Source organism: Streptomyces sp. NPDC058469, from assembly GCF_042721125.1.
GTDB lineage: Bacteria > Actinomycetota > Actinomycetes > Streptomycetales > Streptomycetaceae > Streptomyces.
In genome coordinates this window covers 1-42,859 of the sequence record NZ_JBHXME010000092.1, presented here as the reverse complement: position 1 = coordinate 42,859, position 42,859 = coordinate 1, and the positions used below count along the sequence as shown (strand labels likewise).

42 protein-coding genes and 3 pseudogenes are annotated in these 42,859 nt (G+C 69.6%); 20 read left to right on the top strand and 25 right to left on the bottom strand.

Going from position 1 to position 42,859, the window contains the following annotated elements; translation table 11 throughout:
* Both ACFWP5_RS32105 and ACFWP5_RS32100 read left to right on the top strand, forming a co-directional pair.
* A pseudogene (locus ACFWP5_RS32105) lies at window positions 1-503 on the top strand (hypothetical protein); the annotation flags it as partial.
* Window positions 504-622: 119 nt separating this feature from the next.
* Entirely contained in the window at window positions 623-1,300 is a 678-nt protein-coding gene (locus ACFWP5_RS32100; RefSeq protein ID WP_384164385.1) for an HAD family hydrolase, read from the top strand.
* On the opposite strand, the gene ACFWP5_RS32095 is transcribed toward ACFWP5_RS32100, so the two are convergent.
* A complete protein-coding gene (locus ACFWP5_RS32095; protein ID WP_384164383.1) occupies window positions 1,279-1,527 on the bottom strand; it encodes a hypothetical protein in 249 nt (82 codons plus the stop codon). The genes ACFWP5_RS32100 and ACFWP5_RS32095 overlap by 22 nt on opposite strands.
* A gap of 151 nt (window positions 1,528-1,678) precedes the next feature.
* On the opposite strand from ACFWP5_RS32095, the gene ACFWP5_RS32090 reads away from it, so the two are divergent.
* Window positions 1,679-2,062: a cold-shock protein gene (locus ACFWP5_RS32090; protein WP_019072514.1), complete on the top strand. Its 384-nt coding sequence runs from the start codon at window positions 1,679-1,681 to the stop codon at window positions 2,060-2,062.
* Window positions 2,063-2,244: 182 nt separating this feature from the next.
* Here ACFWP5_RS32090 and ACFWP5_RS32085 read toward each other — a convergent pair whose 3' ends face one another.
* The 4 genes from ACFWP5_RS32085 to ACFWP5_RS32070 all read right to left on the bottom strand — a co-directional run bounded on the left by ACFWP5_RS32085 (window position 2,245) and on the right by ACFWP5_RS32070 (window position 5,725).
* Window positions 2,245-3,108: a 1,4-dihydroxy-6-naphthoate synthase gene (locus tag ACFWP5_RS32085; RefSeq protein WP_384164380.1), complete on the bottom strand. Its 864-nt coding sequence runs from the start codon at window positions 3,106-3,108 to the stop codon at window positions 2,245-2,247.
* Window positions 3,095-3,793 carry a futalosine hydrolase gene (locus ACFWP5_RS32080; protein WP_384164377.1) on the bottom strand — a complete coding sequence of 233 codons (699 nt, stop codon included), beginning with the start codon at window positions 3,791-3,793 and terminating at the stop codon, window positions 3,095-3,097. The genes ACFWP5_RS32085 and ACFWP5_RS32080 overlap by 14 nt, the downstream gene beginning before the upstream one ends.
* Window positions 3,763-4,227: a DUF2771 domain-containing protein gene (locus ACFWP5_RS32075; RefSeq protein ID WP_384164374.1), complete on the bottom strand. Its 465-nt coding sequence runs from the start codon at window positions 4,225-4,227 to the stop codon at window positions 3,763-3,765. Before ACFWP5_RS32075 ends, ACFWP5_RS32080 begins: the two co-directional genes overlap by 31 nt.
* Window positions 4,228-4,300: 73 nt before the next feature.
* Entirely contained in the window at window positions 4,301-5,725 is a 1,425-nt protein-coding gene (locus ACFWP5_RS32070) for an MFS transporter (protein ID WP_384164371.1), read from the bottom strand.
* A 376-nt stretch (window positions 5,726-6,101) separates the two neighbouring features.
* On the opposite strand from ACFWP5_RS32070, the gene ACFWP5_RS32065 reads away from it, so the two are divergent.
* Window positions 6,102-7,028, top strand: a complete 927-nt coding sequence (locus tag ACFWP5_RS32065; RefSeq protein ID WP_384164368.1) for a DUF3027 domain-containing protein — start codon at window positions 6,102-6,104, stop codon at window positions 7,026-7,028.
* Window positions 7,029-7,151: 123 nt separating this feature from the next.
* Here the strand turns inward: ACFWP5_RS32065 and ACFWP5_RS32060 are convergent, their stop codons facing one another.
* Window positions 7,152-7,439 (bottom strand): hypothetical protein, encoded by a 288-nt coding sequence (locus ACFWP5_RS32060; RefSeq protein WP_384164365.1) that lies wholly within the window; start codon window positions 7,437-7,439, stop codon window positions 7,152-7,154.
* A gap of 529 nt (window positions 7,440-7,968) precedes the next feature.
* Between ACFWP5_RS32060 and ACFWP5_RS32055 the strand changes: the two genes are divergently transcribed.
* The 3 genes from ACFWP5_RS32055 to ACFWP5_RS32045 all read left to right on the top strand — a co-directional run bounded on the left by ACFWP5_RS32055 (window position 7,969) and on the right by ACFWP5_RS32045 (window position 13,163).
* Window positions 7,969-11,097, top strand: coding sequence for a sacsin N-terminal ATP-binding-like domain-containing protein (locus tag ACFWP5_RS32055; protein ID WP_384164362.1), 3,129 nt, complete (start codon window positions 7,969-7,971; stop codon window positions 11,095-11,097).
* A 125-nt stretch (window positions 11,098-11,222) separates the two neighbouring features.
* On the top strand, window positions 11,223-12,002 hold the full coding sequence (locus ACFWP5_RS32050) for a calcium-binding protein (RefSeq protein ID WP_384164360.1): 780 nt from the start codon (window positions 11,223-11,225) through the stop codon (window positions 12,000-12,002).
* 216 nt (window positions 12,003-12,218) lie between these two features.
* Window positions 12,219-13,163 (top strand): hypothetical protein, encoded by a 945-nt coding sequence (locus ACFWP5_RS32045; RefSeq protein ID WP_384164357.1) that lies wholly within the window; start codon window positions 12,219-12,221, stop codon window positions 13,161-13,163.
* Window positions 13,164-13,277: 114 nt separating this feature from the next.
* On the opposite strand, the gene ACFWP5_RS32040 is transcribed toward ACFWP5_RS32045, so the two are convergent.
* Complete coding sequence (locus tag ACFWP5_RS32040) at window positions 13,278-15,671, bottom strand: HAD-IC family P-type ATPase (RefSeq protein ID WP_384164354.1); 2,394 nt, start codon at window positions 15,669-15,671, stop codon at window positions 13,278-13,280.
* 113 nt (window positions 15,672-15,784) lie between these two features.
* Window positions 15,785-16,081, bottom strand: a complete 297-nt coding sequence (locus ACFWP5_RS32035; RefSeq protein ID WP_384164351.1) for a DUF2530 domain-containing protein — start codon at window positions 16,079-16,081, stop codon at window positions 15,785-15,787.
* Window positions 16,082-16,257: 176 nt separating this feature from the next.
* On the opposite strand from ACFWP5_RS32035, the gene ACFWP5_RS32030 reads away from it, so the two are divergent.
* The gene (locus ACFWP5_RS32030) at window positions 16,258-17,652 is read left to right on the top strand and encodes an NCS2 family permease (protein ID WP_384164348.1); all 1,395 of its coding nucleotides are present in this window, start codon (window positions 16,258-16,260) and stop codon (window positions 17,650-17,652) included.
* 20 nt (window positions 17,653-17,672) lie between these two features.
* Here ACFWP5_RS32030 and ACFWP5_RS32025 read toward each other — a convergent pair whose 3' ends face one another.
* Complete coding sequence (locus ACFWP5_RS32025; protein WP_262064267.1) at window positions 17,673-17,855, bottom strand: BrnA antitoxin family protein; 183 nt, start codon at window positions 17,853-17,855, stop codon at window positions 17,673-17,675.
* A gap of 154 nt (window positions 17,856-18,009) precedes the next feature.
* On the opposite strand from ACFWP5_RS32025, the gene ACFWP5_RS32020 reads away from it, so the two are divergent.
* Entirely contained in the window at window positions 18,010-18,447 is a 438-nt protein-coding gene (locus ACFWP5_RS32020; protein WP_026150457.1) for a MarR family winged helix-turn-helix transcriptional regulator, read from the top strand.
* 24 nt (window positions 18,448-18,471) lie between these two features.
* Entirely contained in the window at window positions 18,472-19,824 is a 1,353-nt protein-coding gene (locus ACFWP5_RS32015; RefSeq protein ID WP_384164344.1) for an MFS transporter, read from the top strand.
* Between the two features lie 28 nt (window positions 19,825-19,852).
* Here the strand turns inward: ACFWP5_RS32015 and ACFWP5_RS32010 are convergent, their stop codons facing one another.
* Window positions 19,853-20,377, bottom strand: a complete 525-nt coding sequence (locus ACFWP5_RS32010; protein WP_384164341.1) for a GNAT family N-acetyltransferase — start codon at window positions 20,375-20,377, stop codon at window positions 19,853-19,855.
* A gap of 109 nt (window positions 20,378-20,486) precedes the next feature.
* Between ACFWP5_RS32010 and thpR the strand changes: the two genes are divergently transcribed.
* Window positions 20,487-21,059 carry an RNA 2',3'-cyclic phosphodiesterase gene (gene thpR, locus ACFWP5_RS32005; RefSeq protein ID WP_384164337.1) on the top strand — a complete coding sequence of 191 codons (573 nt, stop codon included), beginning with the start codon at window positions 20,487-20,489 and terminating at the stop codon, window positions 21,057-21,059.
* A 215-nt stretch (window positions 21,060-21,274) separates the two neighbouring features.
* Here thpR and ACFWP5_RS32000 read toward each other — a convergent pair whose 3' ends face one another.
* Both ACFWP5_RS32000 and ACFWP5_RS31995 read right to left on the bottom strand, forming a co-directional pair.
* The gene (locus ACFWP5_RS32000) at window positions 21,275-22,267 is read right to left on the bottom strand and encodes an aldo/keto reductase (protein WP_384164334.1); all 993 of its coding nucleotides are present in this window, start codon (window positions 22,265-22,267) and stop codon (window positions 21,275-21,277) included.
* 55 nt (window positions 22,268-22,322) lie between these two features.
* Window positions 22,323-22,883, bottom strand: coding sequence for a Uma2 family endonuclease (locus ACFWP5_RS31995; RefSeq protein ID WP_384164331.1), 561 nt, complete (start codon window positions 22,881-22,883; stop codon window positions 22,323-22,325).
* 100 nt (window positions 22,884-22,983) lie between these two features.
* Between ACFWP5_RS31995 and ACFWP5_RS31990 the strand changes: the two are divergent.
* A pseudogene (locus ACFWP5_RS31990) lies at window positions 22,984-24,453 on the top strand (Stf0 family sulfotransferase); the annotation flags it as partial.
* Here the strand turns inward: ACFWP5_RS31990 and ACFWP5_RS31985 are convergent.
* Complete coding sequence (locus tag ACFWP5_RS31985) at window positions 24,429-25,256, bottom strand: SGNH/GDSL hydrolase family protein (protein ID WP_384164328.1); 828 nt, start codon at window positions 25,254-25,256, stop codon at window positions 24,429-24,431. The pseudogene ACFWP5_RS31990 and the gene ACFWP5_RS31985 overlap by 25 nt on opposite strands.
* 128 nt (window positions 25,257-25,384) lie before the next feature.
* Between ACFWP5_RS31985 and ACFWP5_RS31980 the strand changes: the two genes are divergently transcribed.
* A complete protein-coding gene (locus ACFWP5_RS31980; protein ID WP_384164325.1) occupies window positions 25,385-26,392 on the top strand; it encodes a WD40 repeat domain-containing protein in 1,008 nt (335 codons plus the stop codon).
* A gap of 16 nt (window positions 26,393-26,408) precedes the next feature.
* Here the strand turns inward: ACFWP5_RS31980 and ACFWP5_RS31975 are convergent, their stop codons facing one another.
* Entirely contained in the window at window positions 26,409-27,191 is a 783-nt protein-coding gene (locus ACFWP5_RS31975; protein ID WP_384164322.1) for a TetR/AcrR family transcriptional regulator, read from the bottom strand.
* A 98-nt stretch (window positions 27,192-27,289) separates the two neighbouring features.
* Here ACFWP5_RS31975 and ACFWP5_RS31970 point away from each other — a divergent pair, with 98 nt between their 5' ends.
* The 5 genes from ACFWP5_RS31970 (at window position 27,290) to ACFWP5_RS31950 (ending at window position 32,823) form a co-directional block, all read left to right on the top strand.
* Complete coding sequence (locus tag ACFWP5_RS31970; RefSeq protein ID WP_384164319.1) at window positions 27,290-28,309, top strand: ATP-binding cassette domain-containing protein; 1,020 nt, start codon at window positions 27,290-27,292, stop codon at window positions 28,307-28,309.
* Window positions 28,306-29,205 carry an ABC transporter permease gene (locus ACFWP5_RS31965; protein ID WP_384164316.1) on the top strand — a complete coding sequence of 300 codons (900 nt, stop codon included), beginning with the start codon at window positions 28,306-28,308 and terminating at the stop codon, window positions 29,203-29,205. Before ACFWP5_RS31970 ends, ACFWP5_RS31965 begins: the two co-directional genes overlap by 4 nt.
* A 133-nt stretch (window positions 29,206-29,338) precedes the next feature.
* Window positions 29,339-30,898 (top strand): cellulase family glycosylhydrolase, encoded by a 1,560-nt coding sequence (locus ACFWP5_RS31960; RefSeq protein ID WP_384164313.1) that lies wholly within the window; start codon window positions 29,339-29,341, stop codon window positions 30,896-30,898.
* 360 nt (window positions 30,899-31,258) lie between these two features.
* Window positions 31,259-32,110, top strand: coding sequence for a MarR family transcriptional regulator (locus tag ACFWP5_RS31955; RefSeq protein WP_384164310.1), 852 nt, complete (start codon window positions 31,259-31,261; stop codon window positions 32,108-32,110).
* A gap of 296 nt (window positions 32,111-32,406) precedes the next feature.
* Window positions 32,407-32,823: a hypothetical protein gene (locus ACFWP5_RS31950; protein WP_384164307.1), complete on the top strand. Its 417-nt coding sequence runs from the start codon at window positions 32,407-32,409 to the stop codon at window positions 32,821-32,823.
* 41 nt (window positions 32,824-32,864) lie between these two features.
* Here ACFWP5_RS31950 and ACFWP5_RS31945 read toward each other — a convergent pair whose 3' ends face one another.
* The 3 genes from ACFWP5_RS31945 to ACFWP5_RS31935 all read right to left on the bottom strand — a co-directional run bounded on the left by ACFWP5_RS31945 (window position 32,865) and on the right by ACFWP5_RS31935 (window position 34,818).
* Window positions 32,865-33,290, bottom strand: coding sequence for a PPOX class F420-dependent oxidoreductase (locus ACFWP5_RS31945; RefSeq protein ID WP_384164303.1), 426 nt, complete (start codon window positions 33,288-33,290; stop codon window positions 32,865-32,867).
* 95 nt (window positions 33,291-33,385) lie between these two features.
* The gene (locus ACFWP5_RS31940) at window positions 33,386-34,009 is read right to left on the bottom strand and encodes a hypothetical protein (RefSeq protein WP_384164301.1); all 624 of its coding nucleotides are present in this window, start codon (window positions 34,007-34,009) and stop codon (window positions 33,386-33,388) included.
* A 389-nt stretch (window positions 34,010-34,398) separates the two neighbouring features.
* On the bottom strand, window positions 34,399-34,818 hold the full coding sequence (locus tag ACFWP5_RS31935) for an ATP-binding protein (RefSeq protein WP_384164297.1): 420 nt from the start codon (window positions 34,816-34,818) through the stop codon (window positions 34,399-34,401).
* Window positions 34,819-35,003: 185 nt separating this feature from the next.
* Between ACFWP5_RS31935 and ACFWP5_RS31930 the strand changes: the two genes are divergently transcribed.
* Both ACFWP5_RS31930 and ACFWP5_RS31925 read left to right on the top strand, forming a co-directional pair.
* A complete protein-coding gene (locus tag ACFWP5_RS31930; RefSeq protein ID WP_384164294.1) occupies window positions 35,004-35,867 on the top strand; it encodes a helix-turn-helix domain-containing protein in 864 nt (287 codons plus the stop codon).
* A gap of 2 nt (window positions 35,868-35,869) precedes the next feature.
* Window positions 35,870-36,052 (top strand): DUF397 domain-containing protein, encoded by a 183-nt coding sequence (locus tag ACFWP5_RS31925; RefSeq protein ID WP_384164291.1) that lies wholly within the window; start codon window positions 35,870-35,872, stop codon window positions 36,050-36,052.
* Between the two features lie 141 nt (window positions 36,053-36,193).
* On the opposite strand, the gene ACFWP5_RS31920 is transcribed toward ACFWP5_RS31925, so the two are convergent.
* The 8 genes and pseudogenes from ACFWP5_RS31920 to ACFWP5_RS31885 all read right to left on the bottom strand — a co-directional run.
* Window positions 36,194-36,997, bottom strand: a complete 804-nt coding sequence (locus tag ACFWP5_RS31920) for an acyl carrier protein (protein ID WP_384164288.1) — start codon at window positions 36,995-36,997, stop codon at window positions 36,194-36,196.
* 265 nt (window positions 36,998-37,262) lie between these two features.
* Window positions 37,263-38,381 carry a phosphoserine transaminase gene (serC, locus tag ACFWP5_RS31915; RefSeq protein WP_384164285.1) on the bottom strand — a complete coding sequence of 373 codons (1,119 nt, stop codon included), beginning with the start codon at window positions 38,379-38,381 and terminating at the stop codon, window positions 37,263-37,265.
* A gap of 105 nt (window positions 38,382-38,486) precedes the next feature.
* Window positions 38,487-39,731, bottom strand: a complete 1,245-nt coding sequence (locus ACFWP5_RS31910; RefSeq protein WP_384164282.1) for a cytochrome P450 — start codon at window positions 39,729-39,731, stop codon at window positions 38,487-38,489.
* A gap of 121 nt (window positions 39,732-39,852) precedes the next feature.
* Window positions 39,853-41,058 carry a cytochrome P450 gene (locus ACFWP5_RS31905; protein ID WP_384164279.1) on the bottom strand — a complete coding sequence of 402 codons (1,206 nt, stop codon included), beginning with the start codon at window positions 41,056-41,058 and terminating at the stop codon, window positions 39,853-39,855.
* The gene (locus tag ACFWP5_RS31900) at window positions 41,055-41,708 is read right to left on the bottom strand and encodes an ATP/GTP-binding protein (protein WP_384164276.1); all 654 of its coding nucleotides are present in this window, start codon (window positions 41,706-41,708) and stop codon (window positions 41,055-41,057) included. Before ACFWP5_RS31900 ends, ACFWP5_RS31905 begins: the two co-directional genes overlap by 4 nt.
* Complete coding sequence (locus tag ACFWP5_RS31895) at window positions 41,689-42,033, bottom strand: DUF742 domain-containing protein (protein ID WP_366496823.1); 345 nt, start codon at window positions 42,031-42,033, stop codon at window positions 41,689-41,691. The genes ACFWP5_RS31900 and ACFWP5_RS31895 overlap by 20 nt, the downstream gene beginning before the upstream one ends.
* Window positions 42,033-42,437 carry a roadblock/LC7 domain-containing protein gene (locus tag ACFWP5_RS31890; RefSeq protein ID WP_384164273.1) on the bottom strand — a complete coding sequence of 135 codons (405 nt, stop codon included), beginning with the start codon at window positions 42,435-42,437 and terminating at the stop codon, window positions 42,033-42,035. The genes ACFWP5_RS31895 and ACFWP5_RS31890 overlap by 1 nt, the downstream gene beginning before the upstream one ends.
* Window positions 42,434-42,859: pseudogene (locus tag ACFWP5_RS31885) on the bottom strand (ATP-binding protein); the annotation flags it as partial. The gene ACFWP5_RS31890 and the pseudogene ACFWP5_RS31885, both read right to left, overlap by 4 nt.

The window sequence follows — 42,859 nt, the reverse complement described above, 5'->3', positions numbered from 1 at the left end:
AGATCCCCGAACTGCTCAAGCCCCCGCCGCCGAAGGAGCCCCCGAAGGCGCCGGAACCGGTGGTGCCTGTGGTGCCGAAGGTGATCGAGCAGGACCCGGCGACCGTCCCCGGGGCACCGGAAACCCCGGCCCGCCGGCGCCGCATGGTCCCCCGCCTCCCCGCCGGACGCTGGTCCAACCCCCTGCTGCTGATCGCCGCCGCGCTGCTCGTCGGGGGCGCCGTCCTCGGCAACTGGTTCGCCCTGCTGCTCGGTTGGCTCATCGCGTACGCCTCCCGGCGGCTGTCCGACGCCGAGACGAAGTGGGCGGTGATCGGCCTGCCGACGGCGGCCGTCGCGGCCGGCGTCGTCTGGCTGTGGGGCAGGAACGACGGCCGCTGGGGCACCCCCGTCGCGCAGGGTCACATGAGCGACGCGATCGCCGAGACCTGGCCGTGGGTGGTGCGGGGGGCGGCGGTGGCGTCGGCGCTGTATCTGGTGTGGCGGTCGCAGCGGCAGCGGTGACGGTCGCAGCGGAAGTGGTGGGCGTCGCAGCGGAAGAGGTGTGCGTCGTAGCGGAAGAGGTGACGGTCGTAGTCGAGGGGCCGGTGGGATTGTCGTAGTCGCTGGGCACAATGGCCCATATGACCTCGCGCGCCCAGAGCAGTGACCAGCCCGCCGCCCAGCCCGCCCAGAACCCCACCCCTCCCGTCCTGACCGTCGGCTTCGATCTCGACATGACCCTCATCGACTCCCGGCCCGGTATCCACGCCTGCTATCTGGCGCTGGCGGAGCGGACGGGGACGTACGTCGACGCCGATCTGGCGATCACCCGGCTCGGGCCGCCGCTCGCGGACGAGTTGATCAACTGGTTCCCGGCGGACGAGGTGCCCGCCGTGGCGGACCTGTACCGCGAGATGTACCCGTCGATCGCCATCGCCGCGACCCCCGCGATGTCCGGCGCCCCCGAGGCGATCGCGGCGGTGCGGGCGGCCGGTGGGCGGGCGATCGTGGTCACCGCGAAGTACGAGCCCAACGCGAAGCTGCACCTCGCGCATCTCGGCATCGACGCCGACGCCGTGATCGGCAACCTGTGGGCCGAGCAGAAGGCGGAGGCGCTGCGCGAGGAGGGCGCGAGCGTGTACGTCGGCGACCACGTCGGAGACGTACGCGGAGCCCGCGGTGCCGAAGCCCTGTCGGTCGCCGTGGCGACCGGGCCGTGCGACGCGGAGGAGCTGCGCGCGGCCGGGGCGGACGTCGTGCTCGGCGATCTCACCGAGTTCCCGCGATGGCTTTCGGACTACCTTTCGGCACGCGCCTGACGGCGGCCCGCGGCGACCGACTGCAGTACGCCCGCGGCGGCCAGCAGGAATCCGACGCCCATGAGCATGCTCAAGAGGTACATGTACGTCGGAAAAGGCGTTGCGTGGAGCAACAGCGGTACCACGGTGACGAGTGTGGCCACCGCACCGATGAAAAAGATGATGGTGCCGGCACGGATCAGTCGGTCACCGGCCACGGCGGAATTCGTTTGGGTTTTGTCACGCACTCGACCAGGGTAGTTCCCTGCGCAAAGGAACAACCCGGCGACGTCTTGTCACCGGCCTGAAGACCATTAGCCTTGGTACCGGCGGGTCCCGACGACCCGCCGGTCTGCTATCCGAAGCAGTTTTCCGACGAGTACGAGGACGAGGACAGACGTGCCTACCGGCAAGGTCAAGTGGTTCAACAGCGAGAAGGGCTTCGGCTTTCTCTCCCGTGACGACGGCGGTGACGTCTTCGTCCATTCCTCGGTTCTGCCCGCCGGAGTTGATGCCCTGAAGCCCGGACAGCGCGTGGAGTTCGGGGTCGTCGCCGGTCAGCGCGGTGACCAGGCCCTCTCGGTGACCCTGCTCGACCCGACCCCGTCCGTCGCGGCGGCCCAGCGCAAGAAGCCGGACGAACTGGCCTCCATCGTCCAGGACTTGACGACCCTTCTGGAGAACATCACCCCGATGCTGGAGAAGGGCCGCTACCCCGACAAGGCCTCCGGCGGAAAGATCGCGGGCCTGCTGCGCGCGGTGGCGGACCAGTTGGACGTGTAGATATCCGGGAGATTCAGCGGACCTGGGGAATTAGAGCGAGTCCGGGCCGAGGGGCGCACCAGCCTCTCGGCCCGCGGTGTGTGAGCGGCCCGGGGATCGTCGTGCGGGGTCTTCTTGGCGCAGGCCCCAGGGACGGCGCCACGGGTTCAGGCGGCACCACGGGTTCAGACGGCGCCACGGGTTCAGGGGAACGTGAGCGCGTCCGGCCCGAGTGCCGGTACCAACCCCTCCGCCGCCGCTCGCGTCAGCAAACCCCGGATCGCCGCGTACCCGTCCTCGCCCAGGTCCGCCGTGAACTCGTTGACGTACAGGCCGATGTGCTGGTCGGCGACGGACGGGTCCATCTCCTGGGCGTGTTCCATGACGTACGGGCGGGAGGCCCCGGGGTCGTCCCAGGCGGCGCGGACCGACGTGCGGATGGAATCGGCCAACAGGTTCAGCGCGTCCGCGCCCAGTGAGCGCTTGGCGATGATCGCACCCAGGGGGATCGGCAGGCCCGTGGTGGCCTCCCAGTGCTCGCCCATGTCCGCGAGCTTGTGCAGGCCGTAGTTCTGGTACGTGAAGCGCGCCTCGTGGATGACGAGCCCCGCGTCGACCTTCCCGTCCCGCACGGCCGGCATGATCTCGTGGAACGGCATGACGACGATCTCGCCGACCCCGCCCGGGATTGTGTCCGCCGCCCACAGCCTGAACAGCAGGTACGCCGTCGACCGCTCGCTCGGCACGGCGACCCGGCGCCCGGTCAGATCGCCCCCGGCCTCCCGCGTGAGCACCAGCGGCCCGCAACCCCGGCCCAGCGCACCCCCGCAGGGCAGCAGCGCGTACTCGTCGAGGACGTACGGCAGCACGGCGTACGACACCTTCAGGACGTCCAACTCACCGCGCTCGGCCATGCCGTTGGTGATGTCGATGTCCGCGAAGGTCACGTCGAGCGCGGGCGCACCCGGCACCCGGCCATGGGCCCAGGCGTCGAAGACGAACGTGTCGTTCGGGCAGGGGGAGTAGGCGATCTGCAAAGGCTGCGTGGCTTGCTCACTGGTCGTCATACGGGTTCCAACTCTCCAGTACGGGCGCGCACTTCCCGAACCCCTCCGTCAGGGCCGCGAGCGCGTCGCCGATGCGCCAGGCGGCGCGGTCGCGCGGGCCGACGGGGTTGGAGACCGCGCGCAGTTCCAGGACGGGGATGCCGTGTGCGGCGGCGGCCTCGGCCACGCCGAAGCCCTCCATCGCCTCCGCGAGGGCGCGGGGGTGGCGGGCGCGGAGTTCCGTGGCGCGGGCGGCCGTTCCGGTCACCGTGGAGACGGTGAGTACGGCTCCGGGGCGGGCTCCGGTCGCGGCCGCGAGGTCTCGTACGAGTGCACTCGGCGGACGGTGGGTGACGGTGCCGAAACCGAGTTCGGTGACCGGGACGAACCCGTCCGGGGTTTCCGCGCCCAGGTCGGCCGCGGTGATCTCGTCGGCGATCACGAGGGAGCCGACGGGTGCCTCGGGCTGGAAGCCGCCGGCGATCCCGGCGGAGACGACGAGGGCGTACGGGGTGCCGGCGAGGGCGGTGGCCGTAGCGGCGGCGGCAGCGGCCGGACCCACCCCGGCGGCGATGACATCAACCCTGCACGAGGTGTCGCTCGTGAACGCCCGTGCCACCGCGTCCCGTTCGGCGGGGACGGCGGTGGCGACGAGGACACGGAGGGAGGACGTGGTCAGGAGTCCTTCTTGAACTTGAAGGACCACAGGCCCTTGACCGTCTTGTCGCCCTCCTTGATGGAGACGACGGTCGAGTTGCCGGTCGCGCCGTACTGGGTGTTGAAGAACACGCTGCCGGGGATCGTGCGGTAGGTCTTCTTGCTGGAGTCGGTCAGCGGCTGACCGTTCATCAGGATCGTCCAGCCGTTGTCGGCGATCTTCGGATCGACACCGAAGCGCACGGTCTCGTCCGGGTCGACCGAGATCGACGTGGAGGCCTTCAGACACTTCGCCAGGTCCGCGGTCTTCACCGCGTCACCGTCGTTGTAGCAGGTGGCCTCGGTGTGGACCGAGTTCCTCCCGACGGTGATCGTCGAAACCGGCGTCGGCTTGTCGCACGCCGACAGGACGAGCAGTCCGGCGGAAACGGCGCCGGCGGCGGCGACGGCGCGGCGGCGTCGCACAGCGGATTGCATGGTCATGGGGCGAAGGTTATCGGGCCCGTCCAGTACTCCCCCCACGTGGGGTGCGGCGTGCCGGGCCGGGTGGTGCGGGTTAGGCCACTCGCGGGCGTCCACTGCCGCCGTGACGTGCCGAGGCGAGCAGGCCGCGCAGGGTGGTCAGCCAGCCCAGGGCGATGACTCCGGCGGCGAGGGTGAAGCCGAGGGCGCCGTTCAGCGGCATGACGATGCCGATCGCGCCGCCGAGCACCCAGGCCATCTGGAGCATCGTCTCGGAGCGCGCGAACGCCGAGGTGCGCACCAGCTCGGGCACGTCCCGCTGGATCAGCGCGTCCAGGGACAGCTTGGCCAGCGCCTGGCAGAACCCGGCCGTAGCGGCGAGACACGCCACCAGCACGGCGCCGAAGAAGATCGCGGCGGTGATGGCCGCGCCCAGCACCAGCGCGACGACGGTCACGATGATGAGTTCCGGGGCCCGCTGCCGCAGCCAGGACCCGACCGCCGTACCGAGCGCGTTGCCCACGCCCGCCGAGACGGCGACGATGCCCAGCGACACGGCCGCGCTCTGCCCGGTCATCGGGTGCTCCCGCAGCAGGAACGCGAGGAAGAAGGTCAGGAAGCCGGAGAGCCAGCGCAGGGCCGCGTTGGCGCCCAGGGCGTGGGTGACGGCGATGCCGACCGTGCGCAGCCCCGGACGCTTGACCTCCTTGGGATGCGGGCCGTGCAGATGGTCCTCGTCCGCCGCGAGCAGCGCCGTGTCCTCGCCCTTGGCCGAGTCGACCTTGGGGTCCAGGGAGAACGACAGGACCGTACCGGCGACGAAGATCACGAAGGCGCCGTAGAGCGGCCAGGGGTCGCCGATGGCGTGCAGGCCGCCCGCGATCGGGGCGGCGACGCCGGTGGCGAGGAGCCCGGCGAGGGTGACTCTGGAGTTCGCCTTCACCAGGGAGATACGGGGTGGCAGCAGCCGGGGCACCACGGCGCTTCTGACGACGCCGTACGCCTTCGAGGCGACCAGGGCGCCCAGAGCGGCCGGATACAGCTCCAGGCTGCCGCTGGCGACCGCGCCGGAGATGATCAGGGCGAGGAGGGCGCGGGCCAGCATCGCGGCGGCCATCGCGGCGCGGCGGCCGTGCGGGAGTTTGTCGAGGAGGGGGCCGATCACCGGCGCGAGGACGGTGAAGGGCGCCATGGTGATCGCCAGATACAGGGCGACCCGCCCCCGAGCCTCATCGGTCGGTACGGAAAAGAACACTGTCGAGGCGAGGGCGACGGTGATCATGACGTCGCCGGCGCCGTTCACCGCGTGCAGTTCGATCAGTCTGCCGAGGCCCGACTCGCCCGCGCCGTGCGCGTGCGTGGCCTTCCGGATGCCGCGGGCGGTACCGGTGACGGGGAAGTGCAGGGCACGACCCATCGCGCGGACGGAACCGCTCACCCGGCCCGAACCGCCACCTCGGATGTTCCCCTTCGTTCCACCGACCCCGGTGGCACCTTGGGGCGACCTCGCGGCTGCCACCCCGTCATAGTGCCCCGAGAACGGCGCGAGTAGTGCGGTTACCGCGCGTATGGAGGCGTGCGGGGTGGATTCTGGGCCGTTGCACAGGTCTCGGTATGACCGCCGCGCAGCGCCCAAGAGGCCGTCGGTGTGGGCGCATGCGCCGGGAGAAGGTAGCGTGCGTAGCGCGCCGTGGCGATTGTTCTCGGCCGCGCGCCTCTCGGCCATCCCTCAGAATGGATGGCGTAGGCGCGCCCGAGCGCGATCGGGCGCGGACGTCGACGCGGCCCTCCTCCAGTGCCTCCACGGGCCTGGGAGGTGTTTTTCAGCCGCTCCGTCCGCTCCCTTCGCCACAACAGGCGCACCCGTGAGACGGCGTAGGAGAGAAGCGATACCTGTGAGCGCAGCGACCACGCGAAGCCGCACCCCCGACCGCCTGTGTGCCGAGGCCGTCGACCTCGCCCGTGCCGCAGCCGAGGAGGCCGCCGCGCCCGGCGTGGTCGGCGAGCACGCCGGCTTCGAATCCGAGGGCGACCGTGTGGTCACGCACTTCTTCGAGTGCAAGGAGTTCGGCTACCGGGGCTGGCGCTGGGCGGTGACGGTCGCGAGGGCGTCCCGCGCGAAGCTGGTCACCCTGGACGAGGTCGTGCTGCTCCCCGGCCCGGACTCGCTCCTGGCCCCCGAATGGGTCCCGTGGAGCGAACGCCTCCGCCCCGGCGACATGGGCCCCGGCGACCTGCTCCCCACCGACGCCGAGGACCTCCGCCTGGAGCCCGGCTACACCGGCGAGGACGAGCCCCCGCCGAACTCCGCCGTCTCGGACGAGATGGCGGAGCTGGTGGAGGCGGAGGATGCCGAAGTCACGGCGGGCACCCCTGCCACGCTCCCCATGGCCCCCACCCGAGGCTCGATCGCGGCGGTGGCGGAGGAGTTGGGCATCCGCCGCGCCCGAGTCCTCTCCCGCTACGGCCTCCACGTCGCCGCCGACCGCTGGGAGGACGGCTTCGGCCCGAAGACCCCGATGGCCCAGGCGGCCCCGGCGGCCTGCGTCAGCTGCGGCTTCCTGGTCGCGATCGGCGGCTCCCTGGGCCAGGCGTTCGGAGTCTGCGCGAACGAGTTCTCCCCGGCGGACGGCCACGTCGTGTCCCTGGCCTACGGCTGCGGCGGCCACTCGGAAGCAGCGATCATGCCCAAACCGCCCCAGCCCCCGGCCCCGGTGATCGACGAGACGATGATCGACCCGTTCCCGCTGCGGCCTGCGGCGGATTCGGGGTCGGTGTCGGTCGGGGCCGACGAGGAATCGGCGGACTTGGGGCACTCGTAAGGTCTGCGGCGGGTCGATCCCCGTGTGGGCCCGGCCGTGGACGTGGAGAGCCTCGGCAGCCCTGACCAGTTCAGCGGCCCTGCGTTCCACGGCGGCGAGGAAGTCTGCGGGAGCGGTGCGGGCTCAACTCACCCAGGGCTTCCCGCGCCACCGCCGGATCTTCGTGTTCCAGGTTGCTCTCCGCCTGGACGTAGCGGCTGGACAGGCCCGGGCGGCGGGCGATCTCTCGTCCAGCCGACCTGGAGCGACGACGGCGAGGGCAGCACGCAGGGCATCGGGAGTCAGCTCGGGACGGGGGATCAGCTCGTACTTGTACGCCGTCACCGCCGCCACGTCCCAGAAGTGAACGCGGTACCGGGCGTGGTCCTGCTCCCAGGCGGTGTCACGGGGATCGATGCCGCGAATGTCCATGAAGCGAGCTTAGGGAAGCGGACGCACCTGCCCTGGACTGGCGCCCCGCCCCGCATCCGCCCCGCCCCTTGCACCTTGTCCCGCCCCGGGACGCGCGCCCCGCCTCGGACTCGCACCCGCCTCGAAGCCGCGCCGTGTCTGGGACTTACACCAACCACGCATCCGCGCCGCCCCTTGCACCCTGTTCCGCCCCGGACTCGCCTCGAAGCCGTGCCGTGCCTCGGACTGGTGGCCGCCCCGCGTCCGTGCCGAGTCCGGGACCCCTGGACCAGCCCCCGCACCACCACCCTCTGCAGGCTGGGGTCATTTCTAACCGGTCACCGAGATGCACAGTGGTTAGATTTCCCCCCAGCTTCCAGCGACCCCCCGCACCCCCGCACCGGATACCCAACACCCGGCACCCAGCACGTGACGCACCCCGAACGAACCCGCCCCCGACCCCGCTCCTCCTCCCCGTCCCCTCCCCGGCAACCCCACCCCCCTCCGCGCGGTACCTTCATCGCGACGTCGATGAGGAGAGTGAACGTACGTGAGTAAGTTCGTGCGGCCCGCTGCCGAGGGTGCCGATCCGTTCGGGACCGCCCGTCTGCGGCGTGGGGTGCTCGATGCCTGGGCGACCAGCCCGGCCCGGTTCCGGGAGGACGCCAACGCCGAGGAGGATCTCGTCCTCGGCGGGTACCGGGACCGCCTCGTCGTCGAGCTCGCTCAGAACGCCGCCGACGCCGCCGCCCGCGCCGGTGTGGCCGGACGGCTCCGGCTCACCCTCCGCGACGGCGTCCTCTGCGCCGCCAACACCGGCGCCTCCCTCGACGCCGCCGGTGTCGAATCCCTCTCCACTCTCCGCGCCTCCGCGAAACGCGACGCCGGTGACAGCGCGGTCGGCCGTTTCGGTGTGGGGTTCGCCGCCGTCGTCGCCGTGACCGACGAACCCGCCGTCGTCGGGCGGCACGGCGGTGTCCGCTGGTCCCTCGCCGAGGCCCGCGCACTCGCCGACGACACCGCCCGGCACAGCCCCGGCCTCGGCACCGAGATCCGCCGCCGCGACGGCCACATCCCGCTGCTTCGCCTCCCGTTCGCCGCCGAGGGCACCGCCCCCGACTCCTACGACACCGTCGTCATCCTCCCGTTGCGCGACACCGCCGCCGAGGACCTCGCCGAGCGCCTCCTCAACGCCGTCGACGACGCTCTTCTCCTCGCCCTGCCGGGGCTCGCGGAAGTCGTGGTCGAGGTGGGTGACCAGGCACCCCGCACCCTCACCCGTCGCAGCGACGGCGCCGACACCGTCGTGGACGACAGCCGGGACGGGAGCACCCGTTGGCGTACCGCCGCCGCGCACGGGGAGCTGGCCAAGGGGCTGCTCGCCGATCGGCCCGTCGAGGAGCGGTTGCGGCCCTACTGGTCCGTCACCTGGGCCGTGCCCGTCGACGACGACGGGACTCCCGCTCGTCCCCGTACCAGCCCCGTCGTCCACGCGCCCACGCCCAGCGACGAACCCCTGGGCGTACCCGCCCTGTTGATCGCCTCGCTGCCGCTCGACACCACCCGCCGGCATGCCGCACCGGGCCCGCTCACCGACTACGTGGTGGAACGCGCGGCGGACACGTATGTCGAACTCCTCGCCGCCTGGCGGCCGGTGACCACCGGCATCATCGACCTCGTCCCCGGCCCGTTGGGCATGGGGGAGTTGGACGGCACGCTGCGGCAGGCGATCCTGGAGCGCCTGCCGCGTACCGCCTTCCTCCCGCCCGCCATCGAGCCCGACGGCCAGAGCGACGACGAACTGCCCGAGTCGCTACGGCCCCGGGACGCCGAGGTCGTCGAGGGCGCCGGTTCCGACACCGTGCGCGTCCTCGCCGAGGTGCTGCCCACTCTCCTCCCCGCCGGGCTCGAACGGCGCGTGGAACTACGGACGTTGGGCGTCGCCCGCGTCCCGCTCGCCGACGCCGTCGACCGGCTGGCCGGCCTGGAGAAGGACCCCGGCTGGTGGCGGCGGCTCTACGACAGCCTCGCGGGCGTCGACCCGGACCGGCTGTCCGGGCTGCCCGTACCGCTCGCCGACGGGCGGACGACCATCGGCCCCCGGCAAGTGCTGCTGCCCACCCCGGACTCCGTCCAGGTCGACCCCGAAGTCCTCGCCCGGCTCGGGCTCAAGGTCGCCCACCCGGACGCCGCGCACCCCCTCCTGGAGAAGCTCGGCGCGCTGCCCGCGACACCTCGTGCCGTACTCACGACACCCCAGGTGCGGGCCGCCGTGGCCGCCTCCATCGACGACGAGGGCGGGGCCGTATGGGACGAACCTGCCCCCGATGCCGAGGAGTTGGCGGACACGGTGCTCGCCCTCGTGCGGGACGCGGGTCTCGAACCCGGTGACGAACCCTGGCTCGGTGCCCTCGCGCTGCCCGACGAGGACGGCGAACTCGCGCCCGCCGGTGAACTGGTGCTGCCCGGCAGCCCGTTCGCCCAGGTGATGCGGGACGGCGAACTCGCCTTCGTCGACTCAGAGTTGGCCGACCGCTGGGGCGAACAGCCGCTCGCCGCCTGTGGAGTTCTCGCCACCTTCGCCCTCGTCCGGGCCACCGACGTCGTCCTCGACCCGGACGAACTGGAGCCCCGCGACGGCGACTTCGCCGAACCCGACGACCCCGGCCTGCTGGACTCCGTGGACGTGTGGAGCGAGGACGTCCTCGACCGCTTCCCCGACAGCCCCGTACCCCCCGTCGCCACCGAACTCGTCGCCGTACGCGACCTCGACCTCGTCGACGACGACCGCTGGCCCCAGGCCCTCGCCCTCCTCGCCCAGCCCCCGCTGCGCGACGCGATCACGCAACAGGTCCGCATCCTGCTTCCCGACGGCACGCACGAGGCCGTACGGCCTTACACCGCTTGGTGGTTGCGCGGGCACCCGGTACTCGACGGCCGCCGCCCGGCCGGCCTCCTCGCCGCCGGCGGCGACCCGCTGCTGCGCGGGCTGTACGACGAGGCCGACGCGACCGGGTTCGACGACGAGCAGGTGCTGCGGGCCCTCGGCGTACGGACCTCCGTGGCCGCGCTCCTCGACGAGCCCGGCGGCGCCGCCGAACTCCTCGACCGCCTCGCCGACCCCGACCGCGAGGTCGCCGGCACCCAACTGCACGCCCTCTACAGCGCGTTGGCCGACCTCGACCCGGAACAGGTGACCCTCCCGGACGACCTGCGCGCCGTGGTCGACGGCGAGGTGACGGTCGTGGACGCGGCGGACGCTGTGGTCGTCGACTCACCAGACCTGCTGCCCTTCACCGCCGGCGTCCCGCTGCTGCCCGTACGGCCGTCCAGGGCCGCCGAGCTGGCCGAGCTCTTCCAGGTACGGCGACTGAGCGAGTCGGTCACCGGCGAGGTCACCTCCGAGGGCACCGAGCACGACGTACCCGAATCCGTCCGCGTCCTCCTCGGACCGCTCACCCCCGCGACCTACGTCGAACACGAGGACCTCGTCATGGACGGTGTCGAGATCGACTGGCGCCGGACACGCGACGGCGTCCTGCACGCCTCGACCCTGGAGGGCGTCGCCGCCGGACTCGCCTGGTCGGCGGGGCAGTGGCCTCGACGGTTCGAGGTGGCGGCGCTGCTGGAGGACCCGTCGCGGACCGAGGAGCTGGCTCGGGACCGGTGGTTCGACTGAGCGGGCCGACGATCTTCACGACCATTCCGAAAAAGGTTCACGAGTCGTACAACCATTCCCTTTCGTCGTGAATCTGATCAGCTGGGCCAACAGGCTCCACGATCACTTCTCTACCTGGGGAACCCATGCGCATGCGTGCCATCCTCGGCGTCGTCACCGGCGCCCTGGCCCTCTCCGCTCTCGCCGTGCCTGCCGCGCAGGCCGATGACGGCCGGGGAGACACCACGATCTCGACCGTGGTGGTGAACGGCGGCAAGCCGGTCGTCGTGGGCGCGACCGCGAAGAAGACCATCACGGTCAGCTTCACGGTCAAGGACGCCTCGGGCGTCGACTGGGCGCAGGCGATCCTGTACCACGGCGCCAACATCGACTCGTCCGACAGCGGCGCCGTCGCCAACAGCAGCGACGGCCGCGCCACCTGCACCAAGGTCAACGCCACGACGTCGACCTGCAAGTCGACCTTCGACCTGAAGCCGGGCTCCAACCTGATCAACTCCGTGGCCGGCGGCTGGAAGGTCTGGGCGGTCGCCCGGGGCAAGGACTCCGACTACGTCCAGAAGGACAACGCGAAGACCTTCCAGGTCCAGCGCCTGTCGAAGCTGACGGTCAACGCCGCCCCGGAGCCCGTGAAGAAGGGCAAGACCATCACGGTCACCGGCAAGCTGACCCGCGCGAACTGGGACGCCGGTACGTACTCCGGTTACTCCACCCAGCCGGTGAAGCTCCAGTTCCGCAAGAAGAGCGCCAGCACCTACACCACGGTGAAGACCGTCAAGACGAACTCGACGGGCAACCTGAAGACCACCGTCAAGGCGACCGTCGACGGCTACTTCCGCTACAGCTTCGCGGGCACCTCGACCACTCCGGCCGTCAACGCCGCGGGTGACTTCATCGACGTGAAGTAGCCGCGAACCACCCCAACTGACCGGAGAAGTCTCCGCACTTCACCATCAGTTCGCAATACCCGCACAAAGTCTCGATCCGCCGTACAACCTGCCCCACCCGTCGTGAATCAGAACACGTGAGCCAACAGGCTCCGCCATCACTTGGGCCCCGGCGCCGACGACGAGCCGTTCGGAACGACCAGCGCGCCGGGGCCCCCTTTCCCACTTGGGGAACGCATGCGCATAAGCGCCACCGTGGCCGCCGTCTCCGGCGCCCTGGTCCTCTCCGCCTTCGCCGTACCGGCCGCGCAGGCCGCGGGCTCCGACGCCGGCTCGTACCGCTCGGACGTCGCGAAGATCCGTGAGGCCGCCCACGCCGCCTCCGGCAAGGACGCCCTCGCCGGCTCCACCGTCGCCACCCCGGCCGACGACGAGCCGTACGCCCTGAACGTCACCTTCTCCAACATCAAGGTGCACAGCGGCAAGCCGATCGTGGTCGGTGCCGCCGCCCACGTCTCCGTGCCGGTCACCTACACGCTGACGCACGGCACCGACGTCGACATCACCGCGGCGGACTTCCTCAACGGCCCGTTCATCTACAAGGGTACGTTCGCCGATCCGTCCAACGCGGTCTTCGGCGACAAGCCGGGCACCTGCACGGCCACCTCCACGACCGTCGCCTCCTGCAAGGCCACCCTCGACATCTACCCGGCCGAAGGCAACCTGGCGAACGTCGACGCCGGTGGCTGGAAGGCCGGCGGCCTGGCCATCGCGTACAACGGCCAGGACCCGGACAGCAGCTCCTTCGACATCACCAAGGTCGGACTCGCCCAGCAGGGCGGCTTCGCCTCCCCGAACGTGCAGCGCCTGTCGAAGCTGACGGTCAACGCGGCCCCGGAGCCCGTCAAGAAGGGCAAGACCATCACGGTCACCGGCAAGCTGACCCGCGCGAACTGGGAGACCAACAAGTACGCGGGCTACTCGACCCAGCCGGTGAAGCTCCAGTTCCGCAAGAAGAACGCCACCACGTACACCACGGTCAAGACCATCAAGACGAGCTCGACGGGCGCCCTGAAGACCACCGTCAAGGCCACGGTCGACGGCTACTTCCGCTACAGCTTCGCGGGCACCTCGACCACCCCGGCGGTCAACGCCACGGGCGACTACGTCGACGTGAGGTAGTAGTACCCAGAAGCAGCTGCCGCGCCCCGAAAACAGGGGCGCGGCAGCTGCTTTTAGGGGGCGCGGGGAACTGCGCGACCAGCCACGACGCACCCGCAGGCGAACTACGAGCTCTTAGGCCGGCACCCGCCGATCAACCAGCCTCCAAACCAGCTCCAACGCAACCCCCGCAACCCCCGCCACCCCCACAGCGATCCAAGGCATAGTCACCCCCACCAACTTCAGCGCAAAGAAATGCTGAAGCCACGGCACAACCAGCACAACCACGAACGCCGCCCCCATAGACGCCACCAGCACCACCCGCCACCAGGTATACGGCCGCGCAATGATCGCCAGCACCCACATAGAGATCAGGAACAGCGTCAAGGTCGCCGCACTCGTCTCCGCCGCCAACGACCCCGTCCCCGTGTAGTGGTGACGGGCGATCAGGTACGTAACGAAGGTCGCGGCCCCGGCAATCACCCCACCCGGGATCGAGTACCGCATCACCCGCCGCACGAAGTGGGGTTTCGCCCGCTCCTTGTTGGGCGCCAGCGCCAGGAAGAACGCCGGGATACCGATCGTCAGCGTCGACAGCAGCGTCAAGTGCCGTGGCAGGAACGGATATTCGACCCGCCAGCACGCCACCAGCACAGCCAGCAGCACCGAGTACACCGTCTTCACCAGAAACAGCGTCGCCACCCGCGTGATGTTCCCGATGACCCGACGCCCCTCCGCGACCACCGAAGGCAGCGTCGCGAAGCTGTTGTTGAGCAGCACGATCTGCGCGACCGCCCGCGTGGCCTCGGAACCCGAGCCCATGGAGACACCGATGTCGGCGTCCTTCAGGGCGAGTACGTCGTTCACGCCGTCCCCGGTCATCGCGACCGTGTGCCCGCGCGACTGCAACGCTCCCACCATGTCCCGCTTCTGCTGCGGGGTGACCCGCCCGAACACCGTGCCCTCGTCGAGGGACTTCGCCATCTCCTCCCGCTCGGCGGGGAGTTGGCGCGCGTCGACGACCTGCCCGGTGAGCCCGAGCTTCCCCGCCACCGCGCCGACGGACACCGCGTTGTCGCCGGAGATGACCTTCGCGTGCACGTCCTGCTCGGCGAAGTAGGCCAGCGTCTCGGCCGCGTCGGGCCGCAACCGCTGCTCCAGCACCACCAGCGCCGTCGCCTCGGCCTCCCGCGCGACCTCGGGGTCGTCCAGCTCACCCGCGACCCGGGCCAGCAGCAGCACCCGTAGCCCCTGCTCGTTGAGCCGCCCGGTCTCCGCGAGCGCGGGATCGTCCGCACCCAGCAGCACATCGGGCGCCCCGAGCAACCACGTGCTCGACTCCCCGTTGCCCTCACTGAACGACGCCCCGCTGTACTTGCGCGCCGAGGAGAAGGGCAGCGACTCGACGCACCGCCACTCCTTGCTGTCCGGGTAGGCGGTGATGATCGCCTGAAGCGACGCGTTCGGCCGCGGGTCCGACTCCCCGAGCGCGCCGAGGACTTTGCGTACGTACGTCTCGTCGGCCCCGCCGAGCGGACGCAACTCGGTGACGTCCATGCCGCCCTCGGTGAGCGTGCCCGTCTTGTCGAGGCAGACCGTGTCGACGCGGGCGAGGCCCTCGATCGCCGGAAGTTCCTGGACGAGGCACTGTTTCCGGCCAAGCCGGATGACACCGATCGCGAAGGCCACCGAGGTGAGGAGCACGAGCCCCTCGGGAACCATCGGGACGATGCCGCCGACCGTCCGGGCGATGGAGTCCTTGAACCCGTGCTGTTTGACGACCAGTTGGCTGATGACCAGGCCGATAGCGGTCGGGATCATCATCCACGTCACGTACTTGAGGATCGTGGAGATACCGGTCCGCAGCTCGGAGTGGACGAGCGTGAACCGGGAGGCCTCCTCGGCGAGTTGGGCCGCGTACGCCTCCCGCCCCACCTTCGTCGCCTCGAACGCCCCGCCGCCGGCGACGACGAAACTCCCGGACATCACCGCGTCCCCCGGCCGCTTGACGACCGGATCGGCCTCACCGGTGAGCAGCGACTCGTCGATCTCCAGGCCGTCGGCCTCGACGCACTCCCCGTCGACCACGACCTTGTCACCGGGCCCGATCTCGATGAGGTCACCGAGGACGATCTCGGAGGTGCTCACCGCCACCGCGGCCCCGTCCCGCCGTACGGTCGGCTTCGACTCGCCGATCACCGCGAGGGAGTCGAGGGTTTTCTTTGCCCGCCACTCCTGGATGATCCCGATCCCGGTGTTGGCGATGATCACGTACCCGAACAGGCTGTCCTGGACCGGCGCGACGAACAGCATGACCAGCCAGAGCGCGCCGATGATCGCGTTGAACCGGGTGAACACGTTGGCGCGGACGATCTCGCCGAGGGAACGGCTGCTGCGCACCGGGACGTCGTTGACCTCCCCGCGCGCCACCCGTTCGGCGACCCCGGCGGCGGTGAGCCCACGTGCCCGCGTCGGAATGGGCACGGGGTGCACAGGGTCGAGTTCGGCGCCCGCGTCGGTGTCCGTCATGCATTCGACGGTACGTGCGGATTTACGGCTTCACCCGCCGAGTGCCCGGAAGATCCGACCAGGGGAGGACGGCGGACGGGGCGGAGTGATGCCGTGGTTGTACGACGGTGTCGTTACTCAGCGGCAGTCGGCGCCGAGGCGCCCGCCGTACCCGCCGTGCCTTCCGACTCCGCCGCGCGCCTGAGCGCCGCGTCGCGCCCCCGGACGTACCAGATGCCGATCAGCCCGAGTCCGCTCCCGGCCAGGCAGGTCCACAGCCACCACAGATGACCGTGGTCGTCGAACCAGCCGTAGAAGGGGAGCTGTACCAGGAAGAGGACGAACCAGAGGATCGTGAGGCCGATGATGGTCGGGACGATCGGGCCCTCAAGGGGCTCCGGTGCCTCGTGTGTCGGTGTCCACTTCGCCATGCCCACAGCTTACGAGGCGACACAAGGCGCCCGGAGCCGCGCCTGATCCATGCCTGAGCCGCGTCTGAGCCGTGCCTGAGCCGCGTCGGTCTACGCGCGGAGATAGCGCCTGACGTCTTCATATGTTCATACTGAAACGGTTTCCGTCTGTCCACTTCTGCTCGTAGGAACATCCAATGCCGACCGCCCTGGACCGCTACTTCAAGATCTCCGAACGGGGAAGCACCCTCCCCCGCGAGATCCGGGGCGGCTTCGCCACCTTCTTCGCGATGGCGTACATCATCGTGCTCAACCCGATCATCCTCGGCAGCGCGAAGGACATGTACGGGCACCACCTCGACAACGGCCAGCTGGTCACCGCCACGGCCGTGACGGCCGCGTTCACCACCCTCCTCATGGGTGTCATCGGCAACGTACCGATCGCGCTCGCCGCCGGACTCGGCGTGAACTCCGTCGTCGCCCTCCAGCTCGCGCCGCGCATGACGTGGCCGGACGCGATGGGCATGGTCGTGCTGGCCGGCCTGATCGTGATGCTGCTGGTCGCCACCGGGCTGCGCGAGCGCGTCATGAACGCGGTGCCGTACGGACTGCGCAAGGCCATCTCGATCGGTATCGGCCTGTTCATCATGCTGATCGGACTCGTGGACTCCGGGTTCATCTCCCGCATCCCGGACGCCGCCCAGACCACCGTCCCGCTCCAGCTCGGCGGCGACGGACACCTCAACGGCTGGCCGGTCCTGATCTTCATCCTGGGCGTCCTGCTCACGCTCGCGCTGATCGTCCGCAAGGTCTCCGGCGCGATCCTGATCTCGATCGTCACGATGACCGTCCTCGCGGTGATCGTGAACGCGGTCGCGACGATCCCCTCCTGGGGCCTGACCACCCCGAAGTGGCCCGGAAACCCGGTCGCCACCCCCGACTTCGGCCTGATCGGCAAGTTCAGCCTGTTCGGCGGCTTCTCCAAGGTCGGCGTGCTGACCGGCGTCCTCTTCGTCTTCACGGTCCTGCTGTCGTGCTTCTTCGACGCGATGGGCACGATCATGGGCATCAGCGACGAGGCCAAGCTGACCGACGCCCAGGGCAACATGCCCGGCATCAACAAGGTCCTCTTCGTCGACGGCATCGCGGTCGCCGCGGGCGGTGTCAGCTCCTCCTCCGCGACCACCTGCTTCGTGGAGTCCACGGCGGGTGTCGGCGAGGGCGCCCGCACCGGCTTCGCGAACGTCGTCACGGGCGCCCTGTTCGCCGTGGCGCTGTTCCTCACGCCGATCGCCACGATGGTCCCGTCCCAGGCCGCCACCCCCGCACTGCTCGCGGTCGGCTTCCTGATCCTGGCGGGCTCCGTCAAGGAGATCGACTGGGCCGACCACACGATCGCGATCCCGGCCTTCATCACGATGGTGATGATGCCGTTCACCTACTCGATCACCAACGGCATCGGCATGGGCTTCATCACCTTCGTGGTGCTGCGCCTGGCGGCCGGCCGGGCCAAGGAGATCCCGGCCGCGCTCTACGTCGTCTCGGCGGTCTTCGCCTTCTACTACCTGATGCCGGCGCTGGGCCTGACCTGATCCGCGCTTCTACCGGGCCCTCACGTGACCCCGTAGAACTTCTCCGTCTCCTCGACCGCGGTCTGGAACCGCTCGTCGAAGTCGTCCCGAATGAGCGTCTGGACCACATAGTCCTGGACGCTCATTCCCCTTTTCGCCGCATGGTGTCGGAGCCGTTCGAGCAGCTCCCCGTCTATCCGCAGGCTGAGCACGCTGGTCCCCATGAAGACGAGGGTCCGGGGCGCTTCCCGGCGGCGGGTGACGTTCCGCGCCGGGATCACTCATATGGGTGACGTAAGGGTTCAGTGGCCAGGGTCACGGGCATCCCGGCGTGTCTCCATTGGTCTTTAGCGAGAGTAATGAGTTATGCTAAGGAACATGCCGGACCTAACCCATGGCGACGACGCTGCCGCTGTGAACTCCCTGCGATCAGCCGTGATGCGGTTGTCCCGTCGACTCAAGCACCAGCGGGTCGACGAGTCACTGAGCCCCACCGAGATGTCGGTGCTCGGCACCCTGTCCACCTGCGGCAGCGCGACCCCTGGCGAGCTCGCTCGCAAGGAGCATGTGCAGCCGCCCTCGATGACCCGCATCGTGGCGCTGCTCGAAGCCAAGGGCCTGGTCCAGCTGGAGCCGCACCCCGAGGACCGGCGCCAGAAGGTCGTCACCAAGACCCCCCAGGCCGAGGCGATGCTCGAAGAGAGCCGCCGCAAGCGCAACGCGTTCCTGGCCGGCCTGGTCGACGGCCTCGACGAGGACGAGTGGGCGAAGATCGTCGCCGCCGCCCCCGTGCTGGAGAAACTCGCACACCTGTAAGTCTGTCTATGTAGGAGCGACCTTTTGAGTTCGGGACCCGGAGCAGACTCCGCCCCCGCGCCAGCCACCCCCGACTCCCCGCCCACCCCACCCGGCAAGTCCTCGATGTTCAGCTCGCTGAAGATCCGGAACTACCGACTGTTCTTCATCGGCCAGGTCGTCTCCAACACCGGCACCTGGATGCAGCGAATAGCCCAGGACTGGCTGGTCCTCAGCCTCACCGGCTCCTCCGCCGCCGTGGGCATCACGACCGCCCTCCAGTTCCTGCCGATGCTGCTCTTCGGGCTCTACGGCGGTGTCCTCGTCGACCGGCTGCCCAAGCGCCCCACGCTGCTCGTCACGCAGTCCGCGATGGCCCTCACCGGCCTCGCCCTCGCCTTCCTGACCCTCTCCGGCCACGTCCAGGTCTGGCACGTCTACGTCGCCGCCTTCGCCGTGGGCCTCGCCACGGTGGTCGACAACCCGGCCCGCCAGTCCTTCGTCTCCGAGATGGTCGGCCCCGACCAACTGCAGAACGCGGTCAGCCTCAACTCGGCGAACTTCCAGTCCGCCCGCCTGGTCGGCCCCGCCGTCGCGGGCGTCATGATCACCGGCGTCGGCACCGGCTGGGCGTTCCTCTTCAACGGCCTGTCGTTCGTGGCGCCGTTGGCGAGCCTGTTCCTGATGCGCAACCGCGACCTGCACTCCGTCCAGCGCGCCCCGCGCGGCAAGGGCCAGCTCCGCGAGGGCCTGCACTATGTCGCCGGCCGCCCCGACCTGATCTGGCCGATCGTCCTCGTCGGCTTCATCGGCACGTTCGGCTTCAACTTCCCGGTGTGGCTGTCGGCCTACGCGGACGACATCTTCCACGCGGGCGCCGGCGCGTACAGCCTCTTCAACACGCTCATGGCGGTCGGCTCCCTGATCGGCGCCCTGCTCGCCGCCCGCCGGGGCACCACTCGCCTCCGCGTACTGATCGCGGCGGCGACGGCCTTCGGCCTGCTGGAAGTGGTGGCGGCCGTGGCCCCCTCCTACTGGCTGTTCGCCCTGCTCATGATCCCGATCGGCATCGCCGGCCTGACGGTCAACGTCACGGCCAACACCGCCGTCCAGATGGGCACCGACCCGGCCATGCGCGGCCGCGTCATGGCCCTGTTCATGATGGTCTTCATGGGCGGTACGCCGGTGGGCGCACCGATCGTCGGCTGGATCACGGACGCCTACGGCCCCCGGGTGAGTTTTGCCCTCGGCGGCGTCATAGCGGCCGCCGCGGCGGCCACGATCGGCGTGATCCTGGCCCGCATCGGTGACCTGCGCCTGTCGTTCGACTGGAACCACGGGCATCCGAGCGTGGCCTTCGTCCCGCGCGAGCGGGAGCAACTGGCCACGGCTGCCTGAGAGTTGTGTGGTGCGACTGGCCCGGGGGCTACACCCTCCGGGCCAGCACCTGTCCCGGCCACTGGTCCTCCCCGACGACGAACGCCTCGGTGGCCGTGAACCCGTTGCTCTCGTAGTAGGCGACGAGCTTGCGGTCGTCCCCCGCGTAGCAGTCCACCCGCAGCAGGGAGACCCCGGCCCGCCGCGTCGCCTCCGCCGCGTGCGCGAGCAGCGCGCTGCCGACGCCGTGGCCCTTGAACCGCCGGTCGGAGGCGAGGAGATGGACGTACCGCTCGGGCTCGTCCACGGCGTCGATGTACGGCCCCGGTGCGTCGGTGAGGGTGAGCGTGCCGACGGGCTCCCCGCCGATCTCGGCGATGTAGGGGACGCCCGCGTCGACGTACCGCCGGACCATCGCCACGGCCTTCGGATTCCCCGACCACGACCGGGTGCCCCACTGCCCGGTACGCCTCTGCGCGACGAGCCACTCGACGGCCCCGTCGAACAGGCCGAGTATCGCGGGAACGTCGTCGGGCCCGCCTTGCCTGATGCTGATGCTGGTGTCGATCTCCATGGCAGCAGGCTAGAGGTCCGAATCGGCTGTGCGCTGGACTAACCATCTGAGTCCGGCAGACCGGTTAGTTCAGGGCACACACGTTGAGCAGTAGTGGAAGGCTGCCCCCATGAGACTCTTCGCGGCGCTGCTGCCGCCCGAGGACGTGCTGGCCCAACTCGGCGCGGCCGTCGACGAGTTGCACGGTCTCCCGGGTGCGGACGGCCTCCGCTGGACGGGCCGCCCGGGATGGCACTTCACGCTCGCCTTCTACGGCGAGGTCGACGAGGACGTCGTACCCGAACTGTCCGCCCGGCTGGAGCGGGCGGCGCGGGCGACCGAACCGTTCGGGCTGGCCGTGCGCGGGGGTGGGGAGTTCGGGCAGGGGCGGGCGTTGTGGGCGGGGGTGGAGGGGGACGCGGCGGCCCTGCGTCTGCTGGCGGACCGTTGCGAGGCGGCGGCGCGGGAAGCGGGGGTGCCGATGGGGGAGCACCGGCGTTATCGCGCCCACCTGACCGTGGCGCGGAGCCGGGAGGCGGTGGATGTGCGGCCGTACGTCGAGCGTCTCGACGACTTCACGGGCCGGGCGTGGACGGTGGACGAACTGGTCCTCGTCCGCAGCGACCTGCCGAGGTCCGGGGTGCCGGGAGAGCAGCCGCGGTACGAGGCGGTCGCCCGCCGGCGGCTCGGGGTGGCCGGTTAGGCTCGGGTACGTGGACCCGAAAACCCGAAACCGGATCATGGCCGGTGTGCTTGTGCTGTTGTTCGTTGTCGTGGGGCTCGCCGCTGCGCTCGGTAAGTGAGGGCGGGGCCGCGTGGCGTCGTTCGGCTCCGCCGAGCGGGAGCTGGTCGCGCCCACGCGGCGGAGCCGCACATGTCACAGCCCCGCGCCCCTGATGGGGCGCTGCCCTCACGGTGCTACCAGGCGAAGGCTTCCGGCGACGGCCCCGGACCCGGGAAGATCTCGTCCAGCGAGGTGAGGAGTTCCTCGCTCAGTTCCAGCTCTACGGCGCGCAGCGCGCTGTCGAGCTGTTCGGCGGTACGCGGACCCACGATCGGGCCAGTGACGCCGGGGCGGGTCAGCAACCAGGCCAGGGCGGCCTCGCCGGGCTCGATCCCGTGCTTGTCGAGGAGGTCCTCGTAGGCCTGGATCTGGGCGCGTGAGGTCGGGTTGGCGAGGGTGTCGGCGGCCCGGCCGCTCGCCCGGCGTCCACCCGAGATCTCCTTCTTGATGACCCCGCCGAGGAGCCCGCCCTGGAGCGGGGACCAGGGGATGACCCCGAGGCCGTACTCCTGCGCGGCCGGGATGACCTCCATCTCGGCGCGACGCTCGGCGAGGTTGTAGAGGCACTGCTCGCTGACGAGCCCGATGGTGCCGCCGCGGCGCGCGGCGATCTCGTTCGCCTGGGCGATCTTGTAACCGGGGAAGTTCGAGGAACCGACGTAGAGGATCTTGCCCTGCTGGATCAGGGTGTCGATCGCCTGCCAGATCTCCTCGAAGGGGGTGGCACGGTCGACGTGGTGGAACTGGTAGACGTCGATGTAGTCCGTCTGCAGCCGCTTGAGGCTGGCGTCCACGGCCCGCCGGATGTTGACCGCGGAGAGCTTGTCGTGGTTGGGCCAGGAGTCGCCCTCGGCGGCCATGTTGCCGTAGACCTTGGTGGCGAGGACCGTCTTGTCGCGGTGATCGGGGCTCTTGGCGAACCAGTTTCCGATGATCTCCTCGGTACGGCCCTTGTTCTCGCCCCACCCATACACGTTGGCGGTGTCGAAGTAGTTGATGCCCGCGTCCAGCGCCGCGTCCATGATCGCGTGGCTGTCCGCCTCGTTCGTCTGCGGTCCGAAGTTCATCGTGCCGAGGACCAGTCGGCTGACCTTGAGGCCTGTGCGTCCGAGCTGCGTGTACTTCATGAGTAACCAGCCAACGACTTCGAGTGCGCTCTATGCAAGAGGGATCAAAGGAGGATCAGTCGCGGGGGAAGTCGGTGGTCTTGAGGACGAGGTCGACCACCGTGCCGGTCAGGTCGACGTCGGTACCGAAGTCCACCCGTACCGGGTCGGCGTAGTCGCCGTCCTTCGGGTCGGTGTAGACGTGGCAGCGCCCTTGGCAGGGGTCGGCGATGACATGGACGGGGACCTCGGCTTCCGCGTACGCGGTCCTCTTCGGGCCGTAGTCGTTGGCGGCAGTGCCCTTGGAGATCACCTCGGCGACGAACTCCACGTCCTGGTAGCGCCAGTGGCCCGTGTCGTCGGGCTTCGCCCCGTCCTTGAGCATGGCGATGTCCGGGCAGAAGCCGTTCTCATAGCCGGGGAAATCGACACGGACGTCGCTGAAGACCTGGACATCCTGTCCGAACCTGTCTTCCAAGGCCCGCAGGATCCGGCGAATGATCTGCCAATGCGTGTTCCGCCGCGGTGTCATGAAGACGTCGCCCCCGACGATCTCGACCCTGAATCCTTCGGGGACGGGCATCCGCTCAAGCCGCTCGAACCACTCGTCCAAGCGCTTGGTGTTGGCGTCGGCCATCGCGATCCTGTCTTCAAGGACGGTCAGTGGCGCTCCTCCCGGTTGCCCCACGGACGGGTGCAGCCGCGTAGAACGATACGCACGGTGACCGGGACACGCAGTGATCACGCCACCGACCGTCGATATTCGGTTGCTACCTCGGGTTCTGCCCGCGACCCTGTTCCCCGTGACCCAGCCGACGGACACGGACGCGTACTTCATCTGCGCCACCCCCCGGACCGGCAGCTCCCTCCTCCTCGGCCTGCTCGACTCCACCGGGGTCGCCGGACACCCGCAGGCCTACTTCCGGTCGCCGGACGAGGTGGCGTGGTCGGAGCGGTGGGGGATCGCGCGTACGTCCCAAGGGGCCCTGGACTACGGCGAGTTCGTGCGGGCGGCGCTGGTGGCAGGCCGGACCGGCAACGGGGTCTTCGGGGCCAAGCTCATGTGGGGCACGCACGCCGAACTGACCGACCGGCTGGCGGGCCTGCACCCTGAACTCGCCGGGGATGAACTGCGGTTACTGGAGCGGGAGTTCGGGCAGCGGGTCCGGTTCGTGCATGTGCGGCGCGACGACACCCTCGCCCAAGCCGTGTCCTGGCTCCGCGCCGAGCAGACCGGGGTCTGGTTCGTCGGCGGGAAGGGGGAGATCAGCGGAGGGGGAGACCAAGTCGCGGGTGAGCGGCCCCGCTTCGACCGCGACGCCATCACCCACATCACGCGGACCATCGAGGAGCACAACGCCGGTTGGGAAAGCTGGTTCCAGTCCTACGGCATTCAGCCGCACCGCATCCGCTACGAAGACCTCTCCGCCGATCCGCCCGCCGTCACCCACGGTGTCCTCGACTTCCTCGGGCTCTCCCTGCCGGCCGGACAACAGCTCACCCCCAGTCACCACCGCCAGGCCGACCGCCTCAACGAGGAGTGGATCGCCCGGTATCGGCTACTGCCCCTCGTTCAGGGGGTGTTCGGGGACGATCTCCTCGGGGTCTATCCGCACGGGTCCGCCGTTCTGGGCGGGCTGCGGCCGGACAGTGACATCGATGTGCTCGTCGTCGTACGGCGGCGGATGACCCGGGATCAACGCCGGTTGCTGGTGCGGGAGTTGATGAAGATCTCCGGTGGGGACGCCCGGCCCGTCGAGCTGATCGTCGTAGTGGAAGGGGATGTGCGGCCTTGGCGGTATCCGCCCAACTGCGAGTTCCTGTACGGGGAATGGCTGCGGGGCGGGTTCGAGTGCGGGGTCGTGCCGGAGGGCGGGGTCAGTGCTGACCTGGCCCCGTTGCTCAGCATGGTGTTGCTCGGGGACGCCCCGCTGTACGGGCCGTCGGCCGCCGAACTCCTCGACCCCGTACCGCATGCCGACCTTCTGCGCGGGATCGTCGCCGGAGTGCCGCAGCTGATGGACGACCTGGACACCGACACCCGTAACGTCCTGCTGACCCTCGCCCGTGTCTGGATCACCCTCGCCACGGGGGCCGTTCACTCCAAGGACGGCGCTGCCGACTGGGCGCTTGAACGGCTCCCGGTGGCGCATCGGCCCGTGCTGGAGCTGGCCCGGGACGGTTACCTCGGGCGGCGGGAGGACCGGTGGGAGGACCTTCTGCCGGAGGTGCGGAACTGTGCCGCGTCCCTCGTCTCGAAGATCGAGGACACCTGGGACTCCGGGAACATCGAGGGCATCGAGGCCGACGAGTCGGAGTCGTCACCGCCGTCACCCTCGTCGCCGTACTCCCCGCCCACCCCCCACGCCTGATGCATCGCCCCCGCGAACGCCCCCGCGATCTTGTGCTCGCCGGACGCGCTCGGATGGGTGCCGTCGTACGCGTCGTGGGTGACGTCGTACGACTCCGGGAGGGAGGCCAGGAGGAGCGGGGAGCGCGGGTCGTCGAGGTCGGCGACCGCCTTCGCCTGGAGTTCGTTGAAGAGGGCGACCTCGGTGGCGAAGGGGACGTCCGTCTGGGCGCGGACGTTCGGGATCACCGGCAGGAACACCATGCGGATGGTCGGCTTCGCGGCGCGTGCCTCCGCCACGAAGGACCGCATGTTGTCGGCCGTCTGCGCCGCGTTCGTGTAGAAGCCCAGGTCGATCAGGCCGAGGGAGACCAGGAGCACGTCCGCCCGGTGCGCGCGTACCGCCTCGCCGATCAGCGGAGCCATGTGCAGCCAGCCCTCGCCCCAGCCGGCCAGGTGGAAGTGCGGGAAGTCGGGGTCGGCGTACTCGTACGACGTGGGCGTGTCCGTCGCCTTGTCGTACAGCGTCTCGCGCGGGCCGACCACGGCGAACGGGCCGCCGTAGGTCGCGCGCAGGTGCTGCCACATCCGGTAGCGCCATGTGTGTTCGCCCGCGCTCCCGATCGTCATGGAGTCGCCTACGGGCATGAACCTGAGCATCCGCTCATGATGGACGATCAACCACCCATCGACGGAACGGGTGGAGTGTGAGGCCCACCACGCCCACCACGCCCACTGCCCCACTGCCACGCCGACCGCCCCACCGTGCGGGATGGCAGGCTTGGGGCATGCGTCGCTTCCTCGCGTTCCTCGGCGCCGGCCTCCTCGTCGGCGCGCTCGCCCTGCCCGCAACCGCAGCAGCACCGGCCGTCGCCGACGACGGAGGCAAGGGCGACCAGGGGTTCACGATCAAGGACTCCCGGATCACCGAGTCCAGCGGGCTCGCCGCCTCGCACCTCCACCCCGGCGTCTACTGGACGCACAACGACAGCGACGACGGCCCGTACATCTACGCCGTCGACAGCAGCACCGGCAAGACGGTCGCCACGGTCACCTTCAGCGGGGTCGGCAAACCGCGTGACGTCGAGGCGATCTCCATCGGCCCGGACAACGAGATCTACGTCGGTGACATCGGCGACAACCTCGACGGGACCTGGCCGTACGTCTGGATCTACAAGCTGCCCGAGCCGAAGGTGCTCAAGGACCAGACGATCCGGGCGACGCAGTACGTCGTGAAGTACTCGGACGGCGCGCGCAACGCCGAGTCGCTGATCGTGCACCCCAAGACCGGGCGCGTGTACATCATCGACAAGAAGGAGGACGGCGGTCACCTCTTCGAGGGCCCGGCCACGCTCTCCTCCTCCGGCACCAACTACTTCAAGCCCGTCGCCGCCGTGGACCTCTGGGCCACCGACGCCGCCTTCTCACCCAACGGCCAACAGCTCGCCGTACGCGGCTACTTGGGCGGTATCTACTACGACTGGAACGGCGGCAGGATCAAGCGCGAGGGGCGCCTCGACGTGCCGTTGCAGGGGCAGGGGGAGTCCGTCAGCTACTCGACGGACGGCACCAAGCTCCTGTACGGGAGTGAGGGCGCGGACAGTCCGGTGCAGGCGGAGGACGCGCCCGAGGGGGCCACGTCGTCCTCGTCCAAGTCGCCTTCCGGGAGCGGGAGTTCGGCGAGCGGCGACGATGGCGGGAGCGGCTCGGGGAGCAATGTGAAGATCGGCGCCCTGGCCGTCGTGGTCGTCGGCGGGGCGTTGTTCGGTCTACGTCGCCTCACGCGTCGTAGCTGACGCTGTAACCGAAGTCTCAGCTGAACTCGCCTGCCTCGCGCCGCTGTTGGACCACGACCTCCAGCCCGTCCAGGATGCGCCCGAGCCCGAACTCGAAGTGGTCGAAGCCGGCGGTGAAGGTGTCGGGGGAGAGGGACGCGAGGGTCGGGTACGCGCCGGTCGCCATGGCCTTCTCCAGCGCCGGGACCTGGGCGCCGTAGAACTCCGCGTCGGTCAGGCCGGTGCTGCGGGCCGCCTCCTCCTGGTGGACCTGGGTGCGGGCGGCGCCGACGACGTAGCCGTCGATCATGACGACCGTCGAGACGAGTTCCGGGTCGGTCAGGCCCATCGGGCGGATACGGCCGAGCAGGTGTTCCAGGGTGGCGAGGGCGCGGGGCCCGAGGAGCGGGCGGGACTGGTTGACGCGCAGCAGCCAGGGGTGACGGCGGTGGACGGCCAGGGCCTCGCGGGCGGCGGTCTCCAGCGCCGCGCGCCAACTGCCGCTGCTTGCGCCGTCGTTGGGACCGTCCGGGAAGCGGACCCGGTCCAGCATGAGGTCGAGGAGTTCGGCCTTGCCGGGGACGTACCGGTACAGGGACATCGCGCCGGTGCCGAGGTCGGTGGCGACGCGGCGCATGGAGACCGCGTCGAGCCCCTCCTCGTCCGCGATACGGATGGCCGCGTCCACGATCCGGTCGACGGACAGCCCCGGCTTCGGTCCGCGGCTGGGGCGGGGCCCGGTGTCCCACAGCAGTTCGAGGGTGCGGCCGATGTCACCACTGCCGCTGGACTCCGTCGAGTTGGGGGGCCTGCTCGTCATGTGGGGGAGTCTAGGTCGCCGGGCGAAAACCGAGTACACCGTACGCGCAATCGGATACGGTGCACGCAGTTCGGTACGGAAGGGAGGGAAGCGGGCCCATGGCTGGTGACACATACGTAGTGGAAGCCGAAGGGCTGCAGAAGCGCTACGGCGACAAACACGCCCTCGACGGCTTCGACCTGGCCGTCCGCGAGGGCACCGTGCACGGTCTGCTCGGCCCGAACGGCGCCGGCAAGACCACCGCCGTACGCATCCTCTCCACGCTCGTCCGGCTCGACGGCGGCCGGGCGACCGTCGCCGGTCTCGACGTGGCCCGGCAGCCGCGCCAGGTGCGTACGCGGATCGGACTCACCGGCCAGTACGCGGCGATCGACGAGATCCTCACCGGCCGGCAGAACCTGGAGATGTTCGGCCGCCTCTTCCATCTCGGCCGCAGGCGCGCCAAGTTGAGGGCGAGCCAACTCCTGCGCCAGTTCGACCTGGAGGCCGCGGCCGACAAGGGCGCGGGCGGCTACAGCGGTGGCATGCGCCGCCGCCTGGACCTCGCGGCCTCGATGATCCTGGCCCCGGCCGTCCTCTTCCTGGACGAACCGACCACCGGCCTGGACCCGCGCAGCCGCGGCGAAGTCTGGGAAGCGGTGAGGCAGTTGGTGGCGGAAGGCACCACCGTCCTCCTGACCACCCAATACCTGGAGGAGGCCGACCGCCTGGCCTCCCGCATCACCGTCATCGACCAGGGCCGGGCCATCGCCGACGACACCCTCGACGGCCTCAAGAACCGCGTCGGCGGCGACCGTATCGAGGTCGTGGTGCGCGAACCGGCCCACATCCCCTACGCGTTGCAGGCGGTCGCGAGGGTCGCCCACGGCGGCCAGCCGGAAGCCGACATGACCGAGCTGCGGATCCACGCACCGGTGGCCGACCGGGTGGGCTCCCTGACCGAAGTGGCCCGGTTCCTGCACCAGTTCGGCATCCCGGTCGAGGACATCGGCCTGCGCCGCCCGAGCCTGGACGACGTGTTCCTACGGCTGACGGGCCGCCGTACGGAAGAAGAACCGCAGCCGGAGAGGGAGTCGGGGCAGGAGTCGGCCCCCCAGACCGAGGGGGCGGCGGCGTGAGCGGCGGCGCGTCGACGGCGTCAGAGGGAACCGGACGCACATACCGCAGACGCCCCCAACACGGCCGCCTCTTCTGGACGATCGCCGACTGCTGGAACGTCGTCCGGCGCGGCCTGACCCACTACCGCCGCCAACCGGTCAGCATCCTCTGGCAGTTGGGCTTCCCGATCCTGTCCGTGCTGCTGTACGGATACGTCTTCGGCAAGGCGATGCGGGTGCCGGGCGGCGGCGACTACAAGACGTTCCTGATGCCGGGGATGTTCGTGATGACGGTAGCCATGGGGTTTGTCTCCACGGCCACGATCTTCGTGAACGACGCGAAGAAGGGCGTCATCGACCGGTTCCGTTCCATGCCGATGGCGCCGTCGGCGGTGGTGGCGGGGCGCGGCGCGACCGATCTCATCGTCGCCTGCGCCGAGTTGGGCATCATGATGGCCACGGCGTACGGCATGGGCTGGCGCCCGGAGTTCGGCGCGGGCCCCGACCTGGGCGCAGGCCTCGGCGTCGATATCGGCCTCGGCCTGGACTTCGTGAAGGCGGTGGCGCTGCTCCTGGCACTGCGCTTCGCGCTGATCTGGGTAGGCGTCTGGCTCGGACTCCTGCTCCCGGGCCCCGAACAGGTGGGCGGCCTCTTCGCGATCGTCTTCCCTCTGACGATGATCTCCAGCATCTACGTCTCCCCGACCCAGATGCCCCACTGGCTCGGCCAGGCCGCCCTCTGGAACCCCCTCTCGTCCACGGCCGGCGCCACGCGGGCGTTGTTCGGCGCCCCGACGGGCCAGGGCACGTCCTGGCCGGAGCAACATGCGCTGCTGCTCGCGGGGGTGTGGCCGACGGCGCTGACGTTGGTGTTCCTTCCGCTGGCGGTGCGAAGGTTCCGCAGGCTCAGCCGATAGCCGTAGACGATTGTCGACGTCCGTTGCCTTGACGTGTTCACGTGACGTGGCTTCCATGGGAGGCACGGGGTGGTGGGAGCGCTCCCACTCGTTCCGGACCCACGCCTCCCGAGAGGAAGCAGAGGTGTCTCTCATGTCTCCAAAGTTCCTGTTCCGCAGCTTGATAAGAACGCTGTGTGTGGTCGCCGCGGTGCTGTTGCTGCCGCTGGCCGGCGTCCACATGGCACAGGCGGCCGATACGGCGGGTGTGAAGGGCGCGGCGGCAGACGCACCCGGCGCCGGCTACTGGCACGCCAGCGGCCGCCAGATCCTCGACGCGGCCGGGCAGCCGGTCCGTATCGCCGGGATCAACTGGTTCGGCTTCGAGACCGCCAACTACGTTGTGCACGGCCTCTGGTCACGCGACTACAAGAGCATGATCGACCAGATGAAGTCGCTGGGCTACAACACCATCCGCCTCCCCTACAGCGACGACATCTTCAAGTCCGGCACGGTCCCCAACAGCATCGACTTCTCCAGCGGCAAGAACGCGGACCTCCAGGGACTGAACTCGCTCCAGATCATGGACAAGCTCGTCGCCTACGCCGGCCAGGACGGCCTGAAGGTCATCCTCGACCGGCACCGCCCGGACGCGTCGGCGCAGTCGGCGCTCTGGTACACGTCATCGGTACCGGAGTCGACGTGGATCGCGAACCTCCGCTCTCTGGCGGCCCGTTACGCCGGCCAGTCCACGGTCATCGGCATCGACCTCCACAACGAGCCGCACGATCCGGCATGTTGGGGCTGCGGCGACGTCGCGACGGACTGGCGACTGGCGGCGGAGCGCGCGGGCAACGCGGTGCTGTCGGTCAACCCGGACCTGCTGATCTTCGTGGAGGGCGTGCAGACGTATGCCGGCGTGTCGGGTTGGTGGGGCGGCAACTTGATGGGCGCGGGCCAGTACCCGGTGGAGCTGAGCGTCCCGGGCCGGGTCGTGTACTCCGCCCACGACTACGCGACGAGCGTGGCCCAGCAGAGCTGGTTCAGCGACCCGACCTTCCCGGCGAACATGCCCGGAGTGTGGGACAAGTACTGGGGTTACCTCTTCCAGCAGAACATCGCGCCGGTGTGGGTGGGCGAGTTCGGCACGACCCTCCAGTCGACGGTGGACCAGAAGTGGCTGACGGCGCTGGTGAGTTACCTCCGCCCGACATCGACGTACGGAGCGGATTCCTTTCAGTGGACCTTCTGGTCATGGAACCCCGACTCCGGTGACACGGGCGGGATCCTGAAGGACGACTGGCTGACTGTGGACACGGTGAAGGACGGGTACCTGGCGAGCATCAAGGCTGCGGGGTTTCCGAGCACGGGGACGGGGACGGGTGGGGGCGGCGGAGGCGGTGGCGGATCCACCGCCGCGTGCACGGCGACGTACACCGTCACCAGCGACTGGGGCAGCGGCTTCAACGCCGACGTGACGGTGACGAACACGGGTGCCTCGGCGCTCAAGTCCTGGCAGGTGAAATGGACTTGGACCGGCTCCCAGCAGATCACGAACATGTGGAACGCGACCTACACGCAGAGCGGGGCGAGTGTGACCGCGGTGAACGCGGATCACAACGGGAGTGTGGGGGCGGGGGGTTCGGCGAGTTTCGGGTTCGGGGGTGCTCCGGGGGGTGGGGGTGTGCCGAGCCTGAGCTGTACGGCTACGTGAGGGGCTGAGGGCACACGGGGCTGGGGGACGGGGCTCACGCGGAGGTACGCCGAGCCGAGTGAGGCGACCGGCGCCGCACGCCCTGTCCCATTCCTGGCGTGTCCGTGTACGCGATCGTTTACGTGGTCAAGCCTGCGCGTGGCGGAGCCCCGGCCGGCGAACCCGACGACCATGCCCCACCTGCTCGTGATCGTCGCGCACCACCAAATCCGCGACAGAGCACGGAAGTTGGACCAGAACCCGCTCTCGCGTACACAGCCACGCAGGCGCCAGCCCATCTGAACTGCTTCCCTTCGGTCGCCGATGAGTTTCGGAGTGCCGGACGGTCCAAGTCGGCACACCTGACAAAGGGAGAACCCGATGGGCAAGACGCGCTTGCATCCGACGACTCACATCGCCCGGCGCATGTTCGGGCTCCTGGAGCCGATCTGCCTGGTCACCTTCATCGCCGACGAGTGCAACGAGGAACTGGCCGCACTCGGCCACCGCACCTACTGGGACGGCTACTTCGCCAGCCGCGCCGCACCACTGGGACGGGTGCCGGCCCAAGTCGTGCACGCAGCCTTCTACAACTTCGCCGACGGGGAAGCCGCACGGCACATCCCCAGCGCCTGGGAGACGATCCCGCCCGAGGCCTCCGTCGCCGCGCGGGAGCGGGGCAGCGCGGCCTCCCTACGGCGCATCCTCGGTGACGAGCTGGCCGACTCCCCGGGCCTGGTGCGCGCCGCGGACCTGACCACCAAGGCCGCGACGAGTGCCCCCACCGAAGGCCGGGTGATGTACGCCGGCATGCGCACCCTTGAGGTACCCAGCGACCCCGTCACCCGGCTGTGGCATTCCGCGAGCATGCTGCGCGAGCACCGCGGCGACGGGCACATCGCCGCCCTCGTCGGCGCGCGCATCGGCGGCACGGAGGCCCACGTGCTCTCCGCTCTGGAACAGGGCATCCACCCCCCGGAGTCGTTCGGACGCATCCATCACCTGCCCGAAGAACGCCTGGCCGCGGTCATCAGCGGCATGCGCGAACGCGGACTCATCGACACCGACGGCCACTTCACCGACGCCGGCCGCGCGACCAAACAACGCGTCGAAAACCTCACCGACGAACTCGCCACCCCGCCCTACGACGCCCTGTCCCCCGCCGAACTCGACGAACTGATCACCGAGCTCGAACCCATCACCGCGACCCTGGTGGCCACAGGCTCGCAGTGACACGCAGAAATTGCTACGGATCATCATGACCAGAGAAGGCACAGGACACCGACGACCCTGCGGAGGACGCGGGTCATCGCCTGGGATCGGGTCGTACGACGGATTACGCGGCGCGAGCCCATCTTGCGTGCGGTGACGGTGTCGCCGTCACAAATCGCCGCATCGATCATGGAGTCGCCGACCACGACCGGCCCCTCGCTCCTGCCTCGCCCGGCCGGGTGCCCAGCGGCGCCCGTGCCGCTGGGGCCGGCCCGTAGCCTGGCGGCGCTGTTGTTCGTCGTCGGGGGGAGCTGACCGTGGAGAACATCCTGGCCGTGGCCATCGGGGCCGCCATCGGCTTCATGGGGGCGGTGTTCGGTTCGTGGTTCACCGCGCGCCGGCAGGACCGGATGTGGCTCCGTGAACAGAAGCTCAAAGCCGGGATCGGCTTCAACGCGGCCGTGGTTCAGCTACTGGACCACCTGAAGGACACACGGCTCAGTAGCGACGGCCCCGGGGCCAACGAGTTGGCGAACCAGATGCAGGAAGCGCGCTCGGCCCTCTACCTGCTCTGTGCCGACGGCACCGTCGATCTCGCCGATGCTCTCGCGCGTCGGGTCTGGAGCACCCGGCCCACCGACGGAAGGGACGACCGTCGGGCCGAGTTCCGGGAAACGTTGGACCTCCTGCGTCGCTTCACCCACCAGCTCCGGCAGGAGATCGCCAGTTCGTAGTCCCCCGGGTGTCACGGGCCACTACTACGCGTCGCCGGTCCCTACCCCGTCGCCTTCTCGTCCACAAGCCGCACCTCATAGTGCAACGTCTGCGTCCGCATCGACTTGTGCGCCAGCGCTACCAACACCCCTTGCAGAAAAGGGTGCTTGTGGCGCAGTAGCTTCGCCGCATGTTTGTCCTCCGCGCTGCTGTGGTCCAGCAGTCGCGCGCGGGCGTGGATCTCGGGGCCGGTCGGCTTGGCGCGGACGGTGGCCGGGGCGAGTTCCACCTCGGGGTTGGTGCGGATCCGCTTGGCCTTCCAGGCGCTGCCCGGTGTGCGGAAGTACGCGTGGTCACCCTCGACGGCCAGGCTCACGGGGGTGCCGACGCCCGTGCCGTCCCTTCTGTGGGTGGTGAGCAGGACGGCGTACGGCTTGACGAAGCTGACGAAGGGATCGAGCTCGGGGCTCGTGTTCGGACTGGTCATGCCTCCGTCGATGCACTGTCGGCCCGACTTGTCACCCCGGCGTCACCCACGCCCACGCCGGCGCGCTGTTCCGGAGCCGAGCCAGCCGAGTCAGCTCAGTCGAACTCCGCACCGTCCCGCTTCGCCCCCACGCACAACCAGATGTAGACGAGGTCGAGCACGCTGCACATGATGCCGAGCCCGAGCAGGAACCCGTCATGCTGAAGGGCGCCGAAAAGGATCGTGGGCGCGAGCGTGCCGAGCCACTTGGCCACCGCGATCGTCACCGACTGCCCGCGCAGCCCGCGCCGCGCGACGAACATCGCGATGAACAGGGCGGACATCAGCAGGTTCTGGAGAAACGCCGAGTAGCCGGCCCCGTCCTCCGCGCCGAACTTCGCCAGGAACAGCCACTGCACGGCGAACGACATCCCGAACAGCGGCACGCTCAGGCCGGCGAACATCCGTGGTGTGACGAACGACGGGAACTCGGCGCGGCCGTACCGGAAGAACGTGTACACGATGACCGCGTCGGCGATGCCCCACACCAGGTTGATGCCGCCCTGCACCGACGGGTCGAAGGCCAGGTTGTGCACCGCGTACGTCCACTCCCACGCGAAGTTCAGCCCCAGCGCTACGGCAGGCATGGCGTAGGTGCGCTCGCGGAACCCGACCCGGATCGCTTCGATGTACACGATCGTCCAGGCGATGCCGCTCGCGAGGATGAGGGCGATCTGCATCTGCGTCTCCTGTTGCGGATCTTCGAGGGGTCGCGCGGACGCTAACAGACACGTTCGGGGATGTGGGCGATGTCCGTCTTACGTGAGCGTGACGTGGGGATGTAGGGGCGTACCACGTCGTGCTCGGCCTGCGGGGGCGGTTGTTGGGGCTCCGGCGGGAGTTGCCAACAGGGTTCGTCGAGCGGGAAGGGGAGGTGGCGGCCGGCCGCGGTTTGTGCCAGCGCTTCCAGCGGGCGTCGTGCAGGGTCGGTAGTCGCCATACGTATGGGTCCGGCGTCCGGACTTCTGCCCCAAGGTCCGTGTCGGACAGGGGAGTTCGGGGCGCGCGGGGAGTGAGGGCAGTGCGGGGAGTATGGGGAGTTCGGGACGTGAGCAGGTGGGCCGTCGCCTCATAAAGTCGCCGGAACATGAGCCCGAACCCCCTCCAGGTCGAACCTCGCCCACACGCACTTCGCGTACGGCTCCTGCCGGCATCCCCAGTCGTCGGCCAGCGCGGCGACGAGCGCGAGGCCGCGGCCGCCTTCTTCCTCCGGGGTCGAGTCGTGGGGTTGCGGGAGTCTGTCCCGGTCCGGATCTGAGACCTCAAGGGTCAACTCCCTTTCGTTAAGGGTGAGTTCGACCTTGATCTGGGAGTGGGAGACCCGGCAGTGGGTCACGGCGTTGGTGACGAGTTCGTTGGCCAACAGGGTGACTGCGTCGGCGAGTTCGTCGGTGATGCCCCAGTCCGCGAGGGTCTTGCGGACGCGTTGGCGGGCGGTGGGGACGTGGCTGCGGCGTTTGGGGATGCGGAAGCTTTCGGACGCGGGCATGGGGAACTCCGTCCTGACGGGGCGTCAAGGTGGGCTGCGCTGCGGCGCCTTCATGAAGCTACGGTCGGATTCGGCGCCTGCGCAACAGGTTCGAGTGAATGCATTCACCTGTCCACTCGATCGAGTGACATGCTCTCGGAGACAGCGGTCCGTGTGGCATCGTTGCCGACGGAGAGGGGAGTCCCATGCCCGCAGGTGGACGGCCGACGGTACGCAGTAGGCGTTTGGGTACGGCGCTCAGGCAGTACCGGCACGCCGCGAAGCTCGATCAACCGCAGGCCGCTGAGGTCATCGCGGCAAGTCAGGCCAGGATCAGTCGCCTTGAGAGTGGCCATGTCACGGCCCGTGTGATCGAAGTGCGCCTGCTGTTGGATGCGTACGGCGTCAGTGACCCCGAAGTGAGGGCCAAGCTGGAGGAATTGGCCAAGCGCTCGAAGAACCGGGGTTGGTGGCTGGAGCATGCGCAACATCTCCAGCCGGACTACTTGGACCACATCGCGTTGGAGGACGACGCGACCTATATCCGACAGTGGCAACCGGCGCTGGTGCCTGGGCTGTTGCAGACTCCGGCCTACGCTGAGGCGATCATCGCGGCAGGGCCCGACTACATCGCTCCGGAAAATCTTGAGCAGTTGGTGAAGGTCAGGGAAGGGCGCCAGGCGAAGATCGGGGAGGGCGGGGCGTCGTACACGGCCATCTTCTGGGAAGCCGCCGTCGTGCACCCGTTGGTGAACGTCGACATCCACCGTGAGCAACTGTCCGCAATCCTCGCGGCCATGAAGAGGCAGAACGTCACTGTGCAGGTTCTGCCGCTCAGCGCGGGAGTGCTCGTGGGCTCGATCCCGGCGTTTTCATCGTTCAGCTTCGACTCGGAGCCCGCTGTCGAAGCTGTGGCCATGGAGAACCTGCGTGGTACGTCGGTCCTCGAAGCGCCAGATGATCTCGCGGCTTACGGCAACGCGTTCGACCTACTACGATCGGCGGCACTGGCACCGGAGGCGAGCGCGCGGCTCATCCGGGACGTACTGCGGAGCATGAAGGAAGAATGATAGTGACCGAGGTTGTGGGCACCTTTCGAAAGTCGTCGTACTCCGCGCAGCAGGGCGACTGCGTAGAGGTCGCCGACACCGCAGCCCGCGGCCGGGCCGTCCGCGACAGCAAGCACCCGGAAGACAGTGCCCCTCTCCTCACCGTCTCCCGTGAGAGCTGGCAGGGCTTTCTCTCGCAGTTCTGACCCACACATGCTGCCCCCAGCCCCCACCCTCCCCGCGAAAGTGTGACACTTCTGCGCGAAGTGTCACACTTTCCCGCCACACCCCCCGACGCCGAGCGTCAAAGGGCGCCCTGCGGTTGATCCGGCGACTACGTCGGGAGGCTACTTGCGGGGCAATGACGTGTTGGTGATGGGCAGGGCCTGCTGCGCCCCCGCCACGTACAAGTCCGTCGGAGCCGTGCGCAGCGTGAACGTGTCGTCGTAGCTGGAGACGCGTACTGACAGGACGAAGAAGCCGTCGTCCTCCGCGGTCACCTTCACGTGGGACTCCTGCTCCCAGTACGTCTGCAGGAAGACCTCCGTGCCCTGGGGTTCGACGCCCTGGGGGAGGTTGACCTTGCCCTGGACGGTGAGGATGTCGCCGGCCTTCACCTTCTTCTTGTTGACCGAGTAACTCACCGTGCTGGACCTGGTGTTGGCGGTCACGGTGGTGTCCGCGAAGTAGCCGTCCTGCGGGGTGTTGGGGTTGCCGTCCTCGTCGTAGGAGGCGGTGATCTCCACCTGGTGCTGGACGTTGAGCAGGCTGCTGCCCGTCGCGTGGTCGATGTCGACGTCCGGGATCGTGAACTTCCCGTTGGCGTCGGTGACTGGCTTGCCCAGGTCGCGGGGCTCGTAGTAGTTGGGGTCGATCGGGTCGCCCCACGGGTTCCAGGTGGTGAAGCGGACGACTTCCTGGAGGGTGACGGGGATGTTCGGCGCCGGGGTGCCGTCGGCCTTGGTGACGGTGCCGGTGACGTCGACGTAGCGCTCGGCGTAGTTCGTGCCGGCCGGGTTCGTCGTCACGGTCAGGACGTACGCGTCGCCGGGCGCGGCGTCCGCGGAGGCGGCGGGCGAGGACAGGGCGCCCGCGGCGAGGAGCAGCGCGGCGGTTGCGGCGAGCCGCGTCGGCAGGGACTTCCTGGGCATGGGGCAACTCCAACTTCGGTCGGGAATCGAGGAGTTGCGCCGCAGGTGTGCGACGCATCGGGTCCGACCGGCGGGGTGGGGCGGGAGTTGTCCGCTGTGCGTTCGCTGTTACGCGGCTGTGGCAGGGGGTGGGTATGTCCTGGTTACGCGTTCACCTGGACGTCGGCCGCAGGCAGTCCCGCGTTGCCCAACGCGGCAAAGGGCGCCCCGCAGTTGATCCGCAGGGCGCCCTTCGGCGTCGTAGAAAAGTGCTACTGGACGGCGACTACAGCTTCTCGATGACGTAGTCGACGCACTTCGTCAGCGCCTCGACGTCCGCCGGGTCGATCGCCGGGAACATCGCCACGCGGAGCTGGTTGCGGCCGAGCTTGCGGTAGGGCTCGGTGTCGACGATGCCGTTCGCGCGCAGGACCTTGGCGACGGCCGCCGCGTCGATCTCGTCGGCGAAGTCGATCGTGCCGATGACCTGGGAGCGCTTGGTGGCGTCCGCGACGAACGGGGTCGCGTACTTCGACTCCTCCGCCCAGCTGTACAGACGGGTCGACGAGTCCTTCGTGCGGGCCGTCGACCAGGCCAGGCCGCCCTGGCCGTTGATCCACTCAAGCTGCTCGTTGAGGAGGAACAGGGTGGAGAGGGCAGGGGTGTTGTACGTCTGGTTCTTGCGGGAGTTGTCGATCGCCGTGGGGAGCGAGAAGAACTCGGGGACGTGGCGGCCGGACGCGTGGATGCGCTCGGCGCGCTCGATCGCGGCGGGGGAGAAGACGCCGATCCACAGGCCGCCGTCGGAGGCGAAGGACTTCTGCGGGGCGAAGTAGTAGACGTCCGTCTCGGTGATGTCGACCGGGAGGCCGCCCGCGCCCGACGTGGCGTCCACGAGCACGAGGGCGCCCTCGTCGGCTCCCGCGACGCGCTTGATCGGGGCCGCGACACCCGTCGACGTCTCGTTGTGCGTGTACGCGTACACGTCCACGCCCGCCTCGGCGGCCGGCTCCGGGTGCGTGCCGGGGTCGGAGGAGATGACGGTCGGTTCGGCCAGCCACGGCGCCAGCTTGGCCGCCTTCGCGAACTTCGAGCTGAACTCGCCGAAGGTCAGGTGCTGGGACTTGTTCTCGATCAGGCCGTGGGTCGCGACGTCCCAGAAGGCCGTCGAGCCGCCGTTGCCGAGGACGACCTCGTAGCCCTCGGGGAGCGAGAACAGCGCGGAGACGCCCTCACGCACCTTGCCGACCAGGTTCTTGACCGGGGCCTGGCGGTGGGACGTGCCCAGCAGAGACGTACCGGTGGCGGCCAGCGCGTCCAGCGCCTCCGTCCGCACCTTGGAGGGGCCAGCGCCGAAACGTCCGTCGGCGGGCTTGATGTCAGCGGGAATCTGGATATCAGCCACGAGCCGGAGCGTATCTCCTCGGTGAAACGGGACGGAAACGCGTCCGTTCGATGAGACGACCGATGAGACGGGATCTCCGGCCCGTGGTCAGGCCGCCAGGTGGAATCAGTCGCCCGGAGTGAGCCGCACCGGCAGCTCGAAGATGTCGTTCTGCGTCACCACCGGCTTGTTGCGCAGCTCGGACGTCGGGACCGCGAGGTCCAGGTGCGGGAAGCGCTCGTAGAGGGCCGGGAGCGCCACCCCCGCCTCCAGGCGGGACAGGGCCGCGCCGGGGCAGACGTGCGGGCCGTGGCCGAAGGAGATGTGGCGGTTCTCGCTGGTGCGGGTGATGTCGAAGTCGCCGGCCGTCGGGCCGTGGGCCTGCTCGTCGCGGCCGAGCGCGGCGTACGACACGATCAGCGCGTCCCCGGCCGGGAGGACCTTGTCGCCGACCTGGACGTCCTCCGTGGCGAAGCGGATCAGGACGTGCGAGGTGGGCGTCGAGTGGCGCAGGGTCTCCTCGATCACCGAGGACCAGTCGGCCTCGCCGGCCAGCACCAGGGCGCGCTGGACGGGGTGCGCCGACAGGTTGACGACCGCGTTGACGATCAGCGAGATCGTCGTCTCGTGGCCCGCCGCGACCATCAGCTGGAGCGTGGAGACGATCTCCTCGTCGGTGAGGTGGTCGCCGTCCTCGGAGGCCAGGATCAGTGCCGAGGTCAGGTCGTCGCCGGGCTCGGCACGCTTGGCCGCGACCGTCTCGGCCATGATGCCCGCGAGTTCCGTGAGGGTGGCGATGACCTCCGCCGGCGGGGTCTGCGTCGAGAAGAACTTCTCGAACAGCTCCTTCAGGCGCGGGAGTCGGGACTCCGCTATGCCCATGAGGTCGGCGATGACGTACATGGGGAGCGGGTACGCGAACTCCGCCTTCAGGTCTACGACTTCACCCTCGACGGACTCGACGGACTCGACTGAGTTCAGCAGGTCCTCCGTTCGCTTCGCGATCCGCTCCCGCATCTGCTCCACCCGGCGCGGGGTGAGCGCCTGCGCGACCAGCGTGCGCATCCGGCGGTGGTCGGCGCCGTCCACGGTCAGCATCGAACGGCCCGGGTTCGCGAGCCCGATCAGCGGCCAGTCCGCGGGGATCTCGCCGCGCTGCCAGGCACCCCAGACGTTGATGTCCTTCACCAGCCGCGGGTCCGTGAGCAGTTGTTTCGCCTCGGCGTGATGCGTGACCGCCCACACGGGCACGCCACCGGGCAGTTCTACGGCGGCCAGCGGACCGGCCGCACGAAGCCTGGCGCTCTCGCCGTCCAGGTCGCCGACGAAGGGGTCGAGGACGATACGGGTCTCTTCGGTACCGGTGCTCATACGGGAGTGCCTCCAAGGGCAGGGGCAGGGCTCAATGGTCGGAACTCGGAACTCGGATCTCAGAACTCGGATCTCAGAACTCGGACTCAGGTCTCGGAACTCGGAACTCAGACCTGGGAACTCAGAGCGCGGGTACGGGGGTGAACCGCACCGGCAGTTCGGTCAGTCCTCTGAGCCACGGCGAGGGCCGCCGCGTGAGGGACTCGGCGGGTACGGCCAGGTCGATGTCCGGCAGCCGGTCCAGTACGACCTCGATGCCCGTCCGCGCGATCACCTCCGCGACCTCCTGCGCCGGGAACGGGCACCGGTGCTCCCCGTGTCCGAAGGAGAAGTGCGCGTTGTTGCCGCCGGTGAGCGCGGAGCCGTCGGTGCGGACCTGGGGGTCGGAGTTGGCGCCCTGGAGACCGAGGAGGAGCAGGTCGCCGGCGCGGATGCGACGGCCGCCGAGCTGGGTGTCGCGGGAGGCCCAGCGCCCGGCCACGTTCTGGGTCGGGGTGTCCTCCCACAGGACCTCGTTCATCGCCTCGGCGACACTGTTGCGGCCGCCGAACAGCGAGGCCGCGAAACGGTCGTCGGTCAGCATCAGGCGCAGCGAGTTGCCGATCCAGTCGGCGGTCGGCTGGTGGCCCGCCGCCATCATCACCATCAAGTCCTGGGCGATCTCGACGTCGTTGAAGCCGGAGTCGTGCGTGAGCATCCGCGACACGACGTCGTCGGCCGGCTCGGCCTGCCGGTCGGCCAGCAACTGCCCCATGGACGTGGCCAGATGGGTCTGTCCGGCGATCGCGCGCTCGCGTCCGTCGATCATGTCGTTGAGCGCGGTCACCAGACCCGGACCCTGCTCGTCCCGGAAGCCGTAGAGCCGGGCCAGGACCCGTACCGGCAGCAGCATCGCGTAGTCGCCGACGATGTCCGTCTCGCCCTTGGCGCAGATCCCGTCGATCAGCTCGTCGGCGAACTTCTCGGTGTACGACCGCAGTTCGGACGGGTCGACGGCCTCCAGCGCGTCGCTGATCATGCCGACGCGCTCGCGGTGGCGCTCGCCGACCGTGTAGAGGATCGACGGCTGCTTACGGCCGATCATCGGCAGCAGCGGCCAGTCGTCGGGGATGCCGTCCCACTGGTTCCACAGGTCGGAGTCACGGCTGAACAGCACGGGATCGCCGGTGACTTGGTGCAGCTCGCGGTAGCCGAGCACCAGCCAGGCCGGGACGTCGCCGTCGAGCACCACGGGGGTCACGGCTCCGTGCTCGCGCCTCATCTCCCGGTACAGCTGCGCCGGTTCGGTCTGGAACCTGGGTCCACTCAACGGTACGGGCGCGGTCACAGGGCCAACTCCTGGTGGGAGGCGGGGGCTTGGGGGCGGGCGGGGCCCTGGCCGTCGTAGCGGCCCTTGGTGTGTTCGTTCTTGACGTGCTCGACCAGGGTGATCAGGACCTGTTTCGCGGACGCGCGGGAGCGGGCGTCGCAGTCCAGGAGGGGGACGTGCGGGTCGAGGTCGAGGGCCTCGCGGATCTGCTGCGGGGCGTAGGTGGGGCCGCCGAAGTCGTTGCAGGCCACGATGAAGGGGGTGCCGTGGTGTTCGAGGCGGTCGATGGCGTACCAGGAGTCGCCGATCCGGCGGGTGTCGACGAGGACCACCGCGCCGAGCGTCCCGGAGAAGAGACGGTCCCAGAGGAACCAGAACCTCTCCTGGCCGGGGGCGCCGAACAGGTACAGCACGTTGCGGGCGTCGAGCGTGATGCGGCCGAAGTCGAAGGCGACGGTGGTCGCGGACTTGCCGCGCACCTCGCTGATGTCGTCGACGGCCTCGCCGGCCTTCGTCATCGTCTCCTCGGTGTTGAGGGGACGTATCTCGCTGACCGAGCGGACCAGCGTGGTCTTGCCGACGCCGAAGCCGCCGACGACCACGATCTTCAGGCCGTTGTCGGCGGAGGCACCCAAGGGGGTGCGCGCGTCAGAGGTTGCGGAGTCCAACGAGCACCTGTTCCAGGACGTCGGGATCGAGATCGGCCTTGCGCGGATGCCGGGCGCTGACCCGGCCGGCCGCGAGAAGGTCGGAGAGGAGGATCTTGGTGATGCTCACCGGGAGTCTCAGTTCGGCCGCCAACTCGACGACGGCCGTGGGGTGTTCGGTGATCCGCAGGATCGCCGCGTGCTCCGACTGCATCCCGGTCACCGGATCGCACTCGGCGACCACGAGGGTCACCAGGTCGAACGGGCTGTCCGGTCCGGAACGGGCGCGGCCTCCGGTGAGTGTGTAGAGGCGGTCGGGTGAGTCGTCCCTGCCGGGGCGGCTCATCACGTACGGGGTTCCGCGCGCAGGTGCTCGCCGAGCTGTTCGACCAGCTCGCTCATGTTGTGCCCGATCAGACCCGCGTCCGCGTCCTCGGCGGTGACGAGGGCCAGGTGCGCGCCCTCGCCCGCCTCGACGATGAACAGCACCCCGCCGTAGAACTCCGTCATCGCGGAGCGCACACCTCCGCTGCCGTCCCCGAACTCCACCGACGCGCCGTGCGACAGCGACTGGATTCCGGCGGCGATCGCGGCGAGCTGGTCGGCCTGGTCGACGGAGAGTTCGGGTGTCCGGCACAGCTTCAGGCCGTCCCGGGACAGCACGAGCGCGTGCCGCGCGCCCGGGGTGCGCTCCAGGAGGCCCTCGATGAGCCAGGTGAGCTTCTCGTCGGCGGTGGTCGTGCCGGTCATGAGGTGGGGTTGCCTTCCGAGTGCGGGTGGGAGGGGGTGGAGGTGAGGAGCTCGGGTGATTCGGCTGATTCAGGTGATTCGGGGCTGTCCGTGTACGCGTACGGGTCCGTGTACGCGTCGATGCCGGTGTCCGTGTCGGCGTCCGGCGTGCCCTGGGTGAGGGGCTCCCGGTCGGTCGCCGCTTCGCGTACGGCCTGACGGAAGCTGTTGAAACGGGCGGTCCGCGCGAGGGTGTCGTCGGCCGAGGGCGCGGGGCGCGGCTCGGGGGCGACGGACTCCGCACGCGCGCGTGAGCGCTCGGCCTCCGCGAGGGCCTGCCCCCGGCGCCGCTTGGGCAGGCCTTCGGGCAGCGCGTTCGGTACGTCCGTCACCGCGTCGGCCAGGGCGCCGCGGTCCGGCGACTCGTGCGTGGGCACCGGGTC

Coding starts and splice junctions, on each gene's coding strand:
- ACFWP5_RS31995 (WP_384164331.1), bottom strand. CDS start 22,883: ATGGCCGACGCCAACACCAAGCGCTTGGACGAGTGGTTCGAGCGGCTT.
- ACFWP5_RS32045 (WP_384164357.1), top strand. CDS start 12,219: ATGCGCATAAGCGCCACCGTGGCCGCCGTCTCCGGCGCCCTGGTCCTC.
- ACFWP5_RS31895 (WP_366496823.1), bottom strand. CDS start 42,033: ATGAGCCGCCCCGGCAGGGACGACTCACCCGACCGCCTCTACACACTC.
- ACFWP5_RS32075 (WP_384164374.1), bottom strand. CDS start 4,227: ATGACCATGCAATCCGCTGTGCGACGCCGCCGCGCCGTCGCCGCCGCC.
- thpR (WP_384164337.1), top strand. CDS start 20,487: ATGAGACTCTTCGCGGCGCTGCTGCCGCCCGAGGACGTGCTGGCCCAA.
- ACFWP5_RS32035 (WP_384164351.1), bottom strand. CDS start 16,081: ATGGCGAAGTGGACACCGACACACGAGGCACCGGAGCCCCTTGAGGGC.
- ACFWP5_RS31930 (WP_384164294.1), top strand. CDS start 35,004: ATGCCCGCAGGTGGACGGCCGACGGTACGCAGTAGGCGTTTGGGTACG.
- ACFWP5_RS32050 (WP_384164360.1), top strand. CDS start 11,223: ATGCGCATGCGTGCCATCCTCGGCGTCGTCACCGGCGCCCTGGCCCTC.
- ACFWP5_RS31980 (WP_384164325.1), top strand. CDS start 25,385: ATGCGTCGCTTCCTCGCGTTCCTCGGCGCCGGCCTCCTCGTCGGCGCG.
- ACFWP5_RS32030 (WP_384164348.1), top strand. CDS start 16,258: ATGCCGACCGCCCTGGACCGCTACTTCAAGATCTCCGAACGGGGAAGC.
- ACFWP5_RS31910 (WP_384164282.1), bottom strand. CDS start 39,731: ATGAGCACCGGTACCGAAGAGACCCGTATCGTCCTCGACCCCTTCGTC.
- ACFWP5_RS32100 (WP_384164385.1), top strand. CDS start 623: ATGACCTCGCGCGCCCAGAGCAGTGACCAGCCCGCCGCCCAGCCCGCC.
- ACFWP5_RS31970 (WP_384164319.1), top strand. CDS start 27,290: ATGGCTGGTGACACATACGTAGTGGAAGCCGAAGGGCTGCAGAAGCGC.
- ACFWP5_RS32085 (WP_384164380.1), bottom strand. CDS start 3,108: ATGACGACCAGTGAGCAAGCCACGCAGCCTTTGCAGATCGCCTACTCC.
- ACFWP5_RS32010 (WP_384164341.1), bottom strand. CDS start 20,377: ATGGAGATCGACACCAGCATCAGCATCAGGCAAGGCGGGCCCGACGAC.
- ACFWP5_RS32000 (WP_384164334.1), bottom strand. CDS start 22,267: ATGAAGTACACGCAGCTCGGACGCACAGGCCTCAAGGTCAGCCGACTG.
- ACFWP5_RS31975 (WP_384164322.1), bottom strand. CDS start 27,191: ATGACGAGCAGGCCCCCCAACTCGACGGAGTCCAGCGGCAGTGGTGAC.
- ACFWP5_RS32025 (WP_262064267.1), bottom strand. CDS start 17,855: ATGGGGACCAGCGTGCTCAGCCTGCGGATAGACGGGGAGCTGCTCGAA.
- ACFWP5_RS31960 (WP_384164313.1), top strand. CDS start 29,339: ATGTCTCCAAAGTTCCTGTTCCGCAGCTTGATAAGAACGCTGTGTGTG.
- ACFWP5_RS32060 (WP_384164365.1), bottom strand. CDS start 7,439: ATGGACATTCGCGGCATCGATCCCCGTGACACCGCCTGGGAGCAGGAC.
- ACFWP5_RS32020 (WP_026150457.1), top strand. CDS start 18,010: ATGCCGGACCTAACCCATGGCGACGACGCTGCCGCTGTGAACTCCCTG.
- ACFWP5_RS31935 (WP_384164297.1), bottom strand. CDS start 34,818: ATGCCCGCGTCCGAAAGCTTCCGCATCCCCAAACGCCGCAGCCACGTC.
- ACFWP5_RS31940 (WP_384164301.1), bottom strand. CDS start 34,009: ATGCAGATCGCCCTCATCCTCGCGAGCGGCATCGCCTGGACGATCGTG.
- ACFWP5_RS31985 (WP_384164328.1), bottom strand. CDS start 25,256: ATGCTCAGGTTCATGCCCGTAGGCGACTCCATGACGATCGGGAGCGCG.
- ACFWP5_RS31890 (WP_384164273.1), bottom strand. CDS start 42,437: ATGACCGGCACGACCACCGCCGACGAGAAGCTCACCTGGCTCATCGAG.
- ACFWP5_RS31920 (WP_384164288.1), bottom strand. CDS start 36,997: ATGCCCAGGAAGTCCCTGCCGACGCGGCTCGCCGCAACCGCCGCGCTG.
- ACFWP5_RS31945 (WP_384164303.1), bottom strand. CDS start 33,290: ATGACCAGTCCGAACACGAGCCCCGAGCTCGATCCCTTCGTCAGCTTC.
- ACFWP5_RS32040 (WP_384164354.1), bottom strand. CDS start 15,671: ATGACGGACACCGACGCGGGCGCCGAACTCGACCCTGTGCACCCCGTG.
- ACFWP5_RS31955 (WP_384164310.1), top strand. CDS start 31,259: ATGGGCAAGACGCGCTTGCATCCGACGACTCACATCGCCCGGCGCATG.